Here is a 57,671-nt window from a genome sequence, read left to right on the forward strand (position 1 = left end):
ACAGTGAGTCGGGGAGGGCGATGGACGAGAACCCGCACTCCTCGGCTGTTCTCGCGAGAGCAGGCAGTTGGTCGAGGGGATTCATGGCGATGCCGACGGTGAACTTCATGGTGATGTCCCGCTCCTAATTGTTCGGCCGGTCGGAACCGACCACCCACATCGAGAAGTACTGCGAACCGCCGCCATAGGCGTGGCCGAGTGCCTTGCGTGCGTCCTTCACCTGATGGTCGCCGGCGCGGTGCATCACCTGCATCGCCGACTCGGCGAACCGGATCATGCCCGAGGCGCCGATGGGGTTGGACGACAGGACGCCGCCGGACGCGTTGAGCGGAAGCCGGCCGCCGATCGCGGTCTCGCCCGCCTCGGTGAGTTTCCAGCCCTCACCCTCGGAGACGAAGCCCAGATTCTCGAGCCACATCGGTTCGAACCAGGAGAAGGGGACGTAGATTTCGGCCACGTCGATCTCGTCGAGCGGGTCCTTGATGCCCGCGGCCTTCCACAGCGCGGCCGCCGCGTCCCGGCCGGCCTGCGGATTCACCTGGTCGCGTCCCGCGAACGTGGTGGGCTCGGTGCGCATCGCGGTGGCGTGGATCCAGGCCACCTCACGACCGTCCGCCGTGACCTGCTCGGCTGCCTCCTCGTTGCCGATCACCATCGCGCAGGCGCCGTCCGAGGACGGACACGTCTCGTCGTAGCGGATGGGATCCCACAGCATCTGCGAGGCCTGCACGGATTCGAGCGTGATGTCGGGTTGCTTGAGGTGGGCGTACGGATTGAGGCTGCCGTTCAGCCGGTCCTTCACCGCCACCATCGCGCCGATGTGATCGGGTGCGCCCGACCGCCGGATGTACGAGCGGACGTGCGGGGCGAAGTAGCCGCCCGCGCCCGCGCCGACCGGCATGTGGAATGGAATGGGGGTGGACAGCGCCCACATGGCATTCGACTCGGACTGCTTCTCCCACGCCACCGTCAGCACCCGCTTGTGCACCCCCGACTTCACGAGACTCGACGCGACCACCGCGGTCGAGCCCCCGACCGAGCCTGCGGTGTGCACGCGCAGGAGCGGTTTGCCGTTGGCGCCCAGCGCGTCCGACATCGCGAGCTCCGGCATCATCGAACCCTCGAAGAGGTCGGGGGCCTTCCCGATCACGACGGCGTCGATGTCGTCCCAGCCCACCCGGGCGTCTTCCATCGCGCGGTCGATCGCCTCGCGAACCAGCCCCGCCATGGACACGTCGTGCCGCTTCGCCACGTAATGCGTCTGACCGGTGCCGAGCACCGCGGCCAATTGATTCGCCATCAGTTGCGTCCCTCCAAGACTGCGACCAGATTCTGTTGCAGCACAGCACCACTCGTAGCGTGCGCCAGCGTGCGCCCGGCGTTGCCGTCCATGATGGCCTTGGCTGCGTAACCTATGCGTTCCAGACCCGCCGCGAACATCGGATTCCCGCTCAGCGGGCCGCCCGACGGATTGATCGCCGTCGCATCGGACAGTCCGATGGCCTCGCGGAGGATCAGTTCCTGATGGGTGAACGGCCCGTGCAGTTCGGCCACGTCGATTCCGCCGACGTCCCCTCCGGTGGCGGCGCGGGCGGACGCCGTCGTCGACGGCGAGACCGTCAGGTCGCGGGCACCGAAGTTCGGGGAATCGATCCGATGCTCGATCCCGGTGATCCACGCCGGCCGCTCACACAGCTCACGGGCACGATCGCCCGCGGCGAGCACGACAGCGGCGGCGCCGTCCGTGATCGGTGCACAGTCGTGGGCGCGCAACGGGTCCGCGACGAACGGGCTGGCGAGCAGTGCGTTGATGTCGACGTGCCCCGACAGCTGGGTGTTCGGATTGCTCTCCGCCGCGGCCCGGCTGCGCGCGGCCACGGCCGCCATCTCCTCGGACGTCCACTTTCCGGCATCGAGTCCGAGGCGGGCCTGCAGTCCGGCGAGCGACACGGAGTCGAGCGCGAGCGGGGTGACCAGGTAGGGGTCGAGTTGCATCGACAGGATCTTGCGGAGGTTGCCCGCCGACGACTTCCCGAAGCCGTAGACGAGGGCGGTGTCGACCTCGCCGGTCATGATCTTGATCCAGGCCTCGTAGAACGCCCACGCCGCATCCATCTCGACGTGCGACTCGTTGATCGGCGGAACCGCCCCGATCGAGTCGACGGCGGAGATGAAGGAGAATGAACGGCCGGCCAGGTAGTCCGACGACCCCGAACACCAGAAACCGATGTCGGACTTGGTGATTCCGAGGTCCTCGTACAGCTGCTGGAAGCAGGGAACCAGCATCTCGACGCCGTTGGTGGTGCCGGTGGTCTCGCGCACGTGCGGTGCGTGCGCGAACCCGACGACTGCGATATCTGTCATTGTGCCGCGCCCTTACAGGTGGTGTTTGTAGGTGTCGTACTCGGCGTCGGGCTCACCCGTCGGCCTGAAGTACTCGATGTTCTCGAGGGTGTAACCCCACTCCTCGCGCGGCTTCCACTTGGCCTCCACGCGCATGCCCATCCGCACGTCGGTGGCGTCGCAGTCGAGGATCAGGTGCAGGAACGCGATGTCCGCGCCGTCGAGAAGCACGTAGGCGGCGACGTACGGCGGCTTGATCCGCTGTCCGAGGAACGGGACGTTCACGATGCAGAACGTGGTGACGATGCCCCTGTCCGGCAGTTCCACCTGTTCCTTCGTCGGGATGCCGTCGGTGGGGTTGGCGCTGCGCGGCGGGATGTACACCTTGCCGTCCGGTCCGGTGCGACCACCGATCAGCTTGCCCGCCTTCAGCCCTCGGAGGTAGTAGCTCTCCTCTGCGGAGGCGGAGTGCATGTAGTCGAGATCGATCGGCGTCGTGACCATCGTGACCGGTTCCGACTCCGTGGTCGGTTCGGGTTCGCCCGCCGACTCCCCGGGCTCGAAGCACACGATGTCCTGGATGCGCCCGACGCGCTCCTGCGCCCATCTCGCCCGGACCCGCATACCCGTGCTCATTGCGGCGGGGGAGCCGACGTCCACGGCATGCACCAGGGACGTGTCGGCGCCGTCGAGCGTGATCAGCGCCCACGCGAAGGGCGTGGTGAGTGGCTGTCCGGCAATCGGTTCCGGCATCCACGTCCAGCTCACCACGGTCCCGGCGTCGGAAACCCCGACGAAGTCGGTGAGAGGGTCGGCGGTGTTCGGGTCGAATTCGGGCGGTGGCACGTAGACGCGTCCGTCCGAACCGCGGGCGCCGATGACCTTGCGGTCGCGCAGCGCGGTCACGAAGGCTCCGATGGTCGGACCCACCGATCGGGTGTAGTCGAATTGAAGTTTCAGCGGGGCGCTCAACGGTTCGTTCGAGAATTTTTCGGCCACCGCGCTCTTTCCCATGCTCACAACTTCGAGTAGAACAGGTTCTAGTGTTTGTGGCAAGGGTCACTTATGACGACGGTCGATGCGGAGGCACACGATGAAGCTCGGGTTGCAACTGGGATACTGGGGCGCACAGCCGCCGGCGAATGTCCCGGAGTTGATCGCCGCCGCCGAAGCCGAAGGATTCGACGCCGTCTTCGCCGCCGAATCGTGGGGATCCGACGCCTTCACCCCCCTCGCCTGGTGGGGTTCGAGCACCCGACGCGTCCGTCTGGGCACGTCCGTCGTCCAGATCTCCGCCCGCACACCCACCAGCACCGCCATGCACGCACTCACCCTCGACCACCTCAGCGGCGGCCGGGCCATCCTCGGACTCGGCGTGTCCGGGCCGCAGGTCGTCGAAGGGTGGTACGGGCAGCCGTTCACGAAACCGCTCGCCCGCACCCGCGAATACGTCTCCATCATCCGGAAGGTGCTGTCGCGGGAGGAACCCGTCACCAGCGACGGCCCGCACTTCCCGCTGCCCTACACCGGCGCCGGCAGCACCGGCCTCGGGAAACCGCTCAAGCCGATCACTCACCCGCTCCGTGCCGACATCCCCATCTGGCTCGGCGCCGAAGGTCCGAAGAACGTCGCGCTCACCGCCGAGATCGCCGACGGCTGGCTCGCCATCTACTACTCGCCGCGCCTCGCGCCCATGTACAACGAATGGCTCGACGAAGGCTTCGCCCGCCCCGGCGCCCGACGCAGCCGCGAAGACTTCGAAGTCGCGGCCACCTGTCAGGTGATCGTCACCGACGACCGCGCCGCCGCCATCGCCGGCCTCAAACCGATCACCGCGCTGTACGTCGGCGGCATGGGCGCCCCCGAACTCAACTTCCACGCCCAGGTCTACACCCGCATGGGCTACGGCGAGCAGGTCGAGGAAATCGGGCGCCTCTTCCGCGCAGGCCGCAAAGACGAAGCGGCCGCCGTCGTCCCCGACGAGATGGTCACCGAGACCATGATCATCGGCAACGTCGACGAAGTCCGCGCCGACGTCAAACGCTGGGCCGACGCCGGCGTCACCATGCTCCTCGTCTCCTGCCGCGACGCCGACCACGTCCGCGAACTGTCCGCGGCGGTCCGCGGCTGACCTCCCCCGGCCGGGCGAATGTACCTTTCGGCGCACCTGAGGCGTTGAACGGTGCATTCACCCGCGCGCTTCGAGCATCCGGACCTCCGGCCGGGGGCGGGACGACGCCAGCTGATAGTGCGACCGGAGGTCGGCGATCACGCGGTCGGGGTCGTCGCGGACAGCGCTCGGTAGCGTCGGCAGCACGATGATGCCGTGGTTCTGCATCCGGGTGCGGCGCTCGACGGTCGACTTGTACGCCTTCGGCGCCAGATGCCAGTCGAGGGAGTCGATGTCCCACGCAAATGCGACGTCGTCGATCCAGCCGTCCGGCATGGCGATGAACTGCCCGGCGGCGTCGACGATCCTGCGGTTGAAGACCATTCGTGGCAGTCCGCTGCGCAACCACAGTCTGCGGGCTTCGGCTTCGGACACCGAGTGGACGTCGGCACTCACTTCGCGCAGCACTGTCCGGGGGAGTGCTGCACCCCGTCCACTACCCGAGTCCAACTCCGCGATCAGTTCGGCGACGCTCACCTCGCCTCGCTGGACCACCTCGGCGATGAGGGATCGAGTGCTGTCCAGGGTGCGGCACCGTCGTGCCGCATCGAGCAACGCGCGTGGTAGCGGGGCGCAGGGAAGCCCGTTGCGCGTCACCGGCACCGGCAACCGCGTCGTACGTTCGACGAGAACGAAGCCTGTGGACTGCACGCGCCGATGCGTGGCAATCAGAACATGGGCGTCGCCCGAGTACGACGTTCCGTAGCCGTATTCGTGCAGCGCGGCCCGCCCGGTGAGCACTGCGTTCTCGCCGCTGAGCACGATCGCGGCCACCGCACGCTGACGCGCGGTCGGCCGACCGTTGCCGAGCATCACGACACCCGGAAGGATGCGTTGCCACGGCCCGCCCGGACGGCATCGAGCGTCGATCGCCGAATTCGACACACCCCACTGCCTCAACTCGGCGGTGCGGATGATTCCGGACCGGCTCACTCCGTACAGGTCTTCGAGGCGATGCCCCCACACTCCCCGTCGCATGGAGTCGATGATGGCTCATCCGGTGTCGGCGGCGTGCTCGGTCACCAGGCGATTTGGTGAGCCTGTGGATAAGTAGCGGGCAGTGGATAGCCCTCACACCCTGGGCGAATGTACCTCTCGGCGCCCTAGCTGCGCCGAACGGTACATTCACCCGGGATCAGTGCACCCCGGGTCAGCGGCCCTCGAATTTCGGCGCGCGCTTTTCGGAGAAGGCGCGGGGGCCTTCCTTCGCGTCGGCGCTCTTGAAGACCTCGGTGCCGAGCGCGGCGTCGACTTGAAAGGCCTCCTCCTCGTGCATGCCTTCGGTGTCGCGGATGGTCTTCAGGATCGCCTGGACGGCGAGGGGTCCGTTGGCGGAGATGAGGTCGGCGAGTTCGAGGGCCTTGTCGAGGGCCTGACCGTCGGGGACGACGTGTCCGATGAGGCCGATCTCCTTGGCCTCGGGGGCTTTGATGTGGCGTCCGGTGAGCAGGATGTCGGCGGCGACGGTGTATGGGATCTGCCGGACGAGGCGCACGGCGGAGCCGCCGAGGGGGAAGAGTCCCCATTTGGCTTCGGAGACACCGAATTTGGCGCTCTCTCCGGCGATGCGGATGTCGGTGCCCTGCAGGATCTCGGTGCCGCCGGCGATGGCGGGACCCTCGACTGCGGCGATGAGGGGCTTGGTGAGGCGCCGTCCCTTCAGGAGCGCCTCGATCTTGGACAGGTCCCAGCCGCCGCCGGAGAACGAGTCGCCGGGGTGCTGCGACGTCATGGCCTTGAGGTCGGCGCCCGCGCAGAATGCGCCGCCTGCGCCGGTGAGGATGGCGACCCGGATGTCCGGGTCGGAGTCGACCTGATCCCACGCGTCCCGCATGATCGCCATCATTTCGCCGGACAGCGCGTTCTTCGCCTCGGGGCGGTTCATCGTGACGATGAGGACGTGCCCGCGCTTCTCCACGAGGCAGTGCGGCGACTGTGCCGAAATGTCGGATTTCTCGGTCGTTGTAGAGGACACTGAAGTCTCCCGAAGGGTGTGTGAGCTGGCTCTCAAATTGGGTCTTGCCAGAAACGGTAACACGTTCTACTTTGTTGACGTGGCCCTTAATATCGCAGACCTCGTAGAGCACGCAATCGACCTCGTTCCGGACCGCGTCGCGTTGGTGTCCGACGACCGGGAAGTGACGTACGCGCAGATGGAGGAGAGGGCCAATCGCCTCGGCCACTACCTGCGCGAACAGGGTGTTCAGCCCGGCGACAAAGTGGGCATCTACTGCCGGAACACCATCGAGGCCATCGAGGCCATGGTGGCGGTCTTCAAGATCCGTGCCGTGATGGTGAACGTCAACTACCGGTACATCGAGAACGAGTTGCAATACATCTTCGACAATTCGGACATGGTCGCGCTCGTTCACGAGCGCCGCTACTCCGACAAGGTGGCGAACGTGCTCCCCGAGACGCCGCTCCTGAAGACCACCGTCGTGGTCGAGGACGGCACCGATCTCGAGTACGAGGGCATCGAATACGAGGCCGCACTCGCGCAGGGTTCCCCCGACCGCGACTTCGGCGAGCGCACTGGCGACGACCTGTACATGCTCTACACCGGTGGCACCACCGGCAAGCCCAAGGGCGTCATGTGGCGTCACGAGGACGTCTGGCGGGTGCTCGGCGGCGGCATCAACTTCATGACCGGTGAATACGTCGAGGACGAGTGGGATCTCGCGAAGCTGGGCGCCGAGAGCCCCGGCATGACCCGCTTCCCGATCCCGCCGATGATCCACGGCGGCAGCCAGTGGGCGGTGTTCCAGAGTCTGTTCGGCGGCGGAAAGTGCGTGATGCACCCCGAATTCGACGGCCACGACGTGTGGCGGATCGTCGATCAGCACAAGGTCAACCTCATCTTCATCACCGGCGACGCGATGGCGCGGCCGATGCTCGACGCGCTGGTGGAGGGCGACAAGGCGAGCGGCGAACCCTACGACCTGTCGTCGCTGTTCCTGATGGCGAGTTCGGCGGCACTGTTCTCGCCCAGCATCAAGGAGAAGTACCTCGAACTGCTGCCCAACCGGATGATCACCGACTCCATCGGTTCGTCCGAGACCGGTTTCGGCGGCCTCAGCGTGGTCGCGAAGGGCGACTCGCACGGCGGCGGCCCGACGGTGAAGATCGACGCGTCCACGTCCGTCCTCGGCGAGGACGGGAACCCGGTGGAGCCCGGGTCCGGCGTGGTCGGCATCCTGGCGCGCAAGGGGCACATCCCGATCGGCTACTACAAGGACGAAGAGAAGACCAAGGCCACGTTCAAGGAGATCAACGGCATCCGCTACTCCATCCCGGGCGACTTCGCGCAGGTGGAGGCGGACGGCACGGTGACAATGCTCGGCCGCGGCTCGGTGTCGATCAACAGCGGCGGCGAGAAGATCTTCCCCGAGGAGGTCGAGGGCGCCCTCAAGTCGCATCCCGACGTCTTCGACGCGCTCGTGGTCGGCATTCCCGACGAACGCTTCGGCCAGCGCGTCGCCGCCGTCATCCAGACCCGGGGTGGGGCGCGGCCGGGCCTGCACGAGATCGCCGACGCGGCGCGCAAGGAGATTGCGGGATACAAGGTTCCGCGCAGCCTCTGGTTCGTCGACGAGATCAAGCGCTCGCCGGCGGGTAAGCCCGACTACCGCTGGGCCAAGGAACAGACCGAGACCCGACCGGCCGACGACCACAACGGCAACGGCTCGCCCGAAAGCAAAGGCGCGTAAATGCACACGAGTTTGAGCGAGAAGTTCGGCATCGAGTACCCGGTCTTCGGGTTCACTCCCTCCGAAGACGTTGCCGCGGCGATCTCCCGGGCCGGCGGTCTGGGTGTGCTCGGCTGCGTCCGGTTCAACGACCCCGAGGAGCTCGAGGCCGTCCTGTCGTGGATGGATGAGAACACCGACGGCAAGCCGTACGGCGTCGACATCGTGATGCCGGCGAAGGTGCCCACCGAGGGCACGTCGGTGGACCTCGAGTCGCTGATCCCCGCGGAACACCGCGCGTTCGTCGACCGGACCCTGGCCGATCTGGGGGTGCCGCCGTTGGATTCGGGTGCCGAACACGCGACCGGTGTGCTCGGCTGGCTGCACTCGGTGGCGCGTTCGCATGTGGACGTCGCGCTGAATCATCGAATTGCGTTGATCGCCAACGCCCTCGGTTCGCCACCGAAGGACGTCATCGACCAGGCCCACGAGAAGGGCGTTCCGGTGGCCGCGCTGGCCGGCGCCGTCGAGCACGCGCGCAGGCACGTCGCGAACGGTGTCGACATCGTCATCGCGCAGGGGTACGAGGCCGGTGGGCACACCGGTGAGATCGCGTCGATGGTGCTGGTTCCCGAGATCGTGGATGCCATCGGTGATTCCGCCGCGGTCCTCGCGGCCGGGGGTATCGGCAGTGGACGTCAGGTCGCTGCTGCGCTGTCGCTGGGGGCGGCGGGGGTGTGGATGGGGTCGTACTGGCTCACCACGTCCGAGTACAAACTCGGCAGCGCGTCGTCGGAGGGGCCGTCGGCGATCCAGCGTGCCCTGCTGGGTGCGACGTCCGCCGACACGGTGCGGTCCCGGATCTACTCGGGGAAGCCCGCGCGCCTGCTCAAGACCAAGTGGACCGACGCCTGGTCGAAGCCGGACGCACCGGCGCCGCTGCCGATGCCGCTGCAGAATTTGCTGGTCAGCGAGGCGCATCAGCGGATCGCCGCGTCCGAGAACCCGGATGTCGTCGCGATGCCGGTGGGGCAGATCGTCGGTCGGATGAACGAGATCCGTCCGGTGGCCGAGGTGATGGACGAACTCCTCAAGGGCTTCGACTCGGCGGTCTCCCGCCTCGACAGCTTCCGGTAGCCGATGTGAGTGGCAAAGTATGCGTCAGCACACTTTGCCACTCACCTGGGGGAGTAGCCGGTTCCGTCGCGGACCCACACCGGATCGGTGCACTCGGCGGCCTCGGCGCTCAACACGCGGGTGAGGACCTTGAACGTGGCGGTCCGCGGGAACTCGGCACACACCCGGATCAGACTCGGACGCTGCTTCGGACCCAGGTCGGACTGCGCGTCGAGGAAGCGTGTGAAGGCCACCGGGTCGAAGTCACGCGTCGGGACGACGGCCGCCATCACCCGGTCCCCGGTTTCGGGGTCGGGCACCGCGTACACCGACACCTGGGCGAAGCCGTCGTACCGCATCAGGATGCGTTCGATGGGCGCCGAACCGATGTTCTCGCCGTCGACGCGCAACCATCCGGAACTACGCCCCGCGAAGTACACGAACCCGTCGGCGTCCCGGTACGCGAGGTCGCCGCTCCAGTACTTGCCGTCGCGGATCCGCTCGGCGTCGGCCTCGGGATTGTTGTAGTAGCCCGCGAACGCACCGGACCCCGCGACGTTGACGAGTTCGCCGGTCGCGGCCTCGGCATTGAGCACCCGGCCTGCGGAATCGAATTCGGCGGGGGGACAAGGCTTGCCGGTCTCGGGGTCGAGGATCGCGATGCCCTCGGGGAGCTTGCCCAGAGAACCTGCCGGCGTCCCGGGGGTGCCGGAGATGGCGACACCGCCCTCGGTGGAGCCGAATCCGTCGACCACCGCGGTGCCGAAGCGGCGCGCGAACGCCGCGACCGCGGGCGCGGACCCCTCGTTGCCGTACATCACTCGCAGGGTGTTGTGGGCGTCGTCGGGCAACTCCGGGGTAGCCAGCACATACGACAGCGGCTTTCCGACGTAGTTGGCGTAAGTGACGCCGAACTTCCGCACATCGGACAGGAAGTTGGACGCGGAGAACTTGCGCCGCAGCGCAATCGAGCTGTGCCCCGCGAGTGCCACGGACCATGCCGCCATCATGGCGTTGGAATGGAACATGGGCATCGACATGTAGACGACGTCGTCCGGGGTCAGGCCGAAGCGTTCGGCGAGCATGATGCCGGGCCCGGTGATCTTCGCGTGGGTGCAGCGCACCGCCTTCGGATCGCCGCTCGTGCCGGACGTGAAGATGAGCATGAACAGGTCGCCGGCCGCGGCTGCCCTCGGCGTGAATTCGGGGCGCTCGCAGGCGAGCAGGGCGGACCATGCGCGGGAATCCACGTCGACGACGGGAACACCCGGGTCGAGACCGTCCAGCAGCGCGGACTGCCCGGATTCGGTGAAGACCACCTGGCAGTCGGCCAGCGCGATGTCGCGGGCCAGCGCCTCTCCGCGTCGAGTGGTGTTGAGCCCCACGAGGACGGCGCCGGACAGCGCCGCAGCCCCGGCGAGGAGCGAGAACTCGGGGACGTTGTCCATCAGGACACCGAAGTGCCGGGGCCGCTGTGCATCGAGCAGATCTTCGAGGATCGCGGCGCGCCGCAGGCTCGCCCGCACGTGTTCGGACCACGACAGGAACCGGTCCTCGAAGTACAGGCCCTGGGCGCCCGACTTCGAGACGCCCAGGAGCAGTTCCGATACCGTGCGCGCGAGCGTGGCGGTCATGCCGGGACGGTGGCCAGTTCGGCGCCGAGGATCCGCAGCTGCTGGGTGGCCGAGCCGAGCCGGAACTCGAGTGCCTTGGCGGCGAGGAAGTACCGGTGCACGGGGTGGTCCTCGTCGAGTCCGACGCCACCGTGGACGTGGACGAGGGTGTGGGCCACCCGGTGCCCGGCGTCGGACGCCCAGAAGTTGGCGGTCTGGATGTCGCCTTCGCTGGGCAGGTCCTCGCTGAGCCGCCACGCCGCCTGCCACAGCGTGAGCCGGACGCCCTTCACATCGATGTAGCCGTCCGCGAGGCGCTGGGCCACGGCCTGGAAACTGCCGATGGGCCGCCCGAACTGCACCCGCTCGCGGGCGTAGGCGGCGGTGAGTTTCAGGGCTTCGTCGAGGACGCCGTACTGGTACGCGCAGGCGCCGAGCGAGCCGCGCTCGACGAGCCATGCCACGATCTCGCTGCCCCGGTCGACGGCGCCGAGCACGCGGTCCTCGGCCAGCGACACTCCGTGGAGGGTCACCTCACCGGTGCTGGCCAGGTCGACGGTCTGCTGGCGGGTGACGGTCACTCCGGCGTCGTCGGGGCGGACGAGGAAGACGGCCACACCGTCCGGGGTGGTCGCCGGGACCAGGAAGAGGTCGCCGGACGGTGCCGCGTCGACGACGATCTTGGTGCCGTCGAGGGTCCAGCCGTCCGCGCCGCGTTCGGCGCGCGTGACGGGTGCACCCGGATTGTCGTTGAGTTCCTCGTCGAGGGCGACGGTGAGGATCTTCTCTCCACACGCGGCCGGAGTACCCCAGTCGGACCGCTGCTGCTCGGTCCCGTATTTCGCGATCGCGCCTGCCGCCATCACGATCGACGACAGATAGGGCACCGGCGCGACGGCGCGGCCCAGTTCGACGAGGATGCTGCACTGCTCGAGGACGCCGAAACCGTCGCCGCCCACCGACTCCGGCAGCGCGGCGCTCAGGACGCCGGACGACGCGAGTGCGGACCACAGCCGGCGATCGAGGCGGTCCTCCGCGTCGTCGAGTTCACGGAGACGGTCGTTGGTGACGAGGTCCGAGACGATTCCTTTGGTGAGGCCGGCCAGATCCTGCTGGGCCTCGGTGGGGGTGAAGTCCATTGTCGTAGTCCTAACGCTTCGCTGGGGGCAGGCCGAGGGCGGTCATGGCGATGATGTCGCGCTGCACCTCGTTGGTTCCGCCGCCGAACGTGAGGATCAGCGACGACCGGTGCATCCGTTCGAGTCGCCCGCGCAGCAGGACACCGGGGGAGTTCTGCCGCAGCGTGGCCGAAGGTCCGAGGATCTCCATCAGCAGCCGGTACGCCTCCGTGGCGAACTCCGTGCCGTAGACCTTGTTGGCCGACGCCGCCTCCGGGCCCGGCGCGTGGTCGGTGGACGAGGCGATCTCCCAGTTCATCAACTTGAGGTACTCGGCCTTGGCGTGGACCCGGGCCAGATTGATCTGCACCCATTCCTGGTCGATGACGCGGCGGCCGTCCGGCAGTTTGGTGTTCTGCGCCCATTCGCGCACTTCACGCTGGGCGGTGAGGACCGGACCGGCGGAGGTGAGGGCGACGCGCTCGTGGTTGAGCTGATTGGTGATCAGTGCCCAGCCGCCGTGTTCGGGGCCGACCAGCGCGGACGACGGAACCCGAACGTCCTGATAGTAGGTGGCGCTCGTGTCCGGACCCGCCATCGTGTGGACGGGGGTGTACGAGAAGCCTTCGGCGGTGGTCGGGACGATCAGCATGCTGATGCCCTTGTGCTTCTTGGCTTCGGGATCGGTACGGCAGGCCAGCCACACGTAGTCGGCGTACGCGATCAGGCTCGTCCACATCTTCTGTCCGTTGATGACGTAGTCGTCGCCGTCCTTGACGGCGGTCGTGCGCAGGCTGGCGAGGTCGGTGCCCGCTTCGGGCTCGGAGTAGCCGATGGAGAAGTGCAGTTCGCCGGCGGAGATCTTGGGCAGGAAGAACGACTTCTGCTCGGGGGTGCCGAAGTGCATGATCGTCGGTGCCACCGAGTTGATGGTGAGGAAGGGGACCGGGGCGCCGGCGATGGCGGCCTCATCCGTGAAGATCAGCTGCTCCATGGCCGACCGTTCCTGGCCGCCGTACTCCTTGGGCCACCCGAGCGTCAGCCAGCCGTCCTTGCCCATCTGGGCGACGACGTCGCGGTAGACGTTGCCCTCGCCGTATTCGCCGGTGGTGGCGGCCAGTGCCTCTCGACGCTCCGGCGTCATCAGCTTCGCGAAGTACGCGCGCAGCTCTTCCCGCAGCTGCTGCTGCTGCGGTGTGTAGGTGATGTGCATCGAAATACCTCTCCAGTCCGAGAGCGGAATCAGCTGAAATCTGGCACAGGTTCCAGTCTCTGCGGTGCATTCGCGGAGCCGGCCCCGACCGGCCCCGGAGCGTGCCCGGTAGGCGTGCTCGCAGTCGTGGAACGAATCATTGCACACGACTGGAACAGGTTCTAGTGTTATCGCAGGAACGAAGTGTGCCACAGCCCGGCGGCACCCGGATCCGCGAGTGGCGAGACGAGGAGAAGTGAGGGTTGCCATGGAGGTCAGAGTTGATTTCGACCGTTGCGAGGCCAATGGTGTGTGCGTGGGGATCGCACCCGACATCTTCGAGCTCGACGACGACGATCAGCTGCACATTTCGAGTGCCGTTCCTCCCGCCGACCGGGAGGAAGACGTGCGTACGGCGATCGCCCAGTGTCCGAGGGCCGCACTCACCGAGCACCCCTGAGGATTGTTGCCCGGAATGAGAACACGTTCTACAGTGACGTCGACCTACCGCCGGGTCGTGTTCGCGACCTCCGGCGAGTGCACAGAACCAGGAGAGCGTGTTCATGAATGCTGTGGCTGACCGCGATGTGAACGTGGACGGCAAGGTCGCCGTCGTGACCGGCGCCGGATCCGGCCTCGGAAAGTTCGAGGCGATCGCACTGGCCCGCGCCGGTGCGTCCGTCGTCGTCAACGACCTGGTCGCGAACGACGCCGTGGAGGCAACCCTAGACGAGATCCGGGGCCTGGGCGCGAAGGTCGAGTTCGTGGCAGGCGACATCGGGGAACGGTCCACCGCCGACGCGATCATGGAGGCGGCGCAGAGCCGGCTCGGCAGCCTCGACATCCTGGTGAACAACGCGGGCATCACGCGGGATCGCATGCTGTTCAACATGTCCGACGAGGACTGGGATCTGGTGCTGAAAGTTCATCTGCGCGGACACTTCCTGCTGTGCCGCTCAGCCGCCTCGTACTGGCGGGGCAAGTCCAAGGAAGCCGGTGCGCCCGTGTACGGGCGCATCGTCAACACCTCGTCCGAGGCGGGACTGCTCGGCCCCGAGGGGCAGGCGAACTACGGCGCCGCCAAGGCGGGTATCACGGCGCTCACGCTGTCGGCGGCCCGTGGGCTGTCGCGGTACGGCGTCCGAGCCAACGCGATCTGCCCCCGGGCCCGCACGTCGATGACGGAGAACGTCTTCGGCGAGGCACCGGCCGAGGGGGTCGACCCGTTGTCTCCCGAGCACGTGGCCGCGCTGGTCGCCTACCTCGCATCGCCTGCCGCCGACTCCGTGAACGGTCAGGTCTTCGTCGTCTACGGCCCGATGGTGGCGTTGATGGCGGCACCGGTCGTGGAGCGGCGTTTCGACGCCGCGGACGGTCGGTGGACACCCGGCGCGCTCGCGGCGGAGCTCGGGAACTACTTCGCGGATCGGGATCCTGCCGCCATGTTCTCGGCCTCCGCGGCGCTCCGCGAACTGGGCTGATCTGCGTCCCCGGGGACGAGGAACCGACACGAAGGTTGTTTCCGTATCGTTTCCGCAGGTAATGCCCCCGCGATGGGCGATACTGAAGGCAACTGAAGAGCGGCGGAACGGGGGCCTGGTAACCGTGGAGGGGTGTTCGAGTGGTGTGCCGGATATGACTAGATCGTGTTCTAATTCTGCTGTCGTCGAACGGTTCGATCAAGCGTGCCCAGCCGGTCCGGCGACTCCCGAGGCCGGCCTCCTCACGCGGTTGCACGGAACCGGGGCCGACGACGATTCCGACGGTCGTCGGTATGCGATGAAATTCGTTCAAAGTTCTTGTGCCATAACCTCTTGAATCCACACCTCGGCCTTCCCGCTCAGCGTGAACCGTCGGTTCCGATCGGGGGGAGAAACGCCCGGCATTTCAGTCGAATTCGGACCTCGGGGCGTGCTGAATGTGGGACGATTCTTGCTGATGAGCGACCACCTTTGACAGGTGAACACGTTCTAGTTAATATGGCCTGAGTCACAGACCGCTGGGGGGCTGGGCTCGAACTGACAGTCGGTGCTGGGCGAGATCATGGACGAGGAGGACGGATGGTAGACCTCCTCGAGGTGCCGTTGCGTGCGGTCGGCGGGTTCTTCACGATGTCGGGCGAAACGTTGAGGGCAGTCTTCTCGAGGCCCTTTCAGCGTCGCGAGTTCGTGGACCAGGCGTGGTTCGTCGCCCGGGTCTCGATGGTGCCCACCGTGCTGGTGGCCATCCCGTTCACCGTCCTGGTGAGCTTCACGATCAACATCCTCCTCCGCGAGATCGGCGCCGCAGACCTCAGTGGCGCCGGCGCCGCTCTCGGCACCGTCACCCAGGTCGGTCCCATCGTCACCGTGCTCATCGTGGCGGGTGCAGGCGCCACCGCCATCTGCGCAGACCTCTCCGCCCGCACCATCCGCGAAGAGATCGACGCGATGCGGGTGCTGGGCATCAATCCGATCCACCGCCTGGTCGTGCCACGAGTGCTGGCGTCGACCGTCGTGGCGCTCCTGCTCAACGGGCTGGTCTGCACCATCGGCATCCTCGGTGGCTTCGTCTTCTCGGTCTACATCCAGGACGTCAACCCGGGTGCGTTCGTCAACGGCATCACCCTGCTCACCGGATTCGGGGAGCTCGTCATCTCGGAAGTCAAAGCCGGTCTGTTCGGCATGATCGCCGGTCTCGTTGCCGCCTACCTCGGCCTGAACGTCAGGGGTGGCGCGAAGAGCGTCGGTGACGCCGTCAACCAGACCGTCGTGTTCTCGTTCATGGCCCTGTTCGTGGTCAACGTTCTCGTCACCGCCGTCGGCATCAAGCTGACGGCAGGGTGATCGACATGGTGGTGGAGTAGATGGCACTAGCGGCGGCCGGGCGCTTTCCCCGAACTCGCAAACGGTTCGCGTCGGCGTCCCGCTCGATCGACCGGCTCGGTGAGCAGGCGCTGTTCTTCGCGCGTGCCATCGGATGGGCGCCCCGCGCCCTGATGCACTACCCGAAGGAGACGCTGCGGCTCATCGCCGAGATCAGCATGGGCACGGGTGCGCTCGCGGTAATCGGCGGAACGGTCGTCATCGTCGGCTTCCTGACCCTGTTCACCGGCGGCACCATCGCGGTGCAGGGGTACAGCTCGCTCGGCAACATCGGCGTCGAGGCCCTCACCGGCTTCTTCGCGGCCTTCATCAACGTGCGTATCGCGGCGCCGGTCATCGCAGGCATCGGGCTTGCGGCCACCATCGGCGCCGGCTCCACCGCCCAGCTCGGCGCCATGCGCGTCTCGGAGGAGATCGACGCGCTGGAGACGATGGCGATCCCGTCGATTCCGTACCTGGTCAGCACCCGTGTGATGGCGGGGATGATCGCCATCATCCCGCTGTACGCCCTCGCGGTGATCGCGTCGTTCATGGCCAGCCGGTTCGCGACCGTGGTGCTGTACGACCAGTCGTCCGGCGTGTACGACCACTACTTCTCGACGTTCCTGATACCGACGGACATCCTGTGGTCGTTCGCGCAGGCCATCGTCATGGCGATCGCGATCATGCTCATCCACACCTACTACGGTTTCAACGCCTCGGGCGGTCCGGTCGGCGTCGGTGTGGCCGTCGGCAACGCGGTGCGCTCCTCGCTGATCGCCGTCGTCACCGTCACCCTGCTCATCTCGCTCGCCATCTACGGCGCGTCCGGCAACTTCAACCTTTCGGGATAGGAGTGCCGGTAGATGACTGATTCGGGTGGGAAGAAGAAGCTCGCGGCACTCGTCCTCGTGGTGAGTCTTCTCGCGATCATCGGTGTGTCACTGGCCATGTTCAACGGAACCTTCAGCGAGACCACGCCCGTCACCGTCACGTCGGATCGTTCCGGGCTGGTGATGGAACCCGACGCCAAGGTCAAGCTCCTCGGTGTCGAGGTCGGCCGCGTCGGCTCCATCGAACACGTGACGGACGGCGCCGAGCTGAAACTGGCGATGTACCCCGACATGATGTCGCTGATTCCCTCCAACGCCACCGTGGAGATCAAGTCCACCACCGTGTTCGGCGCCAAGTACGTCAACTTCGTGATGCCGGACAACCCGTCGTCCACCCCTCTTCAGGCAGGGGACGTCATCGCGTCCGACAACGTTACCGTCGAGTTCAACACGGTCTTCCAGCACCTGTCCGACGTGCTGGCGCAGGTACAGCCGGAGAAGCTCAACGCCACCCTCGGCGCGATCTCCTCGGCGCTGCGCGGGCGCGGCGAGGAACTCGGCGCCCTGCTCGAGCAGAGCGACAGCTACCTGGCGAAGATGAATCCGAGTCTTCCTCAGCTGCAGGAAGATTTCGCGAAGGCCGCGCAGGTTACCGACGTGTACGCCGACACCGCACCGGATCTGCTGCGAGTGCTCGACAACGCGACGGCCACCAGCGGCACCGTCGTCGACGAACAGGACAACCTGGATGCCGTGCTGCTCAACGTCACCGGGCTGGCCGACACGGCCAACACCGTACTGACCGAGAACGAGCAGAACCTGAACTCCTCTCTCGACCTGTTGCTCCCGACGACGGATCTACTGGCCGAGTACTCGCCCGAGATCTCCTGCTTCATCGTCGGCCTGAACAATGTGATCCCCCTCGCCGAACAGCTCATCGGTGGCAATCAGCCGGGCATCGCGCTGAGCGCCAGCTTCATGTACGGGCAGGAGCCGTACACCTATCCGAAGGACCTGCCGAAAGTGAATGCGACAGGTGGGCCGAACTGCCACGGTCTTCCCAATCCTGATCTCAGCAAGCATGCGAACTTCGTCGTGGCCGACACCGGAACGGTGCCGTTCGTGCCGTCGACGGAAGTCCAGGTGCACCTGCCCAAGGTGTTCCAGCTGTTGTTCGCGGGTGTGTACCCCGGGCAGGGTGGGCAGTGACAGTGCGAGCGACCACGGTCAAGCTGTTGATCTTCGCGACGGTGATGTCGGTGATCTTCGCCGGACTCGCCCTGGTGTTCAGCCAGTACCGGTTCAGCAGCTCCGACGGGTACCACGCCACGTTCACCGACGTGTCCGGGCTCAAGCCCGGCGACAAGGTGCGCATCGCCGGCGTTCCCGTCGGCGCCGTCGAGAAGGTGAGCATCGACGACGACAACCTCGCCGACGTCGACTTCACCGTCGACACCAAGTACTCGCTGTTCGACGGGACCAAGGCCACGGTGCGGTACGAGAACCTCGTCGGCGACCGGTACATGGAACTTCTCGAAGGCGCCGGTTCGGTGGAACCGCTACCGGACGGTGGATCCATTCCCGTCGAGAATACTTCTCCTGCACTCGATCTCGACCTTCTGCTGGGCGGGTTCAAACCGTTGCTGCGGGCCTTGGACCCGCAGCAGGTCAACGACCTGTCCCAGGCGCTGGTCCAGGTGTTCCAGGGGCAGGGCGGAACGCTCGTCTCGCTCCTCGGCAGCACGAGTTCGTTCACGAACACCCTCGCCGACCGGGACCAGTTGATCGGTGAGGTGATCACGAACCTCAACCAGGTGCTCGGCACCATCAACGACCGCGGCGACCAGTTCCGGTCGACGCTCGACCAGTTGCAGCAGCTGGTCAGCGGGCTCTCCCAGGACCGCGATCAGATCGGTGACGCCATTCCCCGCATCGCGGGGGCGACGGGCGATCTCGCGAATCTGCTCGAAGGTGCGCGGCCACCGTTGCAGAGCACGATCGCCGAGGCCAACCGCACTGCAACCCAGCTCCAGGCGGGGGAGGACGACCTCGACTGGGTGTTCCAGAATCTGCCCGACGCCTACCGGCGGCTCATCCGCATCGGCACGTACGGCAGCTTCTTCCAGATGTACGTCTGCACGGTGAAGTTCAAGTTCTCCGGCCCGGACGGATCGGATCTGCTCCTCAACATGCCGGGCGGTCAGACGGCAGGGAGGTGTGCACCGTAGCCATGAAACGCGAACGTAATCCCGTGCAGGTGGGAATCATCGGTGTCGCCATCGCGAGCATGATCGTGATCGCGACCCTGCAATACGATCAGCTGCAATTCCTTTCGGGCGGAACGCAGTACTCCGCCTACTTCGAGGACGCGGGTGGGCTGATGACCGGCGACGCGGTGACGCTCGCCGGCGTCGACGTCGGGAAGGTCGCCGAGGTCGAACTCGACGAGCAGCACGTGCTCGTCACGTTCACGATCGAGGACGGCATCGTCCTGGGCGACGCCACCGAGGCGAACATCAAGACCAACACCGTTCTCGGGCGCAAGTCGCTGGCCGTCACCCCGCTCGGATACGAGACGATGCCGGTGGGGTCGACGATTCCGTTGGAACGCACCAACTCTCCGTACTCCCTCAACGACGCGCTCGGGGATCTGTCGAACACCGTGTCCGAGCTCGACACCGATGAGGTCAACAACGCGTTGAACGCAATGTCCGGCGCTTTCGAGAACACACCGCCCGAGCTGCGTACAGCACTGGACGGCTTGACCCGGTTGTCGGAGAGCATCAATTCGCGGGACGAGACGCTGCGACAGCTGCTCTCGCGTGCCGAGAACGTGACGGGAATCCTCGCCGAGCGCAGCGGGCAGATCAACTCGCTGATCGTCGACGGGAATCAGCTGTTCGGCGAGCTCGACCGTCGCCGCACGGCGATCAGCCAGCTGATCGTGAACATCTCCGCGGTGTCCCGGCAGCTCACGGGACTCGTCCAGGACAACGAGGAGCAGATGAAACCGACGCTCGACAAACTGAACTCGGTGGTCGATGTCCTGCAGCGGAACAAGGACAACATCTCGCAGGCGCTCGACGGCCTCGCGCCGTACGCCACTCAACTCGGCGAGTCGGTCGGTAGCGGGCCGTTCTTCATGGCGTACGTCTACAACATCGGCATCGGCAACCTGCTCCAGGGGCTCAGCGACGCGGTGACGTGGCCGGAGCACCTCCCCAACGACCTTCAGGCCTACCTGCAGACAGGTCCGTCCATCGAGCTGAGGGAACCGCCGCGATGACGACGAACCCGGAGATCACCAACACGCGGAAGAAGTGGCTGATCCGCGGCGGCGTCGCCGCGGTCGTGGTGGTGCTGATCGTCGGCGCCGCAGTGATGTTCGTGCCCAAGCTCTTCCAGAACACGATCACCGCGTACTTCCCGACGACCACCGGGCTGTACTCGGGCGACGACGTCCGCGTCCTCGGTGTGAAGGTGGGGACGATCGACTCGATCGAGCCCGGCGCCGATTTCGCACGGGTGACGATGAACGTGCAGAAGAGCGTCGAGATCCCGGCCGACGCGAAGGCCGTCATCGTCGCACCCAGCCTGGTGTCGGGACGGTTCGTTCAGCTGACACCCGTGTACGCGGGTGGGCCGACGATGGGCGACGGCGCGAGCATCCCCGTGGAGCGCTCGGCCGTTCCGGTGGAGTGGGACGAGATCAAGACCGAGCTGAACAAGCTGTCGGAGGCACTCGGGCCGCAGGGCGCCGACCCGCAGGGGTCGCTCGGCACGTTCATCGACACCGCCGCCGACAATCTCGACGGCAACGGAGAGTCGTTGCGGAACACGCTGCGGGAACTGTCGGAGACCATGCGGACCCTGTCCGACGGCCGGACCGACCTGTTCTCCACCATCCGCAACCTGCAGACGTTCGTGGCGGCTCTGTCGTCGAGCAACGAGCAGATCGTGCAGTTCGAGGGACGGCTCGCGTCGGTGTCGAACATGCTCGCTACCAACTCCGACGAACTCGGAACCGCGCTGAACGATCTCGACCTCGCGCTCGGTGACGTCAACCGGTTCGTGGCGGAGAACCGCGCCGCCCTCAGTGAGCAGGTCGGCCGTCTGGCGGACGCCACCCAGGTGCTCGCCGACAAGAGGCCGCAGATCGAGCAGGTGCTCCACGTGGCGCCCACGGCGCTGGCCAACTTCAGCAACATCTACAAGCCGGCGCAGGGGTCACTGGTCGGTGCGGTCGCGTTTGCGAACCTCGCGAACCCCGTGAACTTCATGTGCGGCGCCATCCAGAGCCTCCAGGCCAACGAGGCGAATCGGAGTGCGGACCTGTGCACGCAGTACCTGTCGCCGGTCCTGAACTCGCTGACGATGAACTATCTGCCCGTCCTCACCAACCCGGCGACGGGAGTGAATGCGTTCCCGGATCAGATCGAGTACACCCCGCCGAGCCTCGAGGCCTCCGTACCTCCGCGGTCTGCGCCGCCGATGACCGGGGCCCTCGCCGGGATGCCGACCGTCGCCGTGCCCAAGGACCTGAACGATCTGCTGCAGCCGGGAGGTGGGCGATGACGAAGCACACACGGGTGCGTCGCGGCGGTATCGCGGCCGTGGCGATCACGTTGTCCCTCACCCTCACCGGGTGCGAGTGGGAAGGGCTGAACTCGCTTCCCCTCCCGGGCACCGAGGGACAGGGCGACGACGCCTACACGGTCGAGATCCAGATGCCCAATGTCACGACGCTGTCGCAGAACTCGCCCGTCCGCGTGAACGACGTGACGGTGGGCTCGGTGACGGGCATCGACGTGCAGGACTGGCACGCACTGGTCACCGTCTCGATCAACGGCGACGTCCAACTGCCTGCCAACGCGACCGCCAAGATCGGCCAGACCAGCCTCCTCGGCTCGCAGCACCTCGAACTGGCTCCGCCGACCGACGCCGAGCCCGAGGGCCGGCTCGAGAACGGCGACGTGATCCCCATCGAGCGGGCGGGCGCCTACCCGACCACCGAGCAGACGTTGTCGTCCCTGTCGGTGGTGCTCAACGGTGGCGGCATCGCCCAGGTCCGGGACATCACCACGGAACTCAACGCCGCACTGGACGGCCGGGAGGACTCGATCCGCGACCTTCTTCCGCAGCTCGACCAGCTCGTCACGAGCCTCGACCGGCAGCGCGGCGACATCATCGGGGCGATGGAGGGGCTGGACCGTCTTGCGGGCACCGTCAACGAGCAGAAGGCCACCCTGGACGCGGCGCTGGACGGTATCCCGCCCGCGCTGGAAGTGCTCGTCACCCAACGGCAGAACCTCACCACCGCACTGGTCGAGGTGGGCAAGCTCAGCGACACCGCGTCGCGTCTCGTGGAGAGTAGCGGCGAGGAACTGAAGGCGAATCTGGCAAACCTCACACCGGTGCTGCGTGAGCTCGCCAACTCAGGGAGCGCGTTGACCGAGGTGCTCACGCTGATGCTCACGTACCCGTTCCCGATGAAGACGATGGACAAGGCGATTCAGGGTGACTACGCGAACCTCATGATGACGATCGACATGACCAACGAACGCCTCGACAACAACTTCCTGACCGGAACCGGCCTCGGCGGATCGCTCGGCGGCGTCGAGGGCGCCGTGGGATCGCTCGCCGGGGTGGCCGGGCAGTCGGGTGATCCCCTGCAGGCGCCCCTGCAGCCGGCTCCCGCACCGCCGGTGATTCCGGGGCTTCCGCAGATACCCGGACTGCCGCAGATCCCGGGCCTTCCGCCGCAACTGGGAGGGGCGCCGACACCATGAGAATGACGAGATTCGTTCGCATTCAGCTGATCATCTTCTCGATTCTCACCGTCATCGGGCTCGTGGTGATGTCGATCCAGTACGTGAAGGTGCCGGTGCTGTTCGGCGTCGGGCGCTACGAGGTGAGCGTCCGACTGCCGTCCACCGGTGGGCTCTACCCGCACGCCAATGTCGCCTACCGCGGCACCAACATCGGTGTCGTCGAGAACGTGACCCTCACCGGCGACGGTGTGGAAGCGAAGATGTCACTCGACAGCGACTACAAGATTCCGGCCGATGTCGACGCGGCAGTCAAGAGCGTGTCGGCGGTCGGCGAACAGTACGTCGATCTGATTCCCCGGGACGGCGCCGCCGAGGCGAACGGCCCGTACCTCGCGGACGGCGACGTGATCCCGTTGGACCGGGCCACCATTCCGCAGGATGTCGGCGAAATGCTCGACCAGGCCGACGAACTGCTCGCCAGCATTTCGGACACCAGGCTGCAGACGGTGATCGACGAGGCGTTCACGGCGTTCAACGGATCGGGCCCCGACCTGCAGCGGCTCATCGACTCGGCCCGGTTGTTCGTCGAGGAGGCCGACGCGAACAGCGACGCGACGAAGGCCCTGATCGACCAGGTCGGCCCACTGCTCGACACCCAGGTGGTCAGCAGCGACGCCATCCGGTCGTGGACCCAGGACCTGGTGACGTTCACCGACCAGTTGCGGGCGAGCGACCCGAGCCTGCGGTCGGTGCTGGAGAAGGGCCCGGGAACGGCGCAGGAAGCCACCCAGCTGTTCCAGGACCTGCAGCCGACACTGCCGATTCTGCTGAGGAATCTGGTGAGCGTCGGCCAGGTCGGGGTGATCTACAACAAGAGCATCGAACAGGTGCTGGTCATCTACCCACCCCTGACCGCGGCGCTCGTGACGGCCGCGACCGGCGGGCCGGTGGAGGACGGCGCGATCGTCGACTTCGCCCTGCAACTGCACGACCCGCCGGCCTGCACGACGGGATTCCTGCCTCCGGAGCAACGCCGGTCGGGAGATCAGACCGACCCGATCGCAACACCGAACGACCTGTACTGCAAGGCCGCTCCGGACGACCCGGCCGTGGTGCGCGGCGCGCGGAACCTGCCGTGCATGGAGTTCCCGGGACGTCGCGCGCCGACGGTCGAGGCGTGCCGCGAGGGCTGGGAGGCGTCGGGCAACAACCCGCCGTACGGGCCGATCATGCCGCCGGATGTACCCTCGTACACAGCCGTTCCGAGTTCCTACGAAGGCGCCGCGGGTGCACCGGTTGCGGCCGTGCCCTACGACCCGGCCACCGGTAGCTTCATTGGTTCGGATGGAAAGACGTACACCCAACCGGATCTGGCGGTGCAGGGAAAGGACTCGACGTGGCAGACGATGATGACAGGTCAGCAGATTTGAGTTCCAGCACAGACGAGCGCGCAACCGACCCCGCGGAGCAGGCGACCGAGCAGACCTCCGCCGCGAAGGACCGGGGCAGGCGCAGGGCGGTCCGGCACGCCGGCCCGCCGGTAGGGGGGACCGAGGCCCCGAAGCCGGTGGTCCTCGCCAAGCCGGCAGACATGCACGCCGCGCCCGACGCGGAAAAGGTGTCGACGGCGAAGGCCGCGTCCCCGGACGCTCCGGCCCCCGACGCACCGAAGCAGCGTCGTACCCTGAAGTCGTTGCTCGCGTGGGGTGTTACCGCGGTGGTCGTCGTCGCACTGGTCGTCGCGGCGGTGGTCCTGCTGCTCGACCAACAGTCCGCACGGGAACGGGACGACCGCCGTCAGGCCTTCGTCGACACGGCCCGGCAGACGGTGCTCAACCTGACAACCATCCATCCCGAGACCGCGAAGGAAGACGTCGACCGGATCATCGCCGGCGCATCGGGTCAGTTCCTCGAAGAGTTCCAGGGCCGTGAGGATCCGTTCGTCGGCGTCGTGCGGGACGCGAATGTGACCACCGAGGGCCAGGTCGTCGAGGCCGGTGTCGAGAACGGGAGCGAGACGTCGATCTCGGCGAACGTTCTGGTGGCCGCGCGGACGATGGTGAGCAGCAAGGAACAGCCCGAACCCTCACCGCGCGACTTCCGAATGCGAGTGACCGTCAGCGACGTCGACGGCAAGTTGACCGCATCGAAGGTGGAGTTCGTCCCATGACCGACAACAACGAAGACAAGCGAAAGTTCGCCGTCACCAAGCAGACAGCGCTGAAGATCGCGGCCGCGGTGGTGGTGGTCGCCCTTGCCGTGGTGGTGGGATTCCTCTGGTACGACCACCGGCAGGACCAACTCGCGGAGCAGGCGCGCACCGAGGCCGTCGACGCCGCGGGCAAGCAGGCCGTCGCGATGCTGGCCTACGATTTCGCCGACGTCGACAACCAGCTGGCCGCTGCCGCAGACGGACTCACCGGTTCGTTCCGCGACGACTACACCACCCTCGTGCAGGAAACCATCGCGCCGGGCGCCAAGGAGAAGCAACTCACCGTGCAGGTGTCGGTGCAGGCCGCCGCGCCCGTGTCGACCACACCCGACGAGGCGGTGGTTCTGCTGTACCTCAACCAGACGACGACGAGCGCCGACGCTCCCGACGCCCGGACGTCGGGCAGCCGCGTACGGGTGTCGCTGCAGAAGGTCGACGACCGCTGGCTCGTCGATCAGCTGACCCCGGTGTAGCGGTGCCGGACCCCACGCCGACCGTAGCGGAACTACTTGCTGCCGTGGGGCGTTCACCGTCCGCGGTCGCGGTGCACGACCGCGCCGCGTGGGTCGGGCTGTTCTCGGACGGCGCTCGGGTCAACGACCCGGTGGGCTCGCGGGCACACGTCGGCACGGCGGCGATCGAACGGTTCTACGACACGTTCATCGCCCCCAACGCGATCACGTTCCATGTGAAGCGGGACGTGGTGTGCGGAATGACAGTGGTCCGTGACCTCGACCTCGAGACCCGGATGTCGACGGGAGTGGTGCTGACGGTGCCGATGCACCTGCGCTACGACCTCGTGGCGGAGTCGGGTGTCGTGGCCGTCGACGGGTTGTATGCGCACTGGGAACTGTCCGTGATGATCGCCCAGCTGGCCGCGGCGGGGTGGCGGGGCGCGGCGGCGTCGGTGAAGCTGGCACCGCAACTTCTCGCGAATCAGGGCGTGCTCGGTGTAACAGGTTTTATGCGAGGCCTGCGGACCGTCGGGCGCCCAGGCAGGAATGCCGCCACCGGATTTCTGGTCGCCGTCCGCCGTGAGGACACGACCGCAATGTCGGAGAGACTCGCTCCCGGTGCGGTTCTCGAACTGTCACCGGGTGTCCCGCTTTCACCGGCTCACTTCGCGGACAGTCTCCGTGACCTGCAGTGGAGCAAGATGATCGTGGCGGGGCGTGCCGTCACCGCATCCGTGCGCGCGGCCGCGTGGGAGGGTGTGGCCCTGCTGGAGTTCGCACACCGATCCCATGAGATCTCACGAGTGCGAATGTTCGTCGAGGCGGTCACCCCCTTCACAAAGTGAAACAAGTTCTAGTACTGTCGGGGTCTCCTGGCCGACTGCCGACGCACGATGTTGCGTCGCGGGGCCACAACCGAACGGGGAGTCGTCGATGAAGGTTGCAGTAACCGGCGCCGCGGGATTCGTGGGCAACAATCTGCTGAATCTGCTGGTCGAGGCGGGGCACGAGGTGACCGCAATCGACCGCGTGCGTTCCCGGTACGCACCCGAATACGGGGTCACGTGGGTGAACGCCGACGTCCTCGACGTCGAATCCATGAAGCGGGCGCTCGAGGGCGCCGAGGTGGTCTACCACCTGGTCGCGATGATCACCCTCGCCCAGAAGGACGACCTGGCCTGGACCGTCAACACCAAGGGTGTGCGTACCGTCGCCGAAGCCGCTCTCGCAGTGGGTGTTCGGCGGATGGTGCATTGCAGTTCCGTGCACTCCTTCGATCAGAGCAGTTGCGGCGGAACGCTCGACGAGAACTCGCCCCGGTCCGTCGACGCGTCGATCCCGGTGTACGACAGGTCCAAATGGGCGGGCGAGATCGAACTCCGCGAAGTGGTCGAGGCCGGGCTCGATGCCGTGATCTGCAATCCCACCGGGGTGTACGGGCCCGTCGACTACGGACTGTCACGAGTGAACGCATTGCTGCGCAACGCCGCTCGCGGCCGGGTTCCCGCGGCGGTGCAGGGCGGGTTCGACTTCGTCGACGTCCGAGACGTCGCCGCCGGACTGATCGCCGCCGGGGAGAAGGGCCGGACCGGTGAGAACTACCTGATCTCGGGGCACATGCTCGGCATGCACGATGCCGTGAGGAGGGCTGCGCGTGCGGCGGGTCGTCGGGGGCCGCTGTACTCGTTCCCACTCAGCGTCATCGAACGCGTGCTGCCGATCGCCGAACCGATCGGGACCCGGTTCGGCTCCGACGTGCTGTCGCGGTCCGCGATGTCGGCGCTGCTCGCGGCGCCCGTCATCGACGGCAGCAAGGCGCGGTCCGAACTCGGCTACGTTCCGCGTCCCGCCGACGAGACGATCCGCGACTTCGTCGGTTTCCTGGTGACGTCCGGTCAGCTGAGCCGGGGAGGTCAGTTCTCCCCGGTCGCGTCCTCGTTGTAGTCGGCCTCGGAAGCCTCGGCGGGCGCGATCAGCGCGGGGCCGGCGGCGCCGCCGTGAGCGAGGGCGTCGAGGAAGGACCTGGCCCACCGGTCGACGTCGTGTGCGAGGACCTGCCTGCGCAGGGCCCGCATGTGGCGTCGGCCGTCCTCCTTCGGCTGGCCCAGTGCCTGCTCCATCGCGTCCTTGACGCTGTCGAGATCGTGCGGATTGCACAGGAACGCCTGACGCAGTTCGGCGGCCGCGCCCGTGAACTCGCTGAGCAGCAGTGCGCCGCCGAGGTCACTGCGGCACGCCACGTACTCCTTGGCGACGAGGTTCATGCCGTCGCGCAGCGGAGTCACCAGCATCACGTCGGCGGCGACGAAGAACGCGATCAGCTCCTCGCGGGGGATCGGCCGGTGCAGGTAGTGCACCACCGGCCTGCCGACCTCGCTGTACTCGCCGTTGATCCGCGACACCTTGCGTTCGATGTCGTCGCGCATCTGCACGTAGCTGTCGACCCGCTCGCGGCTCGGCGTGGCCAGCTGCACCATCACCGTGTCGGCGGGATCGATGCGCTGCTCGTCGAGCAACTCGTGCAGCGCGGCGAGGCGGACGTCGATGCCCTTCGTGTAATCGAGGCGGTCGACGCCGAGCATGATGTGCTTGGGATTGCCCAGTTCGTTGCGGATCTTCTTGGCGCGGTCCCGGATCGACTTGGATCGGGACTGTTCGTCCAGCTGCCCCGAATCGATGGAGATCGGAAACGCGCCGACGCGCACCGTGCGGAACCCCACCTGCACGACGCCCAGCTTGGAGCGGACACCCACGTTGCCGCGGGACGTCTGCTGACCGGCGAGTTTGCGGGCCAGGTAGAGGAAGTTCTGGGCACCGCCCGGGAGGTGGAACCCGATCAGGTCGGCGCCGAGCAGGCCCTCGATGATCTCGGTGCGCCACGGCATCTGCATGAACAGTTCCACCGGCGGGAACGGAATGTGCAGGAAGAACCCGATCGTGAGGTCGGGGCGGAGCATGCGCAGCATCTTCGGAACGAGCTGCAGCTGATAATCCTGGATCCACACCGTGGCCCCATGCGCGGCCGCCTTCGACGTGGCCTCCGCGAAGCGCCGGTTGACCTCGACGTAGGCGTTCCACCAGTCGCGGTTGTATTCGGGCTTGACGATGACGTCGTGGTAGAGCGGCCAGAGGGTGGCGTTGGAGAAGCCCTCGTAGTAGTCGGCGATCTCCGCGGCGCTGAGCGGAACCGGGTAGAGCTCGAGATCGTCCTCGACGACGGGGTCGAGTTCGGCGTCCGCGACCCCCGCCCAGCCGACCCATGCACCCTTGTTGCGGCGCAGGATCGGCTCGAGCGCGGTGACGAGGCCACCGGGGCTGCGCTTCCAGCGCGTGGTGCCGTCCGGAAGGCGTTCGAGGTCGACGGGGAGTCGGTTCGCTACGACGACGAAGTCGGCTTGCCCGGACACAGGATCAGAAGTCGAGCGTGATGACGATGCTGACGATTCCGAACTGGCAGCCACGGGCTTCCTTCGCAGTCGAAGTGGATGAAATTCTCAGTCGAGCTTGCTGGTGGGTCCGATTCCGAGCATGGAGAGCAGCATCCTGCACTCGTCGGCATCTTCGGCGTATGCAGCGACAACGCGCTGCGCCTGGCGGGCGGTCTCGTCGGCTAGGGGTTCGAGATCCTCGTCCGCGATGTCGTTTTCGGCGGTCGTCTTCGCGGCCATCTTTGTCCTCTCGGGCTTGCTGCTGCATCACGCGCAGTAGTTCGTATCGGCGACTCTATGAGAACCGGGCATGTCAACGCTAGTTGCCCATCGATTAGGGTTCATCTAGTTAGGGTCTGCTTACTTCGTAGGTGGGTGGGGAAGCGTCGGCATTGGGAGTTACGCGCGTGAAGACTGGTGGCACCGCAATTCTGCTTCGCACGCTGGTGCGGAATCGTGTTCGGCTGGGGATCGGCACCGTGCTCGTCTGCCTGCATCAGGTGGCCGAGACACTGGTCCCGATCGCGATCGGCGTGATCGTCGACCGGGCCGTCGCGACCGGAGACGTGTTCGCTCTCGCGGTGTGGCTGTGCGCCCTGGCGCTGCTGTTCCTGGTGCTCACCGCAGCGTGGCGTTTCGGTGCGCGGTTCATCGTCGTGGCGATGCAGAACGAGGCGCACCAGCTGCGGATGGAGGTCGCGCACCGCATCCTCGACCCGCGGGGAGTGCGCACCGACCTGCGTGCCGGTGAACTGCTGTCCGTGTCGACGTCGGACGCCGACCGCGCGGCGTGGATCGCGGACATCACACCCCGGGCCGCGGCGGCCCTCACCGCGGCAATCGGATCCGCCGTCGCCCTGCTGCTGATCGACGTTCCCCTCGGACTCGCCGTTCTGATCGGCACCCCCGTCATCCTCGGTCTCCTCCAGCTCGCGGCGCCGCTGATCACCCGCCGGGCCACCGATCAGCAGGCCGCCGTCGCGCGGGCGTCCGCCATGGCTACCGACCTCGTGAGCGGGCTCCGGCCCCTGCGCGGGATCGGCGCCGAGGTGTCGGCGTCGCGGCGCTACCGGACGTCCAGCCGCGAGGCGCTCGGCGCCACCCTGCACACGGCGAAGAGTTCCGCCGTGTTCGCCGGGGTGTCGATGACCGTCAGCGCCCTCCTCGCCGTCGGTGTCGCGGGTCTCGCCGGCTGGTTCGCCCTCGAGGGACGCATCACCATCGGCGAACTGATCACCGTCGTCGGACTCTCCCAGTTCTTCATCGAGCCGCTCGGCGTCCTGGCCGGTCTGCCCGGGTTCCTCGCCCTCGCCCGCGCGTCGGCGGACCGTCTCGCGCTGGTCCTGGACGCGGAACCCCTGCTGCCCGCCGGGTCCGGCCGAACACTCGACGGCAGCGAGCTCAGCCTGACCGGCGTGTCCTACCGGTCCCTGAGCGCGCTGGATCTCCGGGTCACCCCCGGCGAACTGCTCGGCGTCGTCGCGTACCGCCCGCAGGACGCGGAGGCGCTGGCCGCGCTGCTGTCCGGGCAGGTTCCGCCCGACCGGTACGACGGCGAACTGACGGTGGGCGGAGTGCGGTTGTCGGACGCGGATCTCGCGCAGGCCCGCCGGGCGCTGCTCGTCGAGCCGCACAACGGCGACCTGTTCTCCGGAACCGTCGCGTCGAACGTGACCGCGGGCAGGCCCGGCGCCACGGCGTCCGAGGTGCAGGCGGCGCTCTCCGCGTCCGCGGCGGTGGACGTCGTCGAGGCACACCCCGAGGGCCTCGACCACGACGTCGCCGACCGCGGGTCCTCGCTGTCCGGCGGTCAGCGGCAGCGGGTCGCCCTCGCACGTGCACTGGTGGCACAGTCGCCGGTGATGGTGCTGCACGATCCGACGACCGCGGTGGACGCGGTCACCGAACACACGATCGCGGGCGGCATCGCGGACCTGCGGCATCGCGGCTCCGCGGACCGGCAGACGACGATCCTCATCACGAGCAGCCCCGCGCTGCTGTCCGTGACCGACCGCGTCGTCGTCCTCGACGACGGAACGGTGGTCGGCGAGGGCACGCACTCGCAGTTGGCGACCGAGAACGCGAACTACCGTCAGGCGGTCCTGCGATGAGTGAACTGCTGCCCATCGCGAACGCACGCGACACGTGGGCGTGGCTGAGGTCCGAACTGGGACGCCGCCGCGGCCGGAGCGTCTTCACCCTGCTGGTCGCCGCCGTCGCGGCCGGTATGGCGCTGGTTCCCGTCTACGTCTTCGGTGTCCTCGTCGACCGGGTGCAGGACGGGGCGCCGCCGTCCACCATCGGGTGGGTGGTCGCGGTGATCGCGTCCGCCGCTGTGATCGGCGGCGTGTGCGCCGGGTTCGCGTCGTTCCTGATCCGCAGCCTCGGCGAGGGAATCCTGGCGGATCTGCGCGAACGCACCGTCGACCGGGCGCTCCGGCTGCCGATCCAGACGGTCGAACGCGTCGGCAAGGGCGACCTGCTGTCGCGGGTCGGCGACGACGTCGCGGTGATCGGCAAGGCCGTCACCGACGTGGTCCCCAACCTCGTCACGGCTGTCCTGCTGGTGGTGCTCAGCATGGTCACGATGCTCGGCATCGACTGGCGGCTCGGGCTCGCAGGCATGGTGGCGCTGCCGATGTACGCGCTGGCGATGCGCTGGTACCTGCCGCGGTCCGCACCGGTGTACGCCGCCGAACGCGTGGCGATGGGAGAGCGTGCGCAGGCCCTGATCAGCAGCATGCAGGGTGCTCGGACGGTGCGCGCCTACGGTCTGGAAGACAGCCATCTGGCGCAGATCAACGGTGCGTCGGGACAGGCCCGCGACCTGTCCGTCGGCGTCTTCGCACTGTTCACCCGGTTCGCGGGGCGCGGCAACCGGGCCGAGTTCGTGGGGCTCGCCACCATCCTCGCCGCCGGATTCGCCCTGGTGAACGCGGACATCGTCACCGTCGGCCAAACCACCACCGCGTCACTGCTCTTCCACCGGTTGTTCAATCCGATCGGCATGCTGATGTACACGTTCGACGAGGTGCAGTCGGCGGGTGCGAGCCTGGCCCGGCTCGTCGGCGTCGTCGACCTCGATGACGAGTCGAGCACCGGGACCGCCACCGTCCGGGAGACCGCCGATTCGACGCTCGAACTCGCCGACGTCCGGCATACCTACGACGGCAGCCACGAAGTGGTGCACGGAATCAGCCTGCGCGTGAAGTCCGGTGAACGTGTCGCCCTCGTCGGCTCGACCGGAGCGGGCAAGACGACGGTCGCGGCGATCGCGGCCGGCTCGATCGTCCCGACGTCCGGGTCGGTGCGCATCGGCGGCACCGCGCTGCCCGATCTGGAGCCGGGCGGTCTCCGCCGCCGGGTCGCCATCGTCAGCCAGGAAGTCCACGTGTTCGCCGGACCGCTGATCGACGACCTTCGGCTCGCCGCGCCCGACGCCTCCGAGGAGGACGCGGCGATGGCACTGAAGGCCGTCGGCGCCGACGGCTGGGTGAACGCACTGGACGACGGCGTCCAGACCGTGGTCGGGGAGGGCGGCCACGAACTGACCGCCGCCCAGGCGCAGCAATTGGCCTTGGCGCGGCTCGTCCTCGCCAACCCGTCGGTCGCGATCCTGGACGAGGCGACGGCCGAAGCAGGCAGTGCGGGTGCGCGGGAACTCGAGGCGTCGGCCGAGGCGGCGACCCGTGGTCGCACGACGCTGGTGGTGGCCCACCGGTTGACGCAGGCGGCCGCCGCCGATCGGGTCGTCGTCCTCGAACACGGCCGGATCGTCGAGCAGGGTCCACATGCCGATCTCGTCGCCGCCGGTGGGCGCTACGCCGAACTCTGGTCGGCATGGGAGGGTCGCTGACCCCCGCAACCACGTCGGGTGAATGTGCCGTTCGGCGCTTCTGAGGCGTTGAAAGGCACATTCACCCGGAGATGGTGTCGGCGCGGGACCGTCAGCTGAGGTAGCCGCCGCCGTGGGGGAAGAATTCGGTGCCGGCGAGTTCGGTGCCGTCGTCGAGCCGGACGCGCTGGATCTTGAGACCCTTGTTCCTGCCCGTGCGGGCGTCGGGTCCGGCGACGATGACCATTCCGTCGCCTTCGTGGATGAAGACACGCCCGGGCGTTCCACCGTAATTTCCCTCGGATACGGCGGCCTTCAGAACCCGGACACGCTGTCCCTTGTAATGGGTGAAGGCGTTCGGGTACGGGTCGGACTGCGCGCGCACGAGCCGTTCGATGGCGTCGGCGGGCCACGTCCAGTCGATGAGGCTGTCCTCGGGGGCACGCTTGTGGAAGAACGTGGCCTGCGAGCGGTCCTGCGGCGTCCAGTCCATGCGACCGGACGCGATCAGCTCGAGTGCGTCGAGGGTGATGGGGCCGATCATGTCGACGGTGCGGTGGAACAGATCGGTGACCGTGTCCGTGGGCCCGACGGGCGTCGACCTCTGCAAAACGATGTCGCCGGCGTCGAGTTCCTCGTCCATCAGGTGCGCGGTGAGGCCTACTTCTTCTTCACCGTTGATGAGCGCCCAGATGAGCGGGGAGAATCCTGTGTACTTGGGCAGGAGCGAGTCGTGAATATTGAGGGTGCCGTAGCGGGGAGAGTCGAAGACGTCCCGTGGCAGCCAGGTGCGCCAGTTGTTGGCGACGACGATGTCGGGGTCGGCCTGCTTCAGCGCGGCCTTGAAGTTTTCGTCCGGCTTGGTGGCGATGTGCACGGGCACCCCGTGCTCGGTGGCCAGGTCGGCGACGGAGTCCGCCCACATCTGTTCGTAGACGTGGTCACTCTTGGGGTGGGTGATCGCGAGGACGACCTCATGGTCGGACTGGAGCAGGGCCTGCAGGGTACGGTGACCCCAGGTTTGATATCCGAGTGTGGCGACTCTCAACGCGGTCCTCCTGGACGAGCTTGTCGGTCAGCGCCGCATGCGAGCGGCAGCCGAGCCAGCTTAGGCTATCCAATCTAAAACGGTGAGACCGCCCATGGAAGGAAGGCAACATGACGATCGCCACGATCAACGGGATCCCCCTGAATTACCAGGTCAAGGGATCCGGCGATTTAGTGGTGCTCATCATGGGAACCGGGAGTCCGGGACGGGTGTGGGATCTGCATCAGACCCCTGCGCTCATCGACGCCGGCTACCGCGTCTGCACGTTCGACAACCGTGGCATCGCGCCGTCCGGTGAGAGCGTCGACGGGATCACCATGGACGACCTCGTCGCCGACACCGCGGGACTGATCGAGCACCTCGGCGGCGGCCCGGCCCGTGTCGTCGGCACCTCGATGGGTGCCCGCGTCGCGCAGGAACTGGCCCTGACCCGGCCCGACCTCGTGTACAAGGCGGCGTTCCTGGCCGGTCACGCCCGCATGGACTACTTCCAGCAGACCCTCACCGAGGGTGAGCGCGCCCTGCACGACAGTGGTGTCGAACTCCCGGCGAAGTACCGGGCCGCGGTGACGGCCGTGATGAATCTGTCGCCCGCGTCGCTCGTCGACCCGCACACGGCCCGCGACTGGCTCGACCTGTTCGAGTTCAGCGGCGGCCGGACGTCGGACGGCGTGCGCGCGCAGATGGAGATGGACCGCAGCTTCGACCGCAGGCAGGCCTACCGGGCGATCACGACACCGTGCCTGTCCATCGGTTTCGCCGACGACAGGATGATCCCGCCGTATCTCTCGCGTGAGGTGGCCGAGGCGATCCCGTCGGCCCGGTACTACGAGATCTCCGACGTGGGGCACTACGGCTACCTCGAACAGCCCGAAGTGGTGAACAAGGTGCTGCTCGAGTTCCTCGCCAACTGACGCGCCGGCACCCGCCGAGTTGTGAGTAGGGTGGAATTTCGAGCGGCTGGGGGCAATCACGGTGACGGCGAGGTTCTGATGGCGTTGGGTATTCCGCGCCTCGGGGTGGGCATCGTCCGGTACGACGTCGTGAACGGGGCCTTGTGGTGGGATGAGAAGGCCGCCGCCATCTTCGGGGATGACGGTTCCCGGCCACCGCTCGAATTGTGGCGGGAGCGGGTCCATTCCGATGACATCGGCGCGGTGCGCCGCATGTTCGGTGACACCGCCGGGTCCGTCGGCGCGGAATGCGTGTTCCGGATCGTGCTGGCGGATCGGTCGACCCGGTATATCCTCACCCGCAGCATCGACGTCACCACCGATGCGTCCGGCGCCCCTGTCGAGCTGACGGGAGTGGTCATCGAACTCGGGCACGTGGCCGGCCGGGACGCGCAACTTGCGGCGTTGCTCGATCGGGTGGGCCTGGGGTTCATGGCGCTCGACGAGGACCTGCGGATCATCTACGTCAATTCCGGCTGCCTGCGGCACGTGCGGCGGTCGCGGGACGAACTGCTCGGGCGTGTCGTCACCGAGGTTCTTCCCGAAACGCAGGGCAGCTACTTCGACGCACTGTGCCGCAAGGTTCTCGCCACCGGCCGCGAGCAGCAGACCCGGGTGGACTCGCTGTATTCGCCGGGGATGACGATCGAGGTGACCGCCGCAGCCGATTCCGGCGCGCTGGTCGTGCATTTCCGGGACGTCACCGCGGAGGTCACCGCTCAGCAGCAGGCGGAGGAGGCACACGCTCTTCTTCTGCACGCTGCCACGCACGACAGTCTCACCGGACTGCTCAATCGCGCCGCCATCACGGAGTATCTGCAGCGTCTGTTCGAGCCCGGCGCGGGACCTGCTGTCGCGTTGTTCCTCGACGTCGACGGTTTCAAGGACGTCAACGACACCCGTGGGCATCGCGTCGGTGATCGCATCCTGCAGGGGGTGTCCGAGCATTTGCGCCACGCGATGCGCGCGCCGTCCGCGGTCGGCAGGCTCGGCGGCGACGAGTTCGTCGCGATCCTGCCTGACATCGACGAATACGACGTCGACGACGTGGTGACCCGGATGCTCGCGTCGATCACGACGCCGATCGACGTCGGCGACGAACTCCTCGTCGTGACGATCAGCGTGGGGATGGCGCGCAGCACGACGGCGCGCACGGTCGACGAACTGCTCCATCACGCGGACACCGCCCTCTACGCGGCCAAGCGTCGTGGCGGGAACACCGCGGTCTGGCACCACTAGGTTGCTGGGCGGCTGCCCCCGGCATTCGAGGCCGCCACTCGTGTGCCGAACCCGCGAACGCACGGTATGTTTACGCGGTCGAAGGCGACGTCGGGACCGCTTCGTCGGGATGAATGCCGGCAGCGGTGCGGGGGACACGCGTTCGTGGTGATTGAACTCCATTTATCGCTGTGATATCCGGCACCTGTGAACTTGCTGGCAACCGGCTTGTTGCTGGTGGGTAGCCTAACCTAAACTCCTTCGGGTGCCCGTCGTTGGACGGGCGCTCTCGACGGACGATCGGATCACTATGTCTCCGGACCACTCGGCGGCTGCTCGCCCACAGCGCATTTCGGCTGAGGGCACTTCTTCCTCGGCTCGCGTCGGTTCGACGCCTGTCGCGTTGCCGGCGACGGCCGCGCAGTCCGAGGTGTGGGTTGGGCAGCAGTTGAACCCGGGCAGCCCGGTCTACAACCTCTCGCTCGTCGTCGAGGTCGCGGGCCGGATCGACCTGGACCGTGCCGCCGAGGCGATCCGGAAGACCGTCGAACGGGCCGAGGCCCTGCACGTGCGTTTCGAGCGCGGTGCAGGCAACGAACTGCTGCAGGTGCCGACAGCCCCCGACAGCTGGACCCTCGCGGTCGTGGACCTGCGCGGCGACGAGGATCCCGAAGCGTGTGCGCGCGTGTGGATGGACCGCGACATGGAGACCGTGGTCGACATCGAGGGCGACGAACCGCTGTTCCGGCACGCTCTGCTGCGCACCGGTGACGAGTCGGTGATCTGGTACCAGCGTTACCACCACAGCCTCATCGACGGGTACGGCATCACCCTGCTCGTGGCCGACGTCGTCGATCGATACGAGCACCCGGAACTCGAGACGTCCACGGCGCCGTGGCCCCTCGACACGCTCGTGGCGTCCGACCGCGACTACCGTGCGTCGACGCGCTTCGAGTCCGACCGCGACTTCTGGGTTCAGCAGGTGATCGACGCGCCGGAGCCGCCTCGGCTGCTCCCACAGGTCGTCGACCACACCGGGGCGCCGATCTCCGCCCTCGTCGAGATCGACGGGGACGACGCCGACGCGATCTACGCCTTCGCCTCCGACGCCGGGATCAGGCGCACCCGGCTGCCGCTCGCCGCGGTCGTGGCGTACATCCACCGCTTCACCGGCCGCCGCGACCTCACGTTGTCGCTGCCGATGACGGCGCGGGTCGGACGCGAACTGCGCCGCATCCCCGGAATGTGCTCGACGATCCTGCCGCTCCGGGTGCAGGTGGATCCCGAGATGACGGTGGGTGAGCTCGCCACCCGCATCGACACGACGCTGATCTCGGTGCTGCGGCACGGGCGCTACCGCGGCGAGGACCTCGCCCGCGACCTGCGGTCGATCGATCCGGACCGTCAGATCTTCGGTCCCGGAATCAATTCCATGATGTTCGAGCATTCGCTGACGTTCGGCGGGTTTCCGGTGTGGGTGCGGGGTTCGGCCACCGGACCGGTCCGCGACCTCGATTTCTCCATCCGTGGTGGGCAGGATTCGGAGCCCATCCAGATCGATCTCCGGGCCCCGGCCGGTCTCGGCGCCGAACTCGAGGAGCATCGCCGCAGGCTCGAGCACTTCGTCGGGCAGTTCGTCGCCGACCCGTCACAGCCCATCGCCTCGCTCGATCCGATGACCGAGGCCGAGCGCAGGCAGTTGCTGGTGGAGTTCAACGACACGGCGTCCCCGCAGGAATCGGTGACGGTTCCCGACCTGTTTCACGCTCAGGTCTCACGGACGCCGGATGCCGAGGCCCTGATCGCCGGCGGCACCCGGCTCAGCTACCGCGAACTCGGGGAACGCGTGGCGCAGCTGTCCCATCACCTGTGCGCCCGCGATGTCGGGGCGGAAACAGTTGTGGCGGTCGGTCTTCCGCGATCGGCGGAAATGGTCATCGGACTGCTCGCCGTCATGTGTTCGGGTGGGGCGTTCGTGCCCCTCGACCCGTCGTGGCCGGAGGACCGCCGGACGTCGGTCCTCGCCGACGCCGGGGCCGCGCTCGTGCTCACCGGACCCGGTGGAGTCACCGACGCGGGGGAGCGGGCCGTGCCGGTCGACCTCGCGGCGTGGGCGTACGCCGACCAGCCCACCGAGCCGCCCGCGGTGACCGTGCAGGGTTCGCGGCTGGCGTATGTCATCTTCACGTCGGGTTCGACGGGCAGGCCCAAGGGTGCCATGATCCGTCACGAGGCCGTCTGCGCGCGTCTGCTGTGGCAGCGCGACGAGATCCTGGGCTTCGGGCCCGCGGACGCGTCGCTGTTCAAGGCGCCGCTGTCGTTCGACATCTCCGTGAACGAGATTCTGCTGCCCCTGGTGGCGGGTGGCCGGCTGGTTGTTGCCGAGCCCGGCGGGGAACGGGACCCGCAGTATCTGCTGGACCTGATTGCCGGCGAATCGGTGACGTTCGTCTACCTCGTGTCGTCGATGCTGGACGTGCTGCTCGACCTGTCGCGGGGCACGGATCTGCTGGCGGCGCTGAAGCATGTGTGGTGTGGCGGTGAGGTTCTCACGCCGCGCCTGTTCGAGAGGTTCCGGTCGCAGCTCGCCATCACGCTGTACCACGGCTACGGCCCTGCGGAGGCGACGATCGGGGTGTCGCACGTGATCTACCGGGAGAACGCGGCGCGGATCGCGACGTCCATCGGTCGCCCGAACCCCAACACCCAGCTGTACGTGCTGGACGAACACCTGAACCCGGTGCCGCTCGGCACCGGCGGCGAGCTGTACGCCGGCGGATTCCTCCTCGGCCGCGGTTACGTGGACGCTCCCGGGTTGACGGCGTCCCGCTTCGTCGCCAACCCGTTCGCGAACGACGGCTCCCGGTTGTATCGAACCGGTGACCTCGCGCGGTGGGCGCCGGACGGGTCCCTCGACTTCCTCGGCCGCGCCGACAATCAGGTGAAGATCCGGGGCATGCGACTCGAACTCGAGGACGTCGAGGCGGGCATCGTGTCGCATCCCGACGTCCGGCACAGTGCCGTCGTCGTTCGGGAGACGCCCTCGGGGGCAAAGTATCTCGCCGCCTACGTCGTGGCGAAGCAGGATTCGGTTCCGGACGTCGCCGAACTGCGGGTCTGGGCGTCGTCGAAGCTGCCGGAGTACATGGTGCCGTCGGCGTTCGTCGTCCTCGATCGGTTCCCGCTCACCCCCAACGGAAAACTGGACCGGCGGGCACTGCCCGAGCCGGACCTCGGCGCGGCCGGCGAGAACGTCGCGCCCCGCACCGCTGCCGAGGAAACCCTGTGTGCGCTGATGGCGGGTGTCCTCGGGGTGGAGTCGGTGGGCGTCACCGACGACTTCTTCGCGTTGGGTGGCGACAGCATCGTCGCGATCAAATTGGTCAACCACGCTCGGCGGGAAGGTCTTTCGATCAGCCCGCGGGAGATCTTCCAGCTCCGCACCGCCGAGGCGCTCGCCCGGATCCAGGAGGGCCGGACCGCGGCCGCCGTGGACTCCGACGACGTCGCCGTCGGTGACGTTCGCAGCACCCCGATCGTCGCCCGCATTGCGGAGCGGGGTGGCGAGATCGCCGCGTTCCACCAGTCGGTGCTCGTGCAGACTCCGGCCGCCCTCGACGAGCATGCCGCGAAGGCGGCCCTCGCCGCGGTGCTCGAGCGGCACGATGCCCTGCGCGCGACGCTCGTCCGTGGTAACGGAAGCGGCCTCCGCCGCGGGGGCGACCGCTGGGCACTGTCCGTGCCGGAACCGTCCCCGGCGACGGTCGACGGAATCCTGCGGGTCGTCGAATTCGACGGCAGCGCCGAGCAACTCGACATCGAGACCCGGGCGGCCGTCGGAAGGCTCGACCCGGATGCGGGTGCGATGGTGCAGGCCGTCCTCTTCTCCGCGGCCGAGGGTCCCGGCCGGTTGCTGCTGATCGGACACCATCTGGTGGTCGACGGGGTGTCCTGGCGCGTCATCCTCGAAGACCTCGCCCGCGCGGGAACGGCCGTGGCGGCCGGGGGCGTCCCCGAACTCGCTCCGGTCGGGACGTCGCTGCGCCGCTGGTCCGAGCTGCTCGACGAGCAGACGCGGTCGGGTGCCTTCGACCACGAACTATCCTTCTGGTCAGAGGCGGCGACCACAGAAGACCCGCTCCTCGGTTCGCGTGCGCTCGATCCGGCCCTCGACCTCGCCGGCGACGCCGAAACGCTCACGGTGACATTGCCTCCGGAGTTCACCCGGCCGCTGCTCGCCACCGTGCCCGCAGCGTTCCACGGCCACGTCAACGACGCGCTCCTCACCGGTGCCGCGGTGGCGTTGCAGAGGTGGCGAGCCGGGGAGCCCGGCCCCGTGCTCCTCGACCTCGAGGGGCACGGACGCGAGGAAGACCTCGTGCGCCGCAGCGACGGACCCGCCCTCGACCTCTCCCGGACCGTCGGCTGGTTCACCACCGTCTACCCGGTGGTGCTCGACCCCGGTGCGGCAGCGGACGAGACGGGAATCGCCGACGCGCTGAAGGCGGTGAAGGACCAGTTGCGCCGCATCCCGGGTTCCGGGTTCGGCTACGGCGCGTTGCGCTACCTCGGTGTCCCGAAGCCGGAACTCGCGCACGCGCCGACTCCGCAGGTGCTGTTCAACTACCTCGGACGGGTGACGTCCGCGGAGGGAGTCGACTGGCTGCCCCGCGCCATGGGCGGCGCCGACGACCCGCGGATGCCGCTCGGACATGCCCTGGCGTTCGACGTGATCGCCGAGGACGGCGCCGACGGCCCCGTCCTGCGCACGACATTGACGTGGGCGCCCGGTGTGCTCGATCGTGACGCCGTCGTGGCGCTCGCCGACGAGTGGACCGCGGTGCTGCGGGTGCTGGCCGGAATCGACCGTCTCGGCGGTCACACGCCGTCGGACTTCCCGCTGGTGTCGCTGACGCAGGCGGATGTGGACATGCTGGCGGGGGCGGCCGACGTGCTTCCGCTGACACCGCTGCAGGAGGGCATCTACTTCCAGTCGGCGTTCGAGGACACCGGCACCGACCCGTACGTGGTGCAGCAGGTGATCGAACTGACCGGGCCCGTCGACGCGGCGGCGTTGCACCGCGGGCTGCAGGCGGTCGTCGACCGGCACGCGGCCCTCCGCGTCGGCGTGTGGGCGGTATCGGACGGCCGGGTCGTGCAGGTGGTCGGCGAAAACGTCCAGGTGCCGATGGAAGTGCTCGATCTCACCGGCGTCGCGGATCCGGAGCAGCGCGTGGAACAGGTGCTGGCGGCGGACCGAGCCCGGGGTTTCGACTTCGGCCGCGGCCCCCTGCTGCGCTACACGCTCGTTCGGGTGGAGCCCGGGGCGAGCGAAGCGACGGGGGATCTGCAACAGAAGTTCCTTCTGCTGCAGTCGATTCATCACATCGTCGCCGACGGGTGGTCGGTGCCGGTGATGTTGCGGGAACTGATGGCCCTGTACAGCGTCGAGGGGAAGCCGCTGGCACTGCCGACGCCCACGCCGTACCGGAGCTACCTCGAATGGCTGGCGGCGCGGGACCGTCAGGCGTCGCTCGCCGTGTGGCGGGAGGCGCTCGCCGACGCCCCCGAGCCGGTGGACCTGCCGACGCCGTCGTCGAAGGGGGAGTCCGGGATCCGCAGTGTCCGGGTGACACTGCCGGCTGACGACACCGCCGCGCTCTCCGCGGTGGGCCGGGCCCGGGGGTTGACGCTCAGCACCCTCGTGCACGGCACGTGGGGTCTGGTCCTCGGCCGCCTCACCGGCCGGGAGGACGTGGTGTTCGGTTCGACGGTGTCGGGCCGCGGCGGGGACCTGCCCGGTATCGAGGCCATGGTGGGCCTGTTCATCAACACCGTGCCCACCCGGCTGCGGTACCGGCCCACCGACACGGTGGCCGAGACCCTCGCGCGGTGGCAGCACGAGCAGTCGACGCTGCTCGATCACCAGTACCTCGGCCTGCCCGAGCTGCGCCGGGAAGCGGGACTGCAGAACCTGTTCGAGACGCTCGTCGTGTTCGAGAACTATCCGCTCGGCGACGGCGCGGTGGCGGATCCCACCGGTGTGGTGCAGTTGACCGGCATCCGGTTCGACGAGCACCCGCCGTACCCGATGACGCTGATCGTCGTGCCCGGCGACGCGCTGGCACTCGAGCTGAAGTACGACGCCGCCCGCATCGATGCGGCGACCGCGACCCGGTTCGCGGCGTCGACGGTGGGGTATCTCGCGGAGCTGACCCGGGACGTCGACCAGAATGTGTCTTCCGTCCCGCTGGCGTCGCGTGAACCGATCGACGCGGCACTGCGTGACGTCGCGGTGGAGTTCCCCGACACGACGGTGACGGCGCTGCTCGAGGAGCAGGCCGAGCGGACACCCGACGCGGTGGCCGTCGTGTTCGAGGACGAACACCTCACCTACGCCGAACTGCACGCGCGCGCCAACCGCCTCGCCCGGCTGCTCGTCGACCGCGGGGTGGCACCCGAGTCGAAGGTGGCGGTGGCACTGCCCCGTTCGCTGGACCTGATGGTGGCGCTCCTCGCGGTCGGGAAGGCGGGCGGTGCCTACGTTCCGCTCGACACCGGTTACCCCGCAGACCGGCTGGCGTACATGCTGGAGGACGCGGAGCCGGTGTGCGTTCTCACCGACGGCACCGTGCCGTTCGCCGGGTCCGGCGTTCCGCAGGTCCGGGTGTCCGACGCCGCCGCGTTCTCGCCCGAGCCGCTGACCGGTGTCGCGCTCGCGCCGCAGCACCCCGCGTACGTGATCTACACGTCGGGCTCGACGGGACGGCCCAAGGGGGTTGTCGTGCCGCACGCCGGCATCGTCAACCGACTGCTGTGGGTTCAGCGGTTCCGGCCGATCACCCCCTCGGACACCGTGTTCCAGAAGACGCCGTCCAGCTTCGACGTGTCGGTGCTCGAGTTCTTCGGACCGCTCCTCGCCGGGGCGACCCTCGTGCTGGCGCGGCCGGACGGACACAAGGACCCGGCGTACCTCGCCGACGTCATCATCCGACGGTCGATCACGCGTGTGCACTTCGTGCCCTCGATGCTCGAGGTGTTCCTCGCCGAACCCGCCGCGGCCCGGTGCACCGGGCTCCGGATCATCTCCTGCAGCGGTGAGGCGCTTCCCGTGGCCTCCGCCCGGCGCGTCGCCGAACTCCTGCCGGGAGTGGAACTCGACAACCTCTACGGTCCGACCGAGGCGTCGGTCGACGTCAGCTACGCCGCGTCCGTGCAGGGAATCGACGCGTCCGCGCCGTCCGTGCCGATCGGCCTGCCGACGTCCAACACCGGCCTCTACGTGCTCGATCGGTACCTGCAGCCGGTGCCCGCGGGCGCCGCCGGAGAGCTGTACCTGTCGGGACCGCAGCTGGCCCGCGGCTACCTGGGCAGGCCCGGGTTGAGCGCAGAGCGCTTCGTCGCCGATCCGTTCTCCCGCACCGGGTCCCGCATGTACCGCACCGGTGACGTCGCTCGGGTCAATGCCGACGGCGCGGTCGAGTACGTCGGCCGGGTCGACGATCAGGTGAAGTTGCGCGGCTTCCGCATCGAACTGGGCGAGATCGAAGCGCAGATGGCTGCGTGCCCCGGAGTGCGGCAGGCCGCCGCCGTCGTGCGCACGGACCGGCCCGGTCAGCAGCAACTGGTCGGGTACGTCGTCGGGGACGCCGACGTCGACGACGTCCGTGCGCGCCTGACTGCGGCGCTGCCGGAGTTCATGGTGCCCGTCGCGTTCGTGACCGTGCCCGAGTTCCCGGTCGGACCCAGCGGGAAGCTGGACCGCACAGCGCTTCCCGCGCCGGACTTCTCCGCGCACACGAGTTCGGGGCAGACGACGTCGCTGCCGGTCCTCGAAAGCGGACCGGCGGCGGTGCTGGCCGCCCACTACGCCGAGGTTCTCGGTCTCGGGACCGTCGGCGTGGACGACGACTTCTTCGCGCTCGGAGGCGACAGCATCCTCGCCATCCGCCTCGTGAATCTCGCTCGCCGGGAGGGAATCACCGTCACCCCGCGGCAGATCTTCGAACAGCGGACGCCGGCCGCGCTCGCGCGACTCGTCGCGGCCACCGTCGTCGCGCCGGCTTCGCGCGTGGAGGAGTCGGGCACCGGCGTCCTGTCGCCTCTGCCGGTGGTCCATCGGCTGTCCGAGTGGAGTGGCGGAAAGAACCGCTTCAACCAGGCCGTTCTGCTCCACACACCGGCGGGCACCAGCGCCACGGTCCTGACGGCCGCCCTGCACTCGGTGATCGGTCACCACGACGGCCTGCGGCAGAAGCTCACCCGGCACGCGCCGGGTGTGTGGTCGCTCGAGATCACCGAATCCGCAGACCTGGAACTGCGTCGTGTCGACGTCACCGGACTCGACGCCGCCGCGCTGCGCGAAACCGTGGCAGCAGAATCCGACGCCGCGACCGACCGGCTCGCCCCCGACGACGGCGCCATGCTGTCGGCGGTGTGGTTCGACGCCGGCCCGCAGGAGCTGGGCAGGCTCCTTCTCGTCGCCCACCATCTGGTGATCGACGGGGTGTCGTGGCGGACGCTGATCGAAGATCTCGCCATGGCGTGGGTGGCGGCCGACAGCGGCCAGGACGCGGCGCTCGACCCGGTGCCCACGTCGCTGCGCGGATTCGCCCGCATCGTCACCGAGCAGGCGCAGGCCCCCGCCCGGCTCGCCGAACTCGACCACTGGCTGCGCGTCACCGAACCCGGTGCCGATCTGGTGCGGGGCACCGACGGGCACGCGGTGGTGAGCAGTGGCGCACGACGGACGGTGCTGCTGGATCCGCAACTCACGACGGCGCTGCTGACCACCGTTCCCGCCGTGGTCGGCGCCGACGTCACCGATGTGCTGCTGGCGGCCCTGCGGCTGTCGGCCGATCGGTGGCTCGCCGGCCGTGGGCGCGAGAACGACCTGCTGGTGGACCTCGAGCGGCACGGCCGCGAAGAACTCGCCGAGGGCGTGGATCTGTCCCGGACCGTCGGCTGGATCACCAACGTCACCCCCGTCCGGTTGCGCAGCCGGACGGGCGCACTCGAGACGCTGAAGGACGTCAAGGAGCAGCTGCGCGGCGCCCCCGACGGCGGCATCGGCTACGGCATGCTGCGGTACGTCAATGGGCGCACCGCGGGCCTTCTGGCGGCACGGGCGGAATCGCAGGTGCTGTTCAACTACCTGGGTCGGATGCCGCACGCGGTGCCCGGACCTTGGACGCCCGCGGTCGAATCCGATTCGCTGGCAACCGATCCCGATGCAGATCTCGGTGGACCGTACCGGCTGGTGATCAACGCCCTGTGTGACGAGTCCGAGCGGGGCACCGAACTGCGGGCCTTCTTCGCCTGGTCGGACGCCGACCTGGGCGAGGCCGACGTCCTCGCGTTGAGCGACGGCTGGGTGGCCGCACTGCGTGAACTGGCCGACGCCGCAGGAGAGCACGACGGACCGGCGATGCTCACCCCGTCCGACCTTCCCCTCGTGACGCTGACGCAGGAGGAGATCGACCGGATCGTCGAGGCGAGCCCGAGTGGGGTCGACACGGTGCTGCCGCTGTCGCCGCTGCAGGAGGGTCTCTACTTCCAGGCCGGGTTCGACTCCGGCGCCGACCTCTACACGGCACAGTTCTCACTCGACTTCGAGCACCGCCTCGACACCGACAGGCTCGCGGCCGCGCTGCGCACCCTGCAGCGGCGCAACCCCACGCTGCGAGCGGGATTCGTCAGTGCGGGCCTGCCTGCGCCGGTGCAGTTCTTCGGCGCGGGTCTGGACGTGCCCATCGCCGAGTTCGACCTCCGGGAACTCGACGAGCCCGAACGCGCGGCCTACGCCGAACAGCTGACCGCGCAGGACCGGCTGACACCGTTCGACCTCACCTCCCCGCCACTGTGGCGGGCAATGGTGTTGCGGCTCGGCGACTCCCACGACCGACTGGTGATCAACCGGCAGTTCCTGCTGTGGGACGGTTGGTCCAACGGCCTCGTCGTCAGCCAGCTGCTCGCGCTCTACGAATCAGGTGGCGACGACTCCGGATTCGCCGCCCCGGAAGGATCTTTCGAGGACTACCTCCAGTGGCTGGCCACCCGGGACGCGGACGCCGCGCAGGCGGCGTGGACCGACGCGCTCGGCGGGCTCGACGAACCGACGCTGCTGGCCGCGACGGTCGCGGGGGAACCGCAGCCGCCGCAGCGCCGAGACGCCGTGCTGTCCGAGGAACTGAGCGAACGGCTTCGTGCCGGTGCCCGCGGTGCCGGTGTCACGTTCAACGCGGTGCTGAACGCCGCGCTGGCCGTCGTACTCGGAATCGAGACCGGGCGCCGGGACCTCGTGTTCGGCACCACCGTGGCCGGACGCCCACCGGAAGTCCCGGGCATCGACGCGGTGGCCGGAATGTTCCTCAACACCGTCCCCGTCCGGACGACGCTGCGCGCCGACGAGACCGTCACCGACCTGCTTCGGCGAATCCAGTCGGAGCGGCTGGCGCTGACCCCGTACGACTACCTCGGGCTCGCCTCCATCCAGCGGGTGTCCGAGCACCGGCAGCTGTTCGACGTGCTGTACGTGCTGCAGAACTTCGTCGACGAGAAGCAGGTGTCGGCGCTCAATGCGGCGCACGACATCAGCGGCGGCGACAGCATCGATCACACGCACTACCCGGTCACGGTCGTCGTGACGCCGGGCGCGAGCGTGAAGGTGAAGTTCGAGTTCCACCCCGAGAAGATCTCGGAGTCGCGGGTCGAACGCATGCTGTCGCGGTACCTCACCGTGCTCGAGGAATGGTCCACCGACCTGTCGGGTGTGGTCGGCGGAATCGCCGGTGCCGCGACACCCGTGCCGGTCGAGCGGAAGGCCCTACCCGACAGAACCATCGCCGATCTGTTCGCCGACGCGGCCCGCGGCCGACCCGAAGACACGGCTCTGGTGTTCGGCGACCGCCGCGTGAGCTACGCCGAACTCGACGCCGACGTGAATCGGATGGCCCGGGTCCTGCTCGGCCACGGCGCGGGCCCGGAGCGGATCGTCGCGCTCGCACTGCCGCGGTCGGTGGAGATGGTGGTCGCGCTCTTCGCCGTGCTGCGCACCGGATCCGCGTACCTGCCGCTCGAACTGGACCACCCCGCCGAGCGACTCCTCGCGATGCTCGACGACGCGCGTCCGACGGTCCTGGTCACCACGTCGGAGGTCGCCGGAACGCTCGCCGCTGCGACGGTCGACACACTGGCCGTCGACTCCGTGGACTTCGGCGGGGTCGCGTCCGCACCGCTGTCGGAGGCCGAACTCGGCGGTTTCGCGCCCGGAACCCCCGGGCGCCTGGACCATCCGGCGTACGTCATCTACACGTCCGGGTCCACGGGCAAGCCGAAGGGCGTCGTCACCCCGTACCGCGGTCTGACCAACATGCAGTTCAACCATCGTGAGGCGATCTTCGAACCCGTCGTGACCGCCGCGGGCGGTCGGCGGCTGCGCATCGCGCACACCGTGTCGTTCGCGTTCGACATGTCGTGGGAGGAACTGCTGTGGCTGGTGGAAGGCCACGAGGTCCATATCTGCGACGAGAACCTGCGGCGTGACGCCGAGGCGCTCGTGGCCTACTGCGACACCCAAGCGATCGACGTCGTCAACGTGACGCCGACGTACGCGCAGCACCTCGTCGAGGAGGGTCTGCTCGACGACGGTCCGGGGCGGCACCGGCCGCCGCTCGTACTCCTCGGCGGGGAGGCAGTGTCGGATTCGGTGTGGAACCGGTTGCGCGACACGGACGGAACGGTCGGGTACAACCTGTACGGTCCCACCGAGTACACGATCAACACCCTCGGTGCCGGTACCGCCGACAGCGCGACACCCACCGTCGGCACCCCGATCTGGAACACGTCCGCCTACGTGCTGGACGCGTGGTTGCGTCCGGTTCCGGACGGCGTTCCCGGCGAGCTGTACATCTCCGGGGTCGGGTTGGCGCGCGGCTACCTCGACCGGTTCGCGCTGACGGCGGAGCGTTTCGTCGCCGACCCGTTCGAGGAATCCGTACGTATGTATCGGACGGGCGACCTCGTGCGCCGCCGTGAGGACGGGAACCTCGACTTCCTCGGCCGCACGGACGATCAGGTGAAGATCCGCGGTCACCGGGTGGAACTCGGCGAAATCGCGTCCGCGCTCGAAGCTCTGGACGACGTGCGCCAGGCCGCCGTCGTCGTCGATTCGGGCCCGGGTGGGTTCAAGCGGATCGTCGGCTACGCCGTCGTGAGTACTTGTCAACCGCGGGACGTCAACAAGTACTCACAGGCGCTGCGCGCAACGTTGCCGGACTACATGGTGCCCGCCGCGGTCATCGAGGTCGACAGCCTGCCGATGACGGTCAACGGCAAACTCGACGTCAAGGCGCTGCCGTCGGCGGACGACGTGCTCGGCCGCAGCGGCGGTGCGCGCACGGAACCCCGCACCGACACCGAACGGGTGCTGTCCGGCTTGTTCGGGGAGATCCTCGGCGTCCCCGCCCCCGGGGTCGACGACGACTTCTTCGACCTCGGCGGTCACTCGCTGCTGGCTACCAGGCTGATCAGCCGGGCACGGGCCGCGCTCGACACCGACCTCACCCTGCGCGACCTGTTCGAGGCACCGACGGTCGCCGAACTCGCCGCCCGGATCGGCGACGACACCGGTTCGACGCGCCCGGTGCTGGTCGGCCGGCCGCGGCCCGAGCATCTGCCGCTCTCCGCTGCGCAGCAACGCCTGTGGCTCCTGCAGCAGATGGAAGGCACCTCGGCCGCGTACAACTTCCCGATCGTCCTGCGACTGCAGGGTGCACTGGACCCCGGGGTGTTCGAGCAGGCGCTGACCGACGTCGTGTTTCGGCACGAGTCGCTGCGAACGGTGTTCGGGGAGGACGACGGCGAACCGGTGCAGGTGATCCTGGACGACGCCCGGCCCGGCGTCGCGGTGGTGGACGGCACCGAGGCCGATCTGGTGCGGCTCGTCACCGAGACCGTCGGCCGCCCGTTCGACCTGGCGACGGAGATCCCGGTGCGCGCCAGTCTCATCCGGGTCGCGGACCAGCAGGTGCTGGCCATCGTGCTGCACCACATCGCCACCGACGAATGGTCGGACCGCCCGTTCCTGCGGGACCTGATGTCGGCGTACGCCGCTCGCGCGCAGGGCTCGGCACCGGCGTGGGAACCGCTCGACGTGCAGTACGCCGACTACACGCTGTGGCAGCGTGACGTCCTGGGTGATCCGCAGGACCCGTCCAGCCTCGTCAGCCGTCAACTCGACTACTGGGCGAAGACTCTCGACGGGGCGCCGGAGGAGTTGGTGCTCCCCGCCGACCGCACCCGCCCGGCGCGGCCCAGCTTCGCGGGCGGCGCGATCGAGGCGACGCTCGACGCCGCGACGACGCGGGCCCTGCGTGCGCTCGCCCGGACGTCGGGAACCAGCATGTTCATGGTGCTGCACGCGGCGTCGGCGGCGTTGCTGCACCGTCTCGGTGCGGGCGACGACCTGCCGATCGGCGCGCCGGTCGCCGGCCGCAGCGAACAGGGTCTCGACGACCTGATCGGATTCTTCGTCAACACCGTGGTGCTGCGGACGGACGTGTCGGGCAACCCCACGTTCGACCAGTTGCTGGCACGGGTCCGCGACACCGACCTGGCGGCCTTCTCGCATGCGGACGTTCCGTTCGAAACCGTTGTGGAGAAGGTGAATCCGGCGCGGACCCTGGCCCGGAACCCGCTGTTCCAGGTGATGGTCGGCTACCACAGCCGGACGTCCGATTCGGCGCTCGCACCCGGCTTGGCCCTCACTCCGGTGGCATTCGAGGAACGCACCGCCAAGTTCGACCTGGTGTTCAACTTCACCGAGTACCTCGACGACGACCGGGTCGACCTGCGCCTCGAATACGGCTCCGACCTGTTCGACCGGGCCACCGCGGAGAAGATCGCGCGCAGGCAGGTCGTGGTGCTGGACGTCCTCGCATCCGACTCGGGTCGCGCGGTCGGCGACCTCGACGTGTTCCTCGGCGACGAACGCGAACTCGTGGTGCGCGGGTTCAACGACACGTCACAGCCGGTGGCGGAGGAGACGTTCTACGAGGCGTTCGCGCGCCACGTGGCGGCGACCCCCGACGCCGTGGCCGTCGTCGACGCCGGCGGTGAGGTGACGTACGCGGAACTGAGTGTTCGCGCCGACCGTATTGCCGCACTGCTGCATCGTCGCGGCGTGTCCGTCGAGGACGTTGTGGGACTGGCGGTACCGAGATCGGCGCAGATGGTCGCGGTCGTGCTCGGGGTGCTGAAACTCGGGGCGGCGTACCTTCCGCTCGACCTGAACCACCCGTCCGACCGCATCTCCTACATGCTCGCCGACTCCGCCGCGCGGGTGCTGGTGACCACGGTGGGGGAGAGCCCGCGCATCGCGGACGTCGACGGCCTCACTCGCGTTCTCCTCGACGACGAGTCCGTCGTCACGGAACTCGAGACCGGGCCCGCCGTGCAGGTGCCGCGGCCCCCGCAGGGCCTGGACCACGCCGCATACGTCATCTACACCTCGGGCTCCACCGGTAAACCCAAGGGCGCGATCCTCACTCACGACGGGATTCCCAGCCTCGTCGCGACCGCCGAACGGCGGATGAAGCTCGTCCCGGGTTCGGTGGTGATGCAGTTCGCGTCGATCGGATTCGACGTCGCGGTCTTCGAGTTGTCGATGGCGCTGTGCACGGGGTCCCGTCTGGTCATCGTCCCCGACGAGTCCCGCGTCGCCGGACCGGAACTCACCGATTTCATGGCCGCACACGCCGTGACGCACGCGATCATTCCGCCGTCCCTGCTGGCTGCTCTGCCGTCGGGTTGCGACGTCCCGGAAGGCTGCACCGTGCTGGTGGGCACCGAGACCGTGCCGCCGGAACTGATCGGACGCTGGGCGGAACGGCTCAACCTGCTGGCCGCGTACGGTCTCACCGAGGCCACCGTCAACAACACGCTGTGGCAGGCGCAGCCCGGATGGGACTCGGCTGTGCCGATCGGCATCCCCGATCCCAACGAGCAGGCGTACGTCCTCGACGACCGCCTGCAGCCGGTGCCGCCGGGGGTGGCGGGCGAGTTGTACATCGCCGGTCGCGGACTGGCCCGCGGATACCTCGGCCGGCCCGACCTCACGTCGGTCCGGTTCGTGCCCAGCCCCTTCGGCGACGCGGGCACCCGGATGTACCGGACCGGTGACCGGGCGCGCTGGCGGGCCGACGGCAACATCGACTTCCTCGGACGCGTCGACGACCAGGTGAAGATCCGTGGATTCCGCATCGAACTCGGCGAGATCATCGCGGCCCTCGGAAGCCATCCTGAGGTGAAGCAGTCGGCTGTCGTCGCGGACCGGTCCGGCGACATCGTCCGGCTCGTGGGCTATGTGACATCGGCCGATGGTCACGCAGCCGGGCAGATCGATCCGCGGGCCGTGCGGGAACACGCCGCCGCGCGGCTGCCCGACTACATGGTGCCGACTCTCGTGGTCGTGCTGGACGAGGATCTCCCGTTGACACCCAACGGCAAACTCGACCGCAAGGCGCTCCCGCTGCCGGACTGGTCGGCCCTGACGGGGGACGGCACGCCGCAGACGCCGGAGCAGAAGGAGATCGCCGCAGCGTTCGCCGACATCCTGCATCTGCCGTCGGTGGGCATCCACGACGACTTCTTCGACCTCGGCGGCAACTCCATGGCATCGATGCGGTTGGTGGGGCGGATCCGCGGGCGGTTCGCCGTCGACATCGGTATCCGGGACGTGTTCGACAGTTCCACGGTGGCCGAACTCGCCGCGATGGTCGCGGGCGCCTCGTCTACCGGCAGGCCGGTGCTGACGTCGGCGCACCCGCGACCGGAGGCGCTCCCGCTGTCCGGGCCGCAACGCCGGTTCTGGAAGCAGTTCCGGGCGGCAGGCGCCGAGGCGCGGGCCAGTCACGCACTGTCGCTGCAGCTTCGCGACACCGTCGACCCCGAGATCCTGGCGCAGGCTCTCGACGACGTCACGTCCCGGCACGAACCGCTGCGGACCGTGTACGTGGAGGCCGGGGACACCGTCGTCGCGCAGGAAGCGGTGCGGCCCGCGCTCGAACTCGTCGACGTCGGGGACGGAGACGTCCACCGCACGGTCTTCGAATTGGCGCAGGAGCCCCTCGATCTCACCGAGCACGCACCGCTCCGGGTGCATCTCGTGACCGGCGCCGACGGCACCCAGGCACTGCTTCTCGCGATGCACTACATCGCCGTCGACGAGTGGTCCGTGGTGCCGTTGCTCGGTGATCTGATGGGCGCATACGCCGCGCGCTCGCACGGTGAGGAACCCGCATGGGAACCGCTGCCCGTCGGATACGCCGACTACGTCGTGTGGTCGCAGGCGCTCGTCGGCGATCCCGAGGACCCGGACAGCCGTCGGTCGCGTCAGCTCGACTACTGGCGGGAGACGCTGGACGGCATGCCGTCCCGGCTCGAACTGCCCGCCCCGGCGGTGCGCGGACCGAGGACGGCGGAGATCGTGCCGGTCGAGATCGACGCGGAACTCCACAGCGCGGCCCGGAAGTTCGCGAGCGACACGGGCACCAGCCTGTTCATGGTGTTGCAGGCCGCACTCGCCACCGTGTTGACACGGCACGGCGCCGGCACGGACATTCCGCTGGGGTCACTCGTCGCGGGACGCACGGAGGAGGCGCTGGACGCCCTGGTCGGCTGCTTCTTCAATATCGTTCTGTTGCGAACGGATACGAGCGGTGCTCCCGATCCCGTGGAGTTGCTCCGGCGTATCCGGACCGCGAATCTCGACGCGCTGGACAACCAGGACGTGGCGTTCGCCGACGTCGTGGAGGCGGTCGGCGAGACGCCGGTGGTCCGTCCGCAGGTCATGCTCGTTCATCACGAGCAGGCCAGGCTCGGTCATCTCGACGCGCTGGGCGGCTTGATGCCGGTGCCGGTGGGTGTTCCGGATTCGGACCTGACGCTGAGCTTCTACGAGCCGATCGGTGACGGACCCGTCCACGCGTATTTCTCGTTCTCCTCGGATGTGCTGGACGCCGGGGAGGTCCGTGGCTGGGCGTCGGAGTTGTCGTCGCTGGTCACCGCATGGGCGGAAGGAGCCCGATGATCAAGAGTGATCCAGATCGCAGTTCCGGGGCGGAGTTCGCCGCCGCGAGGGCCGGAAGTACTTGGTACTGTGCTGGAAATAAGGATAGGCTTCACTATCTTTTCAGAAGGCAGACGGCGGCTGGGTCGGGTGCGGCGCGGCGTCGAGGACGGACAACGAGCTATGAGTGAATCGCCGGAAACGGTCGGTACAGATCTCCCAGTGCGAGATGTCGTGGGTGTCGGGTTCGGTCCCGCTAACCTCGCCCTGGCCATTGCCATCGAGGAACACAATGCGGAGTGCCCCCCGCGCGAGCGGATCAGCGCGCAGTTCTTCGAGAAGCAGGATCGATTCGGGTGGCATCCCGGGATGCTTCTCGACGGCGCGACGATGCAGATCGCGTTTCCGAAGGACCTGGTGACGTTCCGGAATCCGCGTAGCGCATTCACCTTCTTCAACTACCTCTTCGATCAGGGTCGCCTCGTCGACTTCGTCAATCACCAGACCTTCTTTCCGACTCGTCACGAGTTTCACGACTACCTGCAGTGGGCGGCGCGCCGAGTCGACGCCGACGTGCGATACGGCACCGCTGTGGAGACCGTACGCGGAATCCGCGGTGACGACGGGGTGATCGACCGTTTCGAGGTCCGCACCGCCGACGGCAGCACGGTGATCGCGCGCAACGTCGTGATGGGCGCCGGTCTGCGGGAACGAATCCCCGAGTGGGCCAACCCCTCTGCGCGGTGCTTCCACAACCACCAGTTCCTGTTCCGGCTCGGCGAGATGCCGGCCCCGGTCCACCATCGGTTCGTCGTCCTCGGGGCAGGCCAGAGCGCCGCCGAGATCGTGCAGTACCTGCACGGGAACTACCCCGAAGCCGAAGTCCACAGCGTCTTCTCGCGGTACGGGTACAGCCCGGCCGACGACAGCCCGTACGCCAACCGCATCTTCGATCCCGAGGCGGTCGACGACCTGCACGGCGCCCCGGAGGCGGAGCGACTGCGATTGCTGGATGTCCATAGGAGTACTAACTATTCGGTGGTCGACATCGAGCTCATCAACGAGCTCTACGCGACCGAATACCAGGAACGCGTGCGTGGGCGTCGCCGCCTCTTCATGCGACGCGCGTCGGAGATCATTGCCGTCGACGAGACTTCGGACGGAATCGAGGTGGCTGTCCGCAGCGGTGTGGACGGCCTCACCGACACTCTCGCTTGCGACGCACTGATTCTGGCCACCGGTTTCACTCCCGCCCCCCTCGAGCCTCTTCTCGGAGATCTCGCGCCGAAAATCCATCCGCCGCGTGAAGTGGGCCGAGATTACAGATTGGCGGTTTCACCGGACGTCACAGCGGGAATCTATCTGCAGGGCGGCACGGAGAAAACGCACGGAATCACGTCGTCGCTCCTGTCGAATGTTGCCGTGCGGGCGGGAGAGATCGTTACATCTGTCGTAACAAGGCGTGGCCGCAACGGCACGCTTGCTAGTGTGAACGCACAGGACACGTATGCGACAAGCGAGGCGAGATGAGCACCAATCCATTCGATGACGAAGAAGGCCGCTTCTACGTGCTGGTGAACGATGAGGACCAGCACTCACTGTGGCCCACGTTCTCTGAGGTGCCGGCAGGCTGGCGCGTAGTTTTCGGCGAGGAAAGCCGGGCCGCGTGCCTCGAGTACGTGGAGAAGAACTGGACCGACATGCGGCCGAAGAGCCTGCGTGAGGCCATGGAGGCCGACGAGAAGTCGGGCGGACGGCACAGCGTCGACAAGAGCTGACCTCCCCGGCGCCGCGTTTCGGCGACGATGTGCCGGGACGACCGTCCGGTGAGACACCGGCGGTCGTACCCGGCAGACGGCCCAGAGGCCGTCACCTGAAACTGCCTCAGGCCGCCTTCTGTGCGTGTGTTTCGACCGCCTTCCGCCGCCTCGTCTTGAAGACGGGGCGGCGGATGTCGTCTGTGCGACGCAGGATGCGCGGCCTCCGCATGGTCCGGGCAATCCATTCGCCTAGCGTGACGCCCGCCGCGAGCGCGCAACCGATACCGAACGCCGCCAGCAGCGAGCTCAGTCCGATCACCACTTCGTTGTTGAGCAGGGCGTACAGACCTCGGTACAGAGACAGACCCGGCAGCAGTGGTGTGATACCCGCCACCACGACGACCAGCGGCGGCGTGAGCGCGCGGCGGGCCATCAGACCACCGGCGAACCCGACCACTGTGGCCGCGAGTGCCGAACCGATGATGGGGCCGATGCCGAACTGGTGCGCCACCATGTAGACCAGGGCGCCGGCCGCACCGCCGAACCACGCGGCCGTGAGCGCGCGCTGCTCGGCGTAACAGGCCAGCGCATAGAACATCGACGCGAACGCGCCCGACATCACCAGCACGGGTAGTTGCACGAGTTCCGTGATCTCGACGTTGACGGGTGGCAGCGTCGAACCCAGCACGCCGGTCAGACGCAACGAGATGGCCACACCGGCGATGATGCCACCGGTCATCATGACCACTTCGAAGAATCGCGCCGCCGCCGTGATCGGTGCCCCCGTGATGGCGTCCTGCACCGAACCGACCAGCGACAGCCCGGACAACAGCACCACCACACCGGCCGAAATGATCTGCGAGGGTCTGATGTCGACACCCAGCTGATCCTGGAACGTATAGAGCGTCGCCGCCGGGGTCGCGGCCACCAGACCGCCCGCCACCTGCTGGAAGAAGAACGGCAGGCCGATGCGGTTGAGGACGCGGTTGACCCGGTAGATCACCATCGTCGTCAGGAAGGCGACCGATGCGACCAGCACCCCACCGCCCATCAACACGGAGACCGACGCGGCCATGGACGCCCAGGCGAGCGTCGCGATCCAGCGGTTGTACGGGTGCGGCGCCGTGGTGACCGCGGTCAGGGCCTCGTGTGCCTCGCTGGGGGTGACGGCCTCACGGCGGATCCGCCGCGTGAGCCGGTCCACCGCCGCGAGACGGGTGAAGTCCATCGAGCGGTAGTGCACTATCCGCATCGTGCTCGCCGGCGGGAGGGTTGGCCCCCGGTATGCGGACAGCACGATGGAGTTGTACGTGACATCCACATCGCACTGGGCGAGGCCGTACGTGGCGGCGATGAACTGCACCTGCTCGGCGGTGTCCATCGCACCGGTGCCCGACGCGAGGAGCACTTCACCGACACGCACGGCGAGGTCGAGTACTTCGGCGACCACAGCGTCGTCGGTGAGGTCGATCGGCTGCAGCGGTGTGGGTGCAGCGGTGACCGCATCGACCGTTGCGCGACGGTCGCCTGTGAGACGTTGGAGGGTTTCTGTGAGCTTGGCCATACTACGTGTCGGAGACAAGGTCTTTCTCGGTCAAATCGGTAGCGGAGAGTGCAGACTCGAGTGTCTCGTGGCGGAACGTGGAGATGACCTGATCGTGGACGACACGGAATGCAGAGGCCAGGATACGCGTCTCCTCGGGGTCCGCCCACGTGGCCTGCTGTTCGACCACCAGCACCCCGTCGTAGTAATACATTCGCTGCGGAATCAGCGTGATGCCCGCGGTAGACGCCCATTCCCGCAACGCCGCCAGGCCCTGGGTGGCGCCTTTCGGCCCACCCATCTCGATGTCGTCGCTCGACAGCGACAGCAGAGTGTCGATGTCGCCGGAGTTGAGGGCGTCGTGCCAAGCGAGGACAGTGGCGATCTCCGAGGTACTCATGGCTCCAACGCTATCCAATGTGGGCGGAAGTGGCCGACGTTCCTGCAATGGATATGATGGGCGCGCGTGTCCGCCTCCTTAGCTCAGTGGTAGAGCACTCGCCTTGTAAGCGAGCGGTCGTCAGTTCAATCCTGACAGGAGGCTCCACCGCGGAATTGCCTCCGCACACAGAGGGCCACCTTCCCCCGGGAAGGTGGCCCTCTGTCTTTCCCGCACGCTCACCCCTGGGTGGGCAGTTCGTCACCCTGGGGTCCCTGTCTCCGACCCCGCCGGTCATTGACGATGAGTACATGCAAGTGAATTCGTGCAGGTCGGCGGTACTGGATGCAATGGAAGCGCTGCCCGCCCTCGAAAGGGAGGCACTGGCCCTCGTGTACTACCGGGGAATGTCCTGCGACGAGGTGGCGGACACGATGCAGATCAGCGTCGCCACCGTCCGGGACCGCCTCCACGAGGGGGCGCGCAGACTGCTCGCCGGGGTCGGCGCCGTCTGATCGGACCGCGCCCTCACGTGCCGATCGGCTGACCGAGCAGGCTCGTGATCGTGTCGCCGACGATCGACGACCACACCGGCCACGTCGCCTGGTCGAGGGCCATCGATCCGACGTCGTGGGTGCTGCATCCGGTCTCGGCCGGGACCCCGGCGAACCGGTCCCGCAGCCACATCAGGGCGCTCGCCGCCGCGACCGGTTCGAGGGACAGGTGCTCGCTGGCGTGGTCGCGGGTGTAGGTCACCCGGGCGTCCGGGTCCTGGCAGTAGGTGTCGACGAGTGTGTCGACGGGCCCGACCGGCACCAGCCAGTCCGGGTTCGCCTGGTACATGAACATCGGGACGTCCGGGACCCGGTGACCCATCTTCGTCCGGTCGAGTACCGACTCGACCACCGGATCGCGCAGCGGGTCACCGCTCGGGCTGTCGAACAGGCCCCGCAGGTTCGCGAACGGCAGGAGCGCCGACTGGTAGCTCACGCAGAGGTTGCTCTTGGCGGTCAGGAGCTGCTTGCCGAGTGGATTCAGATGTGTGTCGAGATACTCCGCGAGCTCGGGATAATCACGGCTCACGCCG

The 57,671-nt window shown here is 67.9% G+C and carries 40 protein-coding genes and 1 tRNA gene (2 of these 41 only partly in view); 26 read left to right on the top strand and 15 right to left on the bottom strand.

What is annotated here, in order from left to right; genetic code table 11:
- The 4 genes in view from RHA1_RS22850 to RHA1_RS22865 are tightly spaced (at most 15 nt apart) and all read right to left on the bottom strand, a layout consistent with a single transcriptional unit that may run on beyond the window.
- On the bottom strand, window positions 1–109 hold the start of the coding sequence (locus RHA1_RS22850; RefSeq protein ID WP_011597029.1) for a TIGR03619 family F420-dependent LLM class oxidoreductase. 755 nt of this gene lie to the left of the window's left edge; the window shows 109 of its 864 coding nt (coding positions 1–109); its start codon is at window positions 107–109; its stop codon lies off the left edge, out of view.
- 15 nt (window positions 110–124) lie between these two features.
- Entirely contained in the window at window positions 125–1,300 is a 1,176-nt protein-coding gene (locus RHA1_RS22855; RefSeq protein WP_009477750.1) for a thiolase family protein, read from the bottom strand.
- Window positions 1,300–2,364 (bottom strand): thiolase family protein, encoded by a 1,065-nt coding sequence (locus RHA1_RS22860; RefSeq protein ID WP_009477751.1) that lies wholly within the window; start codon window positions 2,362–2,364, stop codon window positions 1,300–1,302. Before RHA1_RS22860 ends, RHA1_RS22855 begins: the two co-directional genes overlap by 1 nt.
- Window positions 2,365–2,376: 12 nt before the next feature.
- Complete coding sequence (locus RHA1_RS22865; RefSeq protein ID WP_041811882.1) at window positions 2,377–3,357, bottom strand: Zn-ribbon domain-containing OB-fold protein; 981 nt, start codon at window positions 3,355–3,357, stop codon at window positions 2,377–2,379.
- A gap of 79 nt (window positions 3,358–3,436) precedes the next feature.
- Here RHA1_RS22865 and RHA1_RS22870 point away from each other — a divergent pair, with 79 nt between their 5' ends.
- Window positions 3,437–4,474: an LLM class F420-dependent oxidoreductase gene (locus RHA1_RS22870; RefSeq protein ID WP_011597031.1), complete on the top strand. Its 1,038-nt coding sequence runs from the start codon at window positions 3,437–3,439 to the stop codon at window positions 4,472–4,474.
- 57 nt (window positions 4,475–4,531) lie between these two features.
- On the opposite strand, the gene RHA1_RS22875 is transcribed toward RHA1_RS22870, so the two are convergent.
- The gene (locus tag RHA1_RS22875; RefSeq protein WP_029539608.1) at window positions 4,532–5,491 is read right to left on the bottom strand and encodes a hypothetical protein; all 960 of its coding nucleotides are present in this window, start codon (window positions 5,489–5,491) and stop codon (window positions 4,532–4,534) included.
- 172 nt (window positions 5,492–5,663) lie between these two features.
- Complete coding sequence (locus tag RHA1_RS22880) at window positions 5,664–6,488, bottom strand: crotonase/enoyl-CoA hydratase family protein (protein WP_011597033.1); 825 nt, start codon at window positions 6,486–6,488, stop codon at window positions 5,664–5,666.
- A gap of 79 nt (window positions 6,489–6,567) precedes the next feature.
- On the opposite strand from RHA1_RS22880, the gene RHA1_RS22885 reads away from it, so the two are divergent.
- A complete protein-coding gene (locus tag RHA1_RS22885; RefSeq protein WP_009477756.1) occupies window positions 6,568–8,220 on the top strand; it encodes an acyl-CoA synthetase in 1,653 nt (550 codons plus the stop codon).
- A complete protein-coding gene (locus RHA1_RS22890) occupies window positions 8,221–9,336 on the top strand; it encodes an NAD(P)H-dependent flavin oxidoreductase (RefSeq protein ID WP_011597034.1) in 1,116 nt (371 codons plus the stop codon).
- A 41-nt stretch (window positions 9,337–9,377) separates the two neighbouring features.
- Here RHA1_RS22890 and RHA1_RS22895 read toward each other — a convergent pair whose 3' ends face one another.
- Genes RHA1_RS22895 through RHA1_RS22905 form a run of 3 tightly spaced genes read right to left on the bottom strand, consistent with a single transcriptional unit; the run spans window position 9,378 to window position 13,259 of the window.
- Entirely contained in the window at window positions 9,378–10,949 is a 1,572-nt protein-coding gene (locus RHA1_RS22895) for a long-chain-fatty-acid--CoA ligase (RefSeq protein WP_011597035.1), read from the bottom strand.
- Window positions 10,946–12,067, bottom strand: coding sequence for an acyl-CoA dehydrogenase family protein (locus RHA1_RS22900; RefSeq protein ID WP_011597036.1), 1,122 nt, complete (start codon window positions 12,065–12,067; stop codon window positions 10,946–10,948). The genes RHA1_RS22895 and RHA1_RS22900 overlap by 4 nt, the downstream gene beginning before the upstream one ends.
- Window positions 12,068–12,077: 10 nt before the next feature.
- Window positions 12,078–13,259: an acyl-CoA dehydrogenase family protein gene (locus RHA1_RS22905; RefSeq protein WP_009477760.1), complete on the bottom strand. Its 1,182-nt coding sequence runs from the start codon at window positions 13,257–13,259 to the stop codon at window positions 12,078–12,080.
- Window positions 13,260–13,506: 247 nt separating this feature from the next.
- Here RHA1_RS22905 and RHA1_RS22910 point away from each other — a divergent pair, with 247 nt between their 5' ends.
- The 14 genes from RHA1_RS22910 (at window position 13,507) to RHA1_RS22975 (ending at window position 27,296) form a co-directional block, all read left to right on the top strand.
- A complete protein-coding gene (locus RHA1_RS22910) occupies window positions 13,507–13,698 on the top strand; it encodes a ferredoxin (protein WP_005262894.1) in 192 nt (63 codons plus the stop codon).
- Between the two features lie 103 nt (window positions 13,699–13,801).
- Complete coding sequence (locus RHA1_RS22915) at window positions 13,802–14,719, top strand: 3-oxoacyl-ACP reductase (protein ID WP_011597038.1); 918 nt, start codon at window positions 13,802–13,804, stop codon at window positions 14,717–14,719.
- A gap of 579 nt (window positions 14,720–15,298) precedes the next feature.
- Window positions 15,299–16,063, top strand: a complete 765-nt coding sequence (locus RHA1_RS22920) for an MlaE family ABC transporter permease (protein ID WP_009477764.1) — start codon at window positions 15,299–15,301, stop codon at window positions 16,061–16,063.
- Window positions 16,064–16,083: 20 nt separating this feature from the next.
- Window positions 16,084–16,935: an MlaE family ABC transporter permease gene (locus RHA1_RS22925; RefSeq protein WP_011597039.1), complete on the top strand. Its 852-nt coding sequence runs from the start codon at window positions 16,084–16,086 to the stop codon at window positions 16,933–16,935.
- A gap of 12 nt (window positions 16,936–16,947) precedes the next feature.
- A complete protein-coding gene (locus RHA1_RS22930) occupies window positions 16,948–18,123 on the top strand; it encodes an MCE family protein (RefSeq protein WP_009477765.1) in 1,176 nt (391 codons plus the stop codon).
- A complete protein-coding gene (locus tag RHA1_RS22935; RefSeq protein WP_016883999.1) occupies window positions 18,120–19,142 on the top strand; it encodes an MCE family protein in 1,023 nt (340 codons plus the stop codon). The genes RHA1_RS22930 and RHA1_RS22935 overlap by 4 nt, the downstream gene beginning before the upstream one ends.
- A gap of 2 nt (window positions 19,143–19,144) precedes the next feature.
- Entirely contained in the window at window positions 19,145–20,200 is a 1,056-nt protein-coding gene (locus RHA1_RS22940; RefSeq protein WP_011597041.1) for an MCE family protein, read from the top strand.
- Window positions 20,197–21,489, top strand: a complete 1,293-nt coding sequence (locus RHA1_RS22945; RefSeq protein WP_011597042.1) for an MCE family protein — start codon at window positions 20,197–20,199, stop codon at window positions 21,487–21,489. The genes RHA1_RS22940 and RHA1_RS22945 overlap by 4 nt, the downstream gene beginning before the upstream one ends.
- Window positions 21,486–22,703, top strand: a complete 1,218-nt coding sequence (locus tag RHA1_RS22950) for an MCE family protein (RefSeq protein ID WP_011597043.1) — start codon at window positions 21,486–21,488, stop codon at window positions 22,701–22,703. The genes RHA1_RS22945 and RHA1_RS22950 overlap by 4 nt, the downstream gene beginning before the upstream one ends.
- Complete coding sequence (locus RHA1_RS22955) at window positions 22,700–24,115, top strand: MCE family protein (RefSeq protein WP_011597044.1); 1,416 nt, start codon at window positions 22,700–22,702, stop codon at window positions 24,113–24,115. The genes RHA1_RS22950 and RHA1_RS22955 overlap by 4 nt, the downstream gene beginning before the upstream one ends.
- Window positions 24,112–24,855 carry an Rv1363c family protein gene (locus tag RHA1_RS22960; RefSeq protein WP_011597045.1) on the top strand — a complete coding sequence of 248 codons (744 nt, stop codon included), beginning with the start codon at window positions 24,112–24,114 and terminating at the stop codon, window positions 24,853–24,855. Before RHA1_RS22955 ends, RHA1_RS22960 begins: the two co-directional genes overlap by 4 nt.
- The gene (locus RHA1_RS22965; RefSeq protein WP_009477772.1) at window positions 24,852–25,370 is read left to right on the top strand and encodes an Rv1363c family protein; all 519 of its coding nucleotides are present in this window, start codon (window positions 24,852–24,854) and stop codon (window positions 25,368–25,370) included. The genes RHA1_RS22960 and RHA1_RS22965 overlap by 4 nt, the downstream gene beginning before the upstream one ends.
- Before the next feature lie 2 nt (window positions 25,371–25,372).
- Complete coding sequence (locus RHA1_RS22970) at window positions 25,373–26,197, top strand: nuclear transport factor 2 family protein (RefSeq protein ID WP_011597046.1); 825 nt, start codon at window positions 25,373–25,375, stop codon at window positions 26,195–26,197.
- A gap of 88 nt (window positions 26,198–26,285) precedes the next feature.
- Entirely contained in the window at window positions 26,286–27,296 is a 1,011-nt protein-coding gene (locus RHA1_RS22975) for an NAD-dependent epimerase/dehydratase family protein (protein WP_009477774.1), read from the top strand.
- Here RHA1_RS22975 and RHA1_RS22980 read toward each other — a convergent pair.
- A complete protein-coding gene (locus RHA1_RS22980; protein WP_011597047.1) occupies window positions 27,266–28,813 on the bottom strand; it encodes an alpha,alpha-trehalose-phosphate synthase (UDP-forming) in 1,548 nt (515 codons plus the stop codon). The genes RHA1_RS22975 and RHA1_RS22980 overlap by 31 nt on opposite strands.
- 33 nt (window positions 28,814–28,846) lie before the next feature.
- On the bottom strand, window positions 28,847–29,020 hold the full coding sequence (locus RHA1_RS50575) for a hypothetical protein (protein ID WP_005262874.1): 174 nt from the start codon (window positions 29,018–29,020) through the stop codon (window positions 28,847–28,849).
- A 167-nt stretch (window positions 29,021–29,187) separates the two neighbouring features.
- Here RHA1_RS50575 and RHA1_RS22985 point away from each other — a divergent pair, with 167 nt between their 5' ends.
- Window positions 29,188–30,891: an ABC transporter ATP-binding protein gene (locus RHA1_RS22985; protein WP_011597048.1), complete on the top strand. Its 1,704-nt coding sequence runs from the start codon at window positions 29,188–29,190 to the stop codon at window positions 30,889–30,891.
- Window positions 30,888–32,636, top strand: a complete 1,749-nt coding sequence (locus RHA1_RS22990; RefSeq protein ID WP_011597049.1) for an ABC transporter ATP-binding protein — start codon at window positions 30,888–30,890, stop codon at window positions 32,634–32,636. Before RHA1_RS22985 ends, RHA1_RS22990 begins: the two co-directional genes overlap by 4 nt.
- Before the next feature lie 91 nt (window positions 32,637–32,727).
- Here the strand turns inward: RHA1_RS22990 and RHA1_RS22995 are convergent, their stop codons facing one another.
- The gene (locus tag RHA1_RS22995; protein ID WP_011597050.1) at window positions 32,728–33,663 is read right to left on the bottom strand and encodes a methionyl-tRNA formyltransferase; all 936 of its coding nucleotides are present in this window, start codon (window positions 33,661–33,663) and stop codon (window positions 32,728–32,730) included.
- 110 nt (window positions 33,664–33,773) lie between these two features.
- On the opposite strand from RHA1_RS22995, the gene RHA1_RS23000 reads away from it, so the two are divergent.
- From RHA1_RS23000 to RHA1_RS23020, 5 genes are all read left to right on the top strand, one after another.
- Window positions 33,774–34,577 carry an alpha/beta fold hydrolase gene (locus RHA1_RS23000; protein WP_011597051.1) on the top strand — a complete coding sequence of 268 codons (804 nt, stop codon included), beginning with the start codon at window positions 33,774–33,776 and terminating at the stop codon, window positions 34,575–34,577.
- A 78-nt stretch (window positions 34,578–34,655) separates the two neighbouring features.
- Entirely contained in the window at window positions 34,656–35,855 is a 1,200-nt protein-coding gene (locus RHA1_RS23005) for a sensor domain-containing diguanylate cyclase (RefSeq protein ID WP_011597052.1), read from the top strand.
- 289 nt (window positions 35,856–36,144) lie between these two features.
- A complete protein-coding gene (locus RHA1_RS23010; RefSeq protein ID WP_011597053.1) occupies window positions 36,145–52,923 on the top strand; it encodes a non-ribosomal peptide synthetase in 16,779 nt (5,592 codons plus the stop codon).
- A 162-nt stretch (window positions 52,924–53,085) separates the two neighbouring features.
- A complete protein-coding gene (locus RHA1_RS23015) occupies window positions 53,086–54,432 on the top strand; it encodes a lysine N(6)-hydroxylase/L-ornithine N(5)-oxygenase family protein (RefSeq protein WP_011597054.1) in 1,347 nt (448 codons plus the stop codon).
- Window positions 54,429–54,680, top strand: coding sequence for an MbtH family protein (locus RHA1_RS23020; RefSeq protein WP_005244517.1), 252 nt, complete (start codon window positions 54,429–54,431; stop codon window positions 54,678–54,680). Before RHA1_RS23015 ends, RHA1_RS23020 begins: the two co-directional genes overlap by 4 nt.
- Window positions 54,681–54,786: 106 nt before the next feature.
- Here the strand turns inward: RHA1_RS23020 and RHA1_RS23025 are convergent, their stop codons facing one another.
- On the bottom strand, window positions 54,787–56,226 hold the full coding sequence (locus RHA1_RS23025) for a threonine/serine exporter family protein (RefSeq protein WP_009477785.1): 1,440 nt from the start codon (window positions 56,224–56,226) through the stop codon (window positions 54,787–54,789).
- 1 nt (window position 56,227) lies between these two features.
- Complete coding sequence (locus tag RHA1_RS23030; RefSeq protein WP_009477786.1) at window positions 56,228–56,605, bottom strand: nuclear transport factor 2 family protein; 378 nt, start codon at window positions 56,603–56,605, stop codon at window positions 56,228–56,230.
- Window positions 56,606–56,677: 72 nt separating this feature from the next.
- On the opposite strand from RHA1_RS23030, the gene RHA1_RS23035 reads away from it, so the two are divergent.
- Both RHA1_RS23035 and RHA1_RS23040 read left to right on the top strand, forming a co-directional pair.
- Window positions 56,678–56,752 (top strand) — tRNA-Thr (locus RHA1_RS23035).
- A gap of 143 nt (window positions 56,753–56,895) precedes the next feature.
- On the top strand, window positions 56,896–57,099 hold the full coding sequence (locus RHA1_RS23040) for an RNA polymerase sigma factor (RefSeq protein ID WP_011597055.1): 204 nt from the start codon (window positions 56,896–56,898) through the stop codon (window positions 57,097–57,099).
- Between the two features lie 13 nt (window positions 57,100–57,112).
- On the opposite strand, the gene RHA1_RS23045 is transcribed toward RHA1_RS23040, so the two are convergent.
- A protein-coding gene (locus RHA1_RS23045) for a lipase family protein (RefSeq protein WP_011597056.1) crosses the window boundary here: on the bottom strand, window positions 57,113–57,671 show its final stretch. The gene runs 854 nt beyond the window's last position; 559 of the gene's 1,413 nt are visible here — the last part of the coding sequence; its start codon lies off the right edge, out of view; it ends in the stop codon at window positions 57,113–57,115.

The organism is Rhodococcus jostii RHA1 (assembly GCF_000014565.1).
Classification (GTDB): Bacteria; Actinomycetota; Actinomycetes; order Mycobacteriales; family Mycobacteriaceae; genus Rhodococcus_F; species Rhodococcus_F jostii_A.

Excerpts from the sequence above, each read along its gene's own strand:
- RHA1_RS22950 (WP_011597043.1), top strand. The coding sequence starts at position 21,486 with ATGACGAAGCACACACGGGTGCGTCGCGGCGGTATCGCGGCCGTGGCG.
- RHA1_RS22905 (WP_009477760.1), bottom strand. The coding sequence starts at position 13,259 with ATGCACATCACCTACACACCGCAGCAGCAGCAGCTGCGGGAAGAGCTG.
- RHA1_RS23010 (WP_011597053.1), top strand. The coding sequence starts at position 36,145 with ATGTCTCCGGACCACTCGGCGGCTGCTCGCCCACAGCGCATTTCGGCT.
- RHA1_RS22910 (WP_005262894.1), top strand. The coding sequence starts at position 13,507 with ATGGAGGTCAGAGTTGATTTCGACCGTTGCGAGGCCAATGGTGTGTGC.
- RHA1_RS22875 (WP_029539608.1), bottom strand. The coding sequence starts at position 5,491 with ATGCGACGGGGAGTGTGGGGGCATCGCCTCGAAGACCTGTACGGAGTG.
- RHA1_RS22900 (WP_011597036.1), bottom strand. The coding sequence starts at position 12,067 with ATGGACTTCACCCCCACCGAGGCCCAGCAGGATCTGGCCGGCCTCACC.
- RHA1_RS23040 (WP_011597055.1), top strand. The coding sequence starts at position 56,896 with ATGCAAGTGAATTCGTGCAGGTCGGCGGTACTGGATGCAATGGAAGCG.
- RHA1_RS22870 (WP_011597031.1), top strand. The coding sequence starts at position 3,437 with ATGAAGCTCGGGTTGCAACTGGGATACTGGGGCGCACAGCCGCCGGCG.
- RHA1_RS22930 (WP_009477765.1), top strand. The coding sequence starts at position 16,948 with ATGACTGATTCGGGTGGGAAGAAGAAGCTCGCGGCACTCGTCCTCGTG.
- RHA1_RS22975 (WP_009477774.1), top strand. The coding sequence starts at position 26,286 with ATGAAGGTTGCAGTAACCGGCGCCGCGGGATTCGTGGGCAACAATCTG.
- RHA1_RS22865 (WP_041811882.1), bottom strand. The coding sequence starts at position 3,357 with ATGGGAAAGAGCGCGGTGGCCGAAAAATTCTCGAACGAACCGTTGAGC.
- RHA1_RS22855 (WP_009477750.1), bottom strand. The coding sequence starts at position 1,300 with ATGGCGAATCAATTGGCCGCGGTGCTCGGCACCGGTCAGACGCATTAC.
- RHA1_RS22860 (WP_009477751.1), bottom strand. The coding sequence starts at position 2,364 with ATGACAGATATCGCAGTCGTCGGGTTCGCGCACGCACCGCACGTGCGC.
- RHA1_RS22955 (WP_011597044.1), top strand. The coding sequence starts at position 22,700 with ATGAGAATGACGAGATTCGTTCGCATTCAGCTGATCATCTTCTCGATT.
- RHA1_RS22890 (WP_011597034.1), top strand. The coding sequence starts at position 8,221 with ATGCACACGAGTTTGAGCGAGAAGTTCGGCATCGAGTACCCGGTCTTC.
- RHA1_RS23005 (WP_011597052.1), top strand. The coding sequence starts at position 34,656 with ATGGCGTTGGGTATTCCGCGCCTCGGGGTGGGCATCGTCCGGTACGAC.
- RHA1_RS22940 (WP_011597041.1), top strand. The coding sequence starts at position 19,145 with ATGAAACGCGAACGTAATCCCGTGCAGGTGGGAATCATCGGTGTCGCC.
- RHA1_RS23015 (WP_011597054.1), top strand. The coding sequence starts at position 53,086 with ATGAGTGAATCGCCGGAAACGGTCGGTACAGATCTCCCAGTGCGAGAT.
- RHA1_RS22920 (WP_009477764.1), top strand. The coding sequence starts at position 15,299 with ATGGTAGACCTCCTCGAGGTGCCGTTGCGTGCGGTCGGCGGGTTCTTC.
- RHA1_RS22945 (WP_011597042.1), top strand. The coding sequence starts at position 20,197 with ATGACGACGAACCCGGAGATCACCAACACGCGGAAGAAGTGGCTGATC.
- RHA1_RS22915 (WP_011597038.1), top strand. The coding sequence starts at position 13,802 with ATGAATGCTGTGGCTGACCGCGATGTGAACGTGGACGGCAAGGTCGCC.
- RHA1_RS50575 (WP_005262874.1), bottom strand. The coding sequence starts at position 29,020 with ATGGCCGCGAAGACGACCGCCGAAAACGACATCGCGGACGAGGATCTC.
- RHA1_RS22965 (WP_009477772.1), top strand. The coding sequence starts at position 24,852 with ATGACCGACAACAACGAAGACAAGCGAAAGTTCGCCGTCACCAAGCAG.
- RHA1_RS23000 (WP_011597051.1), top strand. The coding sequence starts at position 33,774 with ATGACGATCGCCACGATCAACGGGATCCCCCTGAATTACCAGGTCAAG.
- RHA1_RS23025 (WP_009477785.1), bottom strand. The coding sequence starts at position 56,226 with ATGGCCAAGCTCACAGAAACCCTCCAACGTCTCACAGGCGACCGTCGC.
- RHA1_RS23020 (WP_005244517.1), top strand. The coding sequence starts at position 54,429 with ATGAGCACCAATCCATTCGATGACGAAGAAGGCCGCTTCTACGTGCTG.
- RHA1_RS22895 (WP_011597035.1), bottom strand. The coding sequence starts at position 10,949 with ATGACCGCCACGCTCGCGCGCACGGTATCGGAACTGCTCCTGGGCGTC.
- RHA1_RS23030 (WP_009477786.1), bottom strand. The coding sequence starts at position 56,605 with ATGAGTACCTCGGAGATCGCCACTGTCCTCGCTTGGCACGACGCCCTC.
- RHA1_RS22990 (WP_011597049.1), top strand. The coding sequence starts at position 30,888 with ATGAGTGAACTGCTGCCCATCGCGAACGCACGCGACACGTGGGCGTGG.
- RHA1_RS22925 (WP_011597039.1), top strand. The coding sequence starts at position 16,084 with ATGGCACTAGCGGCGGCCGGGCGCTTTCCCCGAACTCGCAAACGGTTC.